The 57,671-nt window shown below is 59.7% G+C and carries 48 protein-coding genes (2 of these 48 running past the window's edge); 27 read left to right on the top strand and 21 right to left on the bottom strand.

Going from position 1 to position 57,671, the window contains the following annotated elements:
- Nucleotides 1–1,042, top strand: partial view of an ABC transporter ATP-binding protein gene (locus RS75_RS14255; protein WP_045021510.1) — the 3' portion only. It extends 11 nt beyond the left edge of the window; the window shows 1,042 of its 1,053 coding nt (coding positions 12–1,053); its start codon lies beyond the left edge, outside the window; the stop codon is at nt 1,040–1,042.
- 158 nt (nt 1,043–1,200) lie between these two features.
- The gene (locus RS75_RS14250; RefSeq protein ID WP_045021507.1) at nt 1,201–2,007 is read left to right on the top strand and encodes a hypothetical protein; all 807 of its coding nucleotides are present in this window, start codon (nt 1,201–1,203) and stop codon (nt 2,005–2,007) included.
- Between the two features lie 277 nt (nt 2,008–2,284).
- On the opposite strand, the gene RS75_RS14245 is transcribed toward RS75_RS14250, so the two are convergent.
- The 4 genes from RS75_RS14245 to RS75_RS14230 are packed head-to-tail and all read right to left on the bottom strand — an operon-like array spanning nt 2,285 to nt 5,775.
- Complete coding sequence (locus RS75_RS14245; RefSeq protein ID WP_045021505.1) at nt 2,285–3,022, bottom strand: ABC transporter ATP-binding protein; 738 nt, start codon at nt 3,020–3,022, stop codon at nt 2,285–2,287.
- Nucleotides 3,019–3,864 carry an ABC transporter ATP-binding protein gene (locus RS75_RS14240; RefSeq protein WP_045021503.1) on the bottom strand — a complete coding sequence of 282 codons (846 nt, stop codon included), beginning with the start codon at nt 3,862–3,864 and terminating at the stop codon, nt 3,019–3,021. The genes RS75_RS14245 and RS75_RS14240 overlap by 4 nt, the downstream gene beginning before the upstream one ends.
- Nucleotides 3,851–4,750 carry an ABC transporter permease gene (locus RS75_RS14235; RefSeq protein ID WP_045021501.1) on the bottom strand — a complete coding sequence of 300 codons (900 nt, stop codon included), beginning with the start codon at nt 4,748–4,750 and terminating at the stop codon, nt 3,851–3,853. Before RS75_RS14235 ends, RS75_RS14240 begins: the two co-directional genes overlap by 14 nt.
- Nucleotides 4,747–5,775 (bottom strand): ABC transporter permease, encoded by a 1,029-nt coding sequence (locus RS75_RS14230; protein WP_045021498.1) that lies wholly within the window; start codon nt 5,773–5,775, stop codon nt 4,747–4,749. The genes RS75_RS14235 and RS75_RS14230 overlap by 4 nt, the downstream gene beginning before the upstream one ends.
- A gap of 205 nt (nt 5,776–5,980) precedes the next feature.
- Here RS75_RS14230 and RS75_RS14225 point away from each other — a divergent pair, with 205 nt between their 5' ends.
- The 8 genes from RS75_RS14225 to ligD all read left to right on the top strand — a co-directional run bounded on the left by RS75_RS14225 (nt 5,981) and on the right by ligD (nt 16,688).
- On the top strand, nt 5,981–6,694 hold the full coding sequence (locus tag RS75_RS14225) for a FadR/GntR family transcriptional regulator (RefSeq protein WP_084686904.1): 714 nt from the start codon (nt 5,981–5,983) through the stop codon (nt 6,692–6,694).
- 66 nt (nt 6,695–6,760) lie between these two features.
- A complete protein-coding gene (locus RS75_RS14220; RefSeq protein WP_045021496.1) occupies nt 6,761–7,741 on the top strand; it encodes a mannonate dehydratase in 981 nt (326 codons plus the stop codon).
- Nucleotides 7,742–7,819: 78 nt separating this feature from the next.
- Nucleotides 7,820–9,406: an ABC transporter substrate-binding protein gene (locus RS75_RS14215; RefSeq protein WP_045021494.1), complete on the top strand. Its 1,587-nt coding sequence runs from the start codon at nt 7,820–7,822 to the stop codon at nt 9,404–9,406.
- Between the two features lie 203 nt (nt 9,407–9,609).
- Nucleotides 9,610–11,952 carry a bifunctional diguanylate cyclase/phosphodiesterase gene (locus RS75_RS14210; protein WP_045021492.1) on the top strand — a complete coding sequence of 781 codons (2,343 nt, stop codon included), beginning with the start codon at nt 9,610–9,612 and terminating at the stop codon, nt 11,950–11,952.
- A 196-nt stretch (nt 11,953–12,148) separates the two neighbouring features.
- The gene (locus RS75_RS14205; RefSeq protein ID WP_045021490.1) at nt 12,149–13,042 is read left to right on the top strand and encodes an SDR family oxidoreductase; all 894 of its coding nucleotides are present in this window, start codon (nt 12,149–12,151) and stop codon (nt 13,040–13,042) included.
- 35 nt (nt 13,043–13,077) lie between these two features.
- Nucleotides 13,078–13,365: a hypothetical protein gene (locus RS75_RS14200; protein ID WP_045021488.1), complete on the top strand. Its 288-nt coding sequence runs from the start codon at nt 13,078–13,080 to the stop codon at nt 13,363–13,365.
- Nucleotides 13,362–14,192, top strand: a complete 831-nt coding sequence (gene ku, locus RS75_RS14195) for a non-homologous end joining protein Ku (protein WP_045021485.1) — start codon at nt 13,362–13,364, stop codon at nt 14,190–14,192. Before RS75_RS14200 ends, ku (RS75_RS14195) begins: the two co-directional genes overlap by 4 nt.
- Before the next feature lie 3 nt (nt 14,193–14,195).
- Nucleotides 14,196–16,688 (top strand): DNA ligase D, encoded by a 2,493-nt coding sequence (ligD, locus tag RS75_RS14190; protein WP_045021483.1) that lies wholly within the window; start codon nt 14,196–14,198, stop codon nt 16,686–16,688.
- A 4-nt stretch (nt 16,689–16,692) separates the two neighbouring features.
- On the opposite strand, the gene ku (RS75_RS14185) is transcribed toward ligD, so the two are convergent.
- From ku (RS75_RS14185) to RS75_RS14175, 3 genes are all read right to left on the bottom strand, one after another.
- Nucleotides 16,693–17,484: a non-homologous end joining protein Ku gene (gene ku, locus RS75_RS14185; RefSeq protein WP_045021482.1), complete on the bottom strand. Its 792-nt coding sequence runs from the start codon at nt 17,482–17,484 to the stop codon at nt 16,693–16,695.
- 99 nt (nt 17,485–17,583) lie between these two features.
- Complete coding sequence (locus tag RS75_RS14180; RefSeq protein ID WP_045021480.1) at nt 17,584–18,588, bottom strand: inorganic phosphate transporter; 1,005 nt, start codon at nt 18,586–18,588, stop codon at nt 17,584–17,586.
- The gene (locus tag RS75_RS14175) at nt 18,588–19,232 is read right to left on the bottom strand and encodes a DUF47 domain-containing protein (protein ID WP_045021478.1); all 645 of its coding nucleotides are present in this window, start codon (nt 19,230–19,232) and stop codon (nt 18,588–18,590) included. Before RS75_RS14175 ends, RS75_RS14180 begins: the two co-directional genes overlap by 1 nt.
- A 113-nt stretch (nt 19,233–19,345) precedes the next feature.
- On the opposite strand from RS75_RS14175, the gene RS75_RS14170 reads away from it, so the two are divergent.
- Nucleotides 19,346–19,882, top strand: coding sequence for an NUDIX hydrolase (locus tag RS75_RS14170; protein ID WP_045021475.1), 537 nt, complete (start codon nt 19,346–19,348; stop codon nt 19,880–19,882).
- A 269-nt stretch (nt 19,883–20,151) separates the two neighbouring features.
- On the opposite strand, the gene RS75_RS14165 is transcribed toward RS75_RS14170, so the two are convergent.
- Entirely contained in the window at nt 20,152–23,310 is a 3,159-nt protein-coding gene (locus tag RS75_RS14165; RefSeq protein ID WP_045021473.1) for an efflux RND transporter permease subunit, read from the bottom strand.
- 1 nt (nt 23,311) lies between these two features.
- Nucleotides 23,312–24,469 (bottom strand): efflux RND transporter periplasmic adaptor subunit, encoded by a 1,158-nt coding sequence (locus RS75_RS14160; protein ID WP_045021472.1) that lies wholly within the window; start codon nt 24,467–24,469, stop codon nt 23,312–23,314.
- 172 nt (nt 24,470–24,641) lie between these two features.
- Here RS75_RS14160 and RS75_RS14155 point away from each other — a divergent pair, with 172 nt between their 5' ends.
- The 3 genes from RS75_RS14155 to RS75_RS14145 all read left to right on the top strand — a co-directional run bounded on the left by RS75_RS14155 (nt 24,642) and on the right by RS75_RS14145 (nt 27,636).
- A complete protein-coding gene (locus tag RS75_RS14155) occupies nt 24,642–25,313 on the top strand; it encodes a response regulator transcription factor (RefSeq protein WP_045021777.1) in 672 nt (223 codons plus the stop codon).
- Nucleotides 25,313–26,647 (top strand): sensor histidine kinase, encoded by a 1,335-nt coding sequence (locus tag RS75_RS14150; RefSeq protein WP_045021470.1) that lies wholly within the window; start codon nt 25,313–25,315, stop codon nt 26,645–26,647. The genes RS75_RS14155 and RS75_RS14150 overlap by 1 nt, the downstream gene beginning before the upstream one ends.
- A gap of 131 nt (nt 26,648–26,778) precedes the next feature.
- On the top strand, nt 26,779–27,636 hold the full coding sequence (locus RS75_RS14145; RefSeq protein ID WP_045021775.1) for a DUF3313 domain-containing protein: 858 nt from the start codon (nt 26,779–26,781) through the stop codon (nt 27,634–27,636).
- Between the two features lie 37 nt (nt 27,637–27,673).
- On the opposite strand, the gene RS75_RS14140 is transcribed toward RS75_RS14145, so the two are convergent.
- Nucleotides 27,674–28,582, bottom strand: coding sequence for a hydrogen peroxide-inducible genes activator (locus tag RS75_RS14140; RefSeq protein WP_045021467.1), 909 nt, complete (start codon nt 28,580–28,582; stop codon nt 27,674–27,676).
- Between the two features lie 218 nt (nt 28,583–28,800).
- Between RS75_RS14140 and katG the strand changes: the two genes are divergently transcribed.
- Complete coding sequence (katG, locus tag RS75_RS14135) at nt 28,801–30,972, top strand: catalase/peroxidase HPI (RefSeq protein WP_045021465.1); 2,172 nt, start codon at nt 28,801–28,803, stop codon at nt 30,970–30,972.
- Nucleotides 30,973–31,031: 59 nt separating this feature from the next.
- Here the strand turns inward: katG and RS75_RS26785 are convergent, their stop codons facing one another.
- Nucleotides 31,032–31,310, bottom strand: a complete 279-nt coding sequence (locus RS75_RS26785) for a hypothetical protein (protein ID WP_162484808.1) — start codon at nt 31,308–31,310, stop codon at nt 31,032–31,034.
- A gap of 142 nt (nt 31,311–31,452) precedes the next feature.
- Here RS75_RS26785 and RS75_RS14130 point away from each other — a divergent pair, with 142 nt between their 5' ends.
- The gene (locus RS75_RS14130) at nt 31,453–32,346 is read left to right on the top strand and encodes a helix-turn-helix domain-containing protein (protein WP_200893640.1); all 894 of its coding nucleotides are present in this window, start codon (nt 31,453–31,455) and stop codon (nt 32,344–32,346) included.
- Between the two features lie 145 nt (nt 32,347–32,491).
- Here the strand turns inward: RS75_RS14130 and RS75_RS14125 are convergent, their stop codons facing one another.
- A complete protein-coding gene (locus RS75_RS14125) occupies nt 32,492–34,612 on the bottom strand; it encodes a TonB-dependent siderophore receptor (protein ID WP_045021463.1) in 2,121 nt (706 codons plus the stop codon).
- Nucleotides 34,613–34,835: 223 nt separating this feature from the next.
- Here RS75_RS14125 and RS75_RS14120 point away from each other — a divergent pair, with 223 nt between their 5' ends.
- From RS75_RS14120 to RS75_RS14105, 4 genes are read left to right on the top strand one after another with little or no spacing between them, the layout of a single operon-like run.
- Nucleotides 34,836–35,846: an iron-siderophore ABC transporter substrate-binding protein gene (locus RS75_RS14120; protein WP_045021461.1), complete on the top strand. Its 1,011-nt coding sequence runs from the start codon at nt 34,836–34,838 to the stop codon at nt 35,844–35,846.
- Complete coding sequence (locus RS75_RS14115; RefSeq protein WP_045021459.1) at nt 35,843–36,886, top strand: FecCD family ABC transporter permease; 1,044 nt, start codon at nt 35,843–35,845, stop codon at nt 36,884–36,886. Before RS75_RS14120 ends, RS75_RS14115 begins: the two co-directional genes overlap by 4 nt.
- Before the next feature lie 2 nt (nt 36,887–36,888).
- Nucleotides 36,889–37,923, top strand: a complete 1,035-nt coding sequence (locus tag RS75_RS14110) for a FecCD family ABC transporter permease (RefSeq protein WP_045021457.1) — start codon at nt 36,889–36,891, stop codon at nt 37,921–37,923.
- A complete protein-coding gene (locus RS75_RS14105; RefSeq protein WP_045021454.1) occupies nt 37,920–38,738 on the top strand; it encodes an ABC transporter ATP-binding protein in 819 nt (272 codons plus the stop codon). Before RS75_RS14110 ends, RS75_RS14105 begins: the two co-directional genes overlap by 4 nt.
- A gap of 64 nt (nt 38,739–38,802) precedes the next feature.
- Here RS75_RS14105 and RS75_RS14100 read toward each other — a convergent pair whose 3' ends face one another.
- Nucleotides 38,803–39,699, bottom strand: coding sequence for a choline sulfate utilization transcriptional regulator (locus RS75_RS14100; RefSeq protein ID WP_045021452.1), 897 nt, complete (start codon nt 39,697–39,699; stop codon nt 38,803–38,805).
- A 94-nt stretch (nt 39,700–39,793) separates the two neighbouring features.
- Between RS75_RS14100 and choX the strand changes: the two genes are divergently transcribed.
- Both choX and betC read left to right on the top strand, forming a co-directional pair.
- Complete coding sequence (gene choX / locus RS75_RS14095) at nt 39,794–40,747, top strand: choline ABC transporter substrate-binding protein (RefSeq protein ID WP_045021450.1); 954 nt, start codon at nt 39,794–39,796, stop codon at nt 40,745–40,747.
- Nucleotides 40,748–40,761: 14 nt separating this feature from the next.
- The gene (gene betC, locus RS75_RS14090; protein ID WP_045021449.1) at nt 40,762–42,276 is read left to right on the top strand and encodes a choline-sulfatase; all 1,515 of its coding nucleotides are present in this window, start codon (nt 40,762–40,764) and stop codon (nt 42,274–42,276) included.
- Nucleotides 42,277–42,292: 16 nt separating this feature from the next.
- On the opposite strand, the gene RS75_RS14085 is transcribed toward betC, so the two are convergent.
- From RS75_RS14085 to RS75_RS14060, 6 genes are read right to left on the bottom strand one after another with little or no spacing between them, the layout of a single operon-like run.
- On the bottom strand, nt 42,293–43,186 hold the full coding sequence (locus RS75_RS14085; protein ID WP_045021770.1) for a carbohydrate kinase family protein: 894 nt from the start codon (nt 43,184–43,186) through the stop codon (nt 42,293–42,295).
- A gap of 2 nt (nt 43,187–43,188) precedes the next feature.
- The gene (locus tag RS75_RS14080; RefSeq protein ID WP_045021447.1) at nt 43,189–44,229 is read right to left on the bottom strand and encodes an ABC transporter ATP-binding protein; all 1,041 of its coding nucleotides are present in this window, start codon (nt 44,227–44,229) and stop codon (nt 43,189–43,191) included.
- On the bottom strand, nt 44,229–45,743 hold the full coding sequence (gene argH, locus RS75_RS14075) for an argininosuccinate lyase (protein ID WP_045021445.1): 1,515 nt from the start codon (nt 45,741–45,743) through the stop codon (nt 44,229–44,231). Before argH ends, RS75_RS14080 begins: the two co-directional genes overlap by 1 nt.
- Nucleotides 45,744–45,747: 4 nt before the next feature.
- Nucleotides 45,748–46,590: a carbohydrate ABC transporter permease gene (locus RS75_RS14070; protein WP_045021444.1), complete on the bottom strand. Its 843-nt coding sequence runs from the start codon at nt 46,588–46,590 to the stop codon at nt 45,748–45,750.
- Entirely contained in the window at nt 46,587–47,528 is a 942-nt protein-coding gene (locus RS75_RS14065; protein WP_045021442.1) for a carbohydrate ABC transporter permease, read from the bottom strand. The genes RS75_RS14070 and RS75_RS14065 overlap by 4 nt, the downstream gene beginning before the upstream one ends.
- A gap of 16 nt (nt 47,529–47,544) precedes the next feature.
- Nucleotides 47,545–48,810, bottom strand: a complete 1,266-nt coding sequence (locus tag RS75_RS14060; RefSeq protein WP_045021439.1) for an extracellular solute-binding protein — start codon at nt 48,808–48,810, stop codon at nt 47,545–47,547.
- 244 nt (nt 48,811–49,054) lie between these two features.
- Between RS75_RS14060 and RS75_RS14055 the strand changes: the two genes are divergently transcribed.
- The 3 genes from RS75_RS14055 to RS75_RS14045 are packed head-to-tail and all read left to right on the top strand — an operon-like array spanning nt 49,055 to nt 53,614.
- The gene (locus RS75_RS14055; RefSeq protein ID WP_045021437.1) at nt 49,055–50,281 is read left to right on the top strand and encodes an ROK family protein; all 1,227 of its coding nucleotides are present in this window, start codon (nt 49,055–49,057) and stop codon (nt 50,279–50,281) included.
- A gap of 19 nt (nt 50,282–50,300) precedes the next feature.
- On the top strand, nt 50,301–52,703 hold the full coding sequence (locus tag RS75_RS14050) for a PIG-L family deacetylase (protein WP_045021434.1): 2,403 nt from the start codon (nt 50,301–50,303) through the stop codon (nt 52,701–52,703).
- A complete protein-coding gene (locus RS75_RS14045) occupies nt 52,700–53,614 on the top strand; it encodes a DMT family transporter (protein ID WP_045021432.1) in 915 nt (304 codons plus the stop codon). The genes RS75_RS14050 and RS75_RS14045 overlap by 4 nt, the downstream gene beginning before the upstream one ends.
- Here RS75_RS14045 and RS75_RS14040 read toward each other — a convergent pair.
- A complete protein-coding gene (locus RS75_RS14040) occupies nt 53,611–54,072 on the bottom strand; it encodes a hypothetical protein (protein ID WP_045021429.1) in 462 nt (153 codons plus the stop codon). The two genes, RS75_RS14045 and RS75_RS14040, sit on opposite strands and share 4 nt — an antisense overlap.
- An 83-nt stretch (nt 54,073–54,155) precedes the next feature.
- Entirely contained in the window at nt 54,156–55,043 is an 888-nt protein-coding gene (locus RS75_RS14035; RefSeq protein ID WP_045021428.1) for an AraC family transcriptional regulator, read from the bottom strand.
- A gap of 197 nt (nt 55,044–55,240) precedes the next feature.
- On the opposite strand from RS75_RS14035, the gene melA reads away from it, so the two are divergent.
- Together melA and RS75_RS14025 are read left to right on the top strand one after the other, a co-directional pair.
- A complete protein-coding gene (gene melA, locus RS75_RS14030) occupies nt 55,241–56,707 on the top strand; it encodes an alpha-glucosidase/alpha-galactosidase (protein ID WP_045021426.1) in 1,467 nt (488 codons plus the stop codon).
- A gap of 109 nt (nt 56,708–56,816) precedes the next feature.
- A protein-coding gene (locus tag RS75_RS14025; protein WP_045021425.1) for an ABC transporter substrate-binding protein crosses the window boundary here: on the top strand, nt 56,817–57,671 show its 5' portion. Its footprint extends 1,233 nt past the window's final position; only the first 855 of its 2,088 coding nucleotides appear in the window; its start codon is at nt 56,817–56,819; its stop codon lies beyond the right edge, outside the window.

Here is a 57,671-nt window from a genome sequence, read left to right as displayed (position 1 = left end):
TACTCTCTCCGACATCCGCAAAAGCTATGGCGCGGTGAAAATCATTCATGGCATCGATCTCGACATCAGGGATGGCGAGTTTGTCGTGCTTGTCGGGCCTTCCGGCTGCGGCAAGTCCACCCTGCTGCGGATGGTAGCCGGTCTCGAAACGATTACCGGCGGAGAACTCAGGATCGGCGAGCGGATCGTCAATGATCTCGATCCCAAGGACCGCGATATCGCCATGGTGTTCCAGTCCTATGCCCTCTATCCGCATATGACGGTTGCCAGCAATATGGGTTTTTCGCTCGAGCACCGTGGTTCGACGAAGCAGGAAATTGCTGAAAAGGTGAACTGGGCAGCGGATATCCTCGGCCTTGCGCAATTGCTCGACCGTTATCCGCGCCAGCTCTCCGGCGGCCAGCGCCAGCGGGTCGCGATGGGCCGCGCCATCGTGCGCAATCCGCAGGTGTTCCTGTTCGATGAGCCCTTGTCCAACCTTGACGCAAAGTTGCGCGTCGTCATGCGCGGCGAGATCAAGGCGCTGCATCAGAAGCTGAAAACGACTACCATCTATGTGACGCATGACCAGGTCGAGGCGATGACTATGGCCGACAGGGTCGTCGTTCTCAATGGCGGCAGGGTTGAGCAGATTGGCACGCCGCTTGAACTTTACGACCGCCCGGCAAATCAGTTCGTTGCAGGCTTCATCGGTTCTCCATCGATGAACTTCCTGTCCGGCAGGATAACGGAAAGGGGTTTCGAAACGGCGGGTATCGTGTTGCCCCTGCCAGTTTCTGCAGCTGGTTTTGCGGGCAAACGGGCGGTCTACGGCATCCGTCCGGAACACTTCGTTCTTGATGCTGGCGGTGTGCCGGCTGAGATTATACTGGTCGAACCATTGGGATCGGAAACGCAGGTCACCATGAAACTCGGCGATTCCAGGGTGCTCGGCGTCTTTCGGGAACGCATAGGACAGGCGGTCGGCGACAGCATGATGGTCTCGCCGACGCTCAACTGCATCCATCTGTTTTCAGGTGAAAACGGCGACCGGCTGAGCTGATTTTAATCCCTCAACCCGGTCCAGAGAATCTGAAGCTATGCCGAACTCTTGCTGGCTATCGAGTTCGATTGATCTCGGTAACAATCGTGTCTAAGACGAGAGCTACTTCCACATGTTCGTTGTAGTATTTAGGCGAATCCGTTTTCTGGACCGATTACATGGTTAAGCAGGTTATTTGCATAAATTGGGGTACGAAATACGGTGCGCCTTATATCAATCGGCTTTATGCTATGGTGGCAAGAAACATAACGCCACCGTTTACATTTACTTGTTTCACGGACAAGCGCGAAGGAATTCGTTCTGAGGTCCTGTGTGAAGATCTTCCCGCTATCAACTACGAAATTCCACCAACAAAACGCGGTATATGGCCCAAGTCGCGCCTTTGGGGAGAAAAGCTGGGATCGTTGTCGGGGGTAGTCCTCTTTCTGGATCTGGATCTGGTTGTAACCGGCTCACTGGACCATTTTTTTACCTACGGTGATCCTGAAGATGTAATCCTGTCTCGCAATGCGGCCAAGCCGTTCGAGCGTCTGGGGCAAACATCCGTCTATCGTTTTCCCGTTGGAAAGCTCGTCCCGCTCCAGAAGAAATTTGCGGCCGATCCCCTTGGTGTTGCTGAAAAATATGGCTACGAGCAGCGGTTCGTTACGCGCGAAGCGCCGGGTGGAATCAAGTTTTTTCCCAGAAGATGGATACGACATTTCCGTTTTCAGTGTTTGCTGCCCTTCCCGTTGAATTTTTGCCTTCCTGCCAGACTTCCGACAGATGCAAAGATTGTCATTTTCCCAGGGGATGTCCTGCCCGAAGATGCTATCCGCGGCGGATGGTCAGGCCGTCAAGGGATTTCGCTCAGACAACATCTGAAAGCATTTCTCGCCCACGGCATCCGTCGAAAGCGCCCGTTCCAGTTCCTGCGTCATTTCATGCGCCCGGTAAAATGGGTTGAGGATCACTGGCGCGAATAGAGAAGGTTGCGGGCGAATCTTTTGAGATTTCCCTTCCCTGGATTTATTGATCCTCAACCTGATCGAATTTTGAAGGCATAGCGGAGCTTGCGCTCCGCTTTAGCACACGTGGTGCTTTGTGAAGGGTCGACTCCGCCTGCGTAATCACACGTCTACAAGCACAATGGCCATATCGTCATCATAGACGGGCGAGCACTAAGACCGGAGCAGTTCCAGATGTCTGGCTGTGGGTAATCTTCTCCCGCTGGCCATTCTTCTCATTTTAGCGAAAGAGATTTTAAAGGAAGCTGCTTTCAAACAACTCGCCTGAATAGGCTGCGTGAGTAATGCCCGCTTCAAGATCGGCCTTGGTCAACTCATCGACAAAAACGCCATCCTGCATGACCAGAACGCGATCGCACATATGAGCGATTACCGAGAGGTCGTGGCTGACGAGAACGAAGGTCAGGTTCTGTTCCTCACGCTGGTCGGTCAGCAGGTTCAGAATTTCCGCCTGGATGGAGACGTCGAGCGCGGATGTCGGCTCGTCGAGAAGCAGGATCGGCGGCTCGAGGATCAGTGCGCGGGCGATTGCCACGCGCTGACGCTGGCCACCGGACAGTTCATGCGGAAAGCGCTCGGCAAAATGTGCGGGCAGGCCGACCTGTTGCAGGGCCGCCGGGACTTTCGACCAGCCGTCACCAAGCCCCATCGAGCGGATCGGTTCGGCGAGAGCGCGGCCGATGCGATGGCGTGGGTGCAGGGAACCATAGGGGTCCTGAAACACCATCTGCGCCAGCTTCAGCTCGTCGCGGCTGCGGACCTTGCCGACGGGCTTGCCTTCGAAAGCGATCGATCCGGTCCAGCTGGATTCGAGACCCGCAAGCGACCTCAGCAATGTCGATTTTCCGCAACCGCTTTCACCAACGATGCCGAGTGTTTCACCTCGGTTGACCCGAAAGCTGACGTCGCGCACGACGTGATTGCGGTTTTCCTTCGTGCCGTAGACGACATCGAGCTTGTCTACCGTGATCATCGCATCACCTCCGCATCAATTGCCTGGCGATCCAGCACCTTGAGACGCCGAACCGGGTTGCGGGGATCGGGCATCGCCGCGATCAGGCCCCGCGTATAGGGATGTTGCGCATCTTCGAGCTTGGAAAGCGTCTCCACCACGCGTCCGCCGTACATGACCAGCACGCGTTCGCAGAAGGCGGCGACCATGCGGATGTCATGGCTGATGAGGATGAGGCCCGAATCGTTCTCGCGCACCATCTCATCCAGAAGCAGAAGGACATCCTTGCGGACGCTGACATCGAGGGCCGAGGTCGGTTCGTCGGCGATGACCAGTTTGGGCTTGGCCAGCAGCATCATGGCGATCATCACGCGCTGTCCCATGCCGCCCGAAATCTGGTGCGGATAAAGCCCCATCACGCGGTCGGGGTCGTTGATGCGCACGCGCAGCAGCATGTCGCGTGCAGCGTTTCTGGCGGCCTTGCCCTTGAGGGCCAGATGCAGCTCGGCCGCTTCCGCTACCTGTTTTCCGATCGCTAGGACCGGATTGAGGGAATATCGCGGGTCCTGCATGATGAGCGCCATCTCGCTGCCGCGGATTGAGCCCATCTGGCGCTCGGATTTTTCAAGCAGGGGTTCGGAGAGGAAATCCATCCGCTCCGCCGTCACGGTCGCGCTCTTGGGCAGAAGGCGCATGGCGGCGCGGCCGGTGGTGGATTTTCCGGACCCGGATTCGCCGACGATGCCGACGCGCTCGCGTCCGACGTCGAAGTTGACATTGGAGACGGCGGGGATGGCGTTGCGGCCGAAGCGAACGTTAAGGTCGCGGACCGAAAGGATGGGGGAGCTATCAGGAACGGGCATGACGCGGATCCAGTAGGTCGCGCAGCGTATCGCCAGCGATGTTGAAGGCAAGGCTCGTCAAAAGGATCGCGATGCCGGGCATGACGGCGACCCACCAGTAATCGAGCATGAATTTACGGCCGCTGGAAATCATCGCCCCCCATTCGGGAAGTGGCGGCTGTGCCCCGAGACCCAGAAAACCGAGCGAGGCGGCCGTCAGGATGATGCCGGCCATGTTCAGCGTCAGTCTGACGATGACCGAGGGAATGCACATCGGCGCGATATAGAGAAACAGAATGCGCATCGGCGAGGCGCCGTAGAGACGTGCGGCCGCAACATAGTCGGTGTTTCGCACGACCAGCGCTTCGGCACGCGCCAGACGCGCAATGGGTGGCCAGGCGGTCAGCGAGATCGCGATGATGGCGGTGCCAAGACCGGCTCCCATCGCGGCGGCAAAGGCGAGCGCCAGAACGAGCGAAGGGAAAGAAAGGACAATATCCGTCGCGCGCATCAGAAAAGCGTCGGTTCGGCCGCCGAAGAAACCGGCCATTACCCCGATTGCAAGCCCGATCGGGCCGACGATGACCGAGACCGACAAAACGGTCTGGATCGTGATACGGGTGCCATAGACAAGGCGGCTGAAAATGTCGCGGCCAAATTCGTCAGTTCCTGCCAGATGTGCCCAGCCGGGAGGCTGAAGCGCGTTGTCGAGCGCCTGTCGCACCGGATCGTAGGGCGCAATGAGTGGAGCGAAAATGGCGACGACGACCAGAATGGCGAGAATGGCAAAGCCGAACATTCCAAGTGGCTCGTCGCCAAGCTTCCGCAATGTCCGCGCTGTTGTTGTGGAGATCCGCGACAAGGCGCTGCGGCTCTGCACGGGATTGTTCTGAGTAATATCGGTCATCGGGCGACCTCCCGTGTTCGCGGGTCCAGTGTGGTATAGGCCACGTCTGCCAGGAAGTTGAGCATCATGAAGATGAAGCCGATGACGATCGTGGCTGCGAGGATCGCATTCATGTCACCGATAAGCAGCGCATTCGTCATATATTGTCCGATGCCGGGCCAGGAAAAGACGATCTCCGTCACCACGGCGCCTTCCAGCAGGTTGCCATAGGAGATGGCGAGGACGGTAATAAGCTGCACCGCGATGTTCGGCAGTACGTGGCGGGTCACGGTACGCGCCGGGCTGACGCCCTTCGCACGCGCTGCGATTACATAATCCTGGCTGAGCTGTTCGAGGGTGAAGGCGCGTGTCATGCGGGTGATGTATGCCATGGCCATATAGGCGAGGATGATCGCCGGCAGCATGATGTGGGCGAGTGCGTTCCAGAAAATTTCTGTCTCACCTGCGAGAAGGGTGTCGACCAGCATCAGCCCCGTTCTCGGTTCCACAAGGCCTTCGTAAAAGACGTCCACGCGGCCAGGCCCCGCGACCAGATTGAGGTTTGCGTAAAAAATCACAAGGCCGACGATGCCGAACCAGAATACCGGTATCGAATGCCCCACCAGCGCAAAGATGCGCGCGAACTTGTCGATGAACGTGTCGCGGAACAGGGCGGCTGCGAGACCCAGCGGCACGCCGATGGCCGTGGAGATGATGATCGCCAGCGTTGCCAGCTCCAGTGTGGCCGGGAAGGCCTGCGCCAGATCCCGCGTCACCGGGTTTCCTGTCAGAATTGCGATCCCGAAGTCGCCGTGCAGCAGGCCGCGGAGATAGATGAAAAACTGCTGGTAAAGGGGGAGGTCAAGCCCAAGCCGAACCCGCATGGCTTCATAGGCTTTAGGATCCGCAAGCTCACCGACGATCGCCCCAACGGGGTCGGTCGGCATTACCCGGCCAATGATGAAGGTAATGCATAGCAGGATGAAGAGGCTTACGACAAGTTGCAGAAAGCGATGTCCGAGCCCGCGCAGTGAAATTTCAGTCATAGAAGGTCGCACTTCCGCAAAATGACAGTGTCTGCAACCGCCCCATCGCGACCCGGTCGCCGCAGGCGCGCAATTCTACCTTGCAAAAACTTTTGATGGTACTTCATCCCAACTCCTCCCTGAGTTAACATGAAAGATATGATGTGCCGTTATGTCATCATATGAGTAACGAAGGGATTCGTTTTCTGCAAGGGGGAAGAGTGGCATGATGGGCGATAGGCCAAAACCGCGGGAGCGGCGGGCGCAACAGATCATCGATAATCTCAGTGCAGAAATTCGCAGTGGAAAATTAAAGAACGGCGATCAGCTTCCAACGGAACCGCAGCTCGAACGCACATACAGTGTGAGCCGCACGGTGGTTCGCGAAGCGATCGCGGATCTGCGCTCTGCGGGCTATGTCATCCCCATCCAGGGCAAGGGCGTTTTCGTCAGCAACGCCAGCGAGTGGGCCGGTATCAAGCTGACGCAATCGGAAGTGGGGACAATCGCAGAAACGCTGGAAATGCTCGAATTCCGGCTCGCAACCGAAGGGGAGGCGGCGGCAATTGCCGCCTATCGCCGCACAGCCCAGCAGGAAGCGGCAATTTCCGCCGCCCACCGCAAAATGGCCCGGGCCATAGATGCGGGCGAAACGACAGTCGATGCCGATTACGAGTTTCACACCGCCATTGCGATAGCGACCAATAACCGCTTTTATCTTGAGGCCCTGCACCAGTTCGGGCCTCGCTCGATACCGCGCGGTCAGTTTCCCACGCTGCCCGAAACGGGTGACGCGGATTATCTTCGCAAAGTGCAGGCTGAACACGAGGCAATCCTGCGCGCCATCGTCGAGCAGGATCCGGACGCGGCGCGTAAAGCCATGCGCGAACATATGCTTGCCAGCCAGCGTCGATACAGGCTGCTTTCCGAGGCGCAATAGCATCTCGACACTCATCTTATTTCATGCGATGTCATATGATGACTAGCATGGAAAGGGAGAGAATCGATGTATGTCGGCACCCAGGTGACAGCACGCGACGACGAGGATTTTAAGGTTTGGGCGCAGCTTGGCGTCAAGAATATCAACGCCGATCCGCCTGGAGCACCCGCAAGCTGGACGTTTGAAGACTTTGAACGCCACCGTGACAAGGTCGAAAGCTTTGGTCTTGTCCTTGATATGGTGCAGCTGCCGCTGCCGTCCCGGCCTATCGAACAGGCCTCGTTTCCAGATATCCTGCTTGCCGGACCCGAGCGCGATCGGCAGATCGATGCCGTCTGCAAGATGATTGAGGATATCGCCAGGGCCGGTATTCCGGCGGCGAAATACAACCTCAACCTTATCGGCATTCCACGCACCGAAATGGAGCTTGGCCGCGGCGGTTCGCTCAATGAAGCCTGGCGCTGGGACAAGGCGGACCATGATGCCGCTCCGGGTCTGGCCGGTGTTCTATCCGAAGACGAAAACTGGGAACGCATCGACTATTTCCTCGAGCGCGTGGTGCCGGTCGCTGAAAGCAACAAAGTCCGCCTGGCGTGCCATCCGCATGATCCCTACACCCCGCCGGGTTATAAGGGCGTCACCCGGGTGCTCGGCACCGTCGCGGGCCTGAAGAAATTCGTGCAGATGCGGGAAAGCCCCTATCACGGCCTGAATTTCTGCCAGGGATCGATCGGCGAGATGCTCGACAATCCGCGCGAGGAGATCGATGAGGTCATCCGCTGGTTTGGCAGTCGCGACAAGATCTTCAACGTCCACTTCCGCAACATCAGCGGCGGCAAGCTGTCGTTCATGGAGACGTTTCCCGATGAGGGCGACATGGACATGGTGCGCTCGCTCAAGCTCTACCATGAACTCGGCTATCGCTACATGATCATGCCCGATCATGTGCCGACGATTGCGGGCCGCGATCCCGTCGGTGTCGCATTCGGGTTCTGCTACGGCTATATCGCCGCGCTTATCGAGGCGCTCAATAACAACCATCTTTGACAGTTTCAGACCGGTTGGCGCGTCGTGGCGCGCCGCCGGCTTCACAAATGCAATTACCGATCTGTAGGAGGAGCAGGTATGAGAAAATCAATGATCCGTCTCGCATTCACCACCGTTCTGGGCGCCGTGCTCGTGCATGCGGCCCCGAGCGCGGCCAAAACACCCAGCGACCAACTTATCATTGGAACGTCGCTGGCTCAGGTTCTGTCGCTCGACCCCCATCAGGCTACCGAAGCGAAAGCAAACGAGATCATGGCCAATCTTTACGATCGCCTGATTTCGGTGGATGGCACGGGGAAGGTTTCGCCGCAGCTTGCGGAGCGCTGGGAGACCGACGACAAGGGCATCACCTTTCATCTTCGCGAGGCCAGCTTCGCGTCGGGTAATCCGGTGACGTCTGCGGATGTCGTTTATTCGCTCAGCCGCCTGCTGAAGATGAACCAGGCGGCGGCCGCCAACCTCAAGCGCGTTGGTTACAACGCGGAAAATGTCGACAGGCTTGTGACTGCCCCGGACGAGAAGACGGTTCACATCGGGCTGTCCGGTGAAACGACGTCCGAGCTGCTGCTCTATCGTCTGGCCATGGTCATTGCCAGTGTCGTCGACAGCAAGGAGCTCAAGTCCCATGAGGTCGATGGCGACTGGGGCAATGGCTGGCTGAGAACGAAATCCGCTGGTTCCGGACCCTTTACGCTCAATCGCTGGTCGCCGAACGAAATCATCATTCTTGAGGCCAACAAGGCCTACGTCGCCGGCGAACCCAAAATGCGTCGTGTCATCGTGCGCCATGTGCCGGAGAGCCAGGTTGAGCGCCTGATGCTGGAGCGGGGCGACATCGACATTGCCAGCGCGCTGACGGCTTCTGACCTTGCGACCTTCAACAACAAGGAAGGTTTTCAGATCCAGCGCGTTCCGACCGGCGGCTTCTACGTCCTGTCCATGAATGCCGGAAAAGAGCCTTTGTCCAATCCCAAGGTCCGCGAAGCGATTGCCTATGGCATCGACTACAAGGGAATGGAAAAGACCATCATGGGTCCCTATGGCCGAGCGCGCACAGTGCCGGTGCCGGAGAATTTCGAATATGCCATCCCAAGCCCCGACTGGAAGCTTGACGTCGAGAAGGCGAAATCTCTTCTGAAAGAAGCCGGTTATGAAAATGGTTTCACACTCAACCTGAAGACGATCGCCCAGACGCCACGTATCGATCTCGCCACCGCGATCCAGGCGTCGCTCAGCCAGGTGGGCATCAAGGTGAACATCCAGCAGGGCAACGGTTCGGACGTGATCGCGGCACACCGGGCGCGGGATTTCGATCTGCTTATTCCGCAGACCGGAGCCTATATGCCCAACGTCCTCGGTTCCATGGAGCAATTTTCCAGTAACCCCGACAATTCGCTCGCCGCCAACAATGCCGGCAATTTCGTCTGGCGCTCGGCCTGGGATATTCCGGAACTGACCGCTCTGACGGCAAAGGCTTCCCTAGAGCCTGACGCCAGGAAGCGTGGGGAAATCTACACCCAGATGCAGGAAATGTTCGTTGCACAGAAGCCGGCGGTGCTGCCGCTGTTTGAACGATACGAACCCATCGTCCTGACGTCGCGCGTCAAGGATTATGTCGGTCATCCGAGCCAGACGACCCGGCTGGAAAACGTGACGAAGCAGTGACATTCAGCCGCGATCGCTGACAGTTAAGGACGGGCGGTCATTGCACCGCCCGTTTTTTTCGCAGCATCTCCATCTTGCGGAGCACCTCACAACACCACGTTTCCCAGACAAATCATTTATCACTAGTTGCATTAGAGATTTATAAATAAACCAACTTCATAGTGCGATCGTGAGCGGTTCTTCACAGGCTGGGAGAGGGCACTATGTTCACGGTTCTGGAATGCGTTGCCGTACAACATGATCGTGCGATCGTGCTTCTTGCGGCGTCTATCTGCCTGCTCGGCATGCTCGCTTTTTTCCACCTGTTGTTGCGTGCGGAAGAAAGTCCGGCGGGCCGCAAGCCTTACTGGGTGCTGGTGGCCGCCTTTGCCGCGGGGCTCAGTGTCTGGGCCACACATTTTGTCGCCATGCTTGCCTATGAGGGCGCGGTTCCGATCGGCTTCGATTTCCAGTTCACGGCACTTTCGGCGGTTCTGGCCGTTCTGGGTTTCTGGCTGGCGCTCAAGGTCCGCGCGCAGGCAAGCTACAGTCCCGTTATCGTCGGAACGCTGGTATCCATCTCGGTCGCAGTCATGCATTTCGTCGGAATGGCGGGAATGGATGTCGCGGCCACCATCAGCTACCGCTGGGGTCCGGTTTTCGGCGGTTTTGCCGTCACCTGGGTGTTCTTTTTTCTGGCCTTTTTCCTGTTCCGCCGTCCCGGCGCGTGGAAGCAGCGCATTCTCATTCCGGCCGGATGTTCCATCCTTGCTATTTGCGCTCTGCATTTCACCACCGTGTCGGCCACGGTCCTGTCGCCGGATCCGTCGATTTCCGGCCCTGATCCCGACAGCCTCACCAGGGTGATCATGATCGGTGCGGTTTCCGGCGTGACTTTCCTCATCCTGGCAGCGACCGCCACCGCAGCTCTGGTGGACCGCTACCTTGTCGACCTCAAAGGCCTTGTCGATGCGACGCTGGATGGCCTTGCCGTGGTGCGCGATGGCCGTATCGTCGAGCTCAACACGCGCTTTGCCGGGCTTCTCGGCAGCGACGAAGCCTCCCTGATCGGCAAAAATCCCGATGATCTTTTCAGGGCTATCGACGGGCAGCCCACCTATCTGCCGCGCCAAGCGCCGGTGGAGGCAATCCGCGAGCGTGCCGATCGGGCGCAGGTGTTCGAACTTGCCGTGCGCACCATCGAATATCGCGGCCACCCTTGCGAAGTGCTGGCCATTCGAGACCTGACGGAAAAGCGGGAGGCACAACGCGAGATAGAATATCTGGCGCGCCACGATGTGCTGACCGGTCTTTCGAACCGCACCATGTTCCAGACGCGCCTGCACCAGCAGATCGAGCATTGCAGCGAGGAGGACGGGTTTGCCCTGCTGGCGCTCGATCTCGACCGGTTCAAGGCGGTCAACGACATATTCGGCCATGCCGAGGGCGACCGGGTGCTGAAAAAAGTTGCCGCCATTCTCGATGAATGCGCAAGGGCGGGCGACATCGTCGCGCGTCTCGGCGGCGATGAGTTCGTGATCCTGACTGCCCGGCATACCAGGTCGGATGAGGCGCGTCTGCTCGCCGAGACGATCCTTGCCATGTTCGGGCTGAAAATGAATGCTGCCAATGACCCGACCGCCGTCGGCGTCAGCATCGGCATCGCCGTTTTCCCACGGGATGGCACGGGCGACGAAAGCATCATGCACGCCGCTGATCTGGCGCTTTACCGCGCCAAGATGGGCGGGCGCGGCATATTGGCCTTTTACGATCCGCTGATGGATCAGGAGGCCCGCGAGCGCCGCCAGCTCGAGACGGATTTGCGGCTCGCCATCAATCGCAACGAATTGCTGCTGAACTACCAGCCGGTGCTTTCCGTCGAATGCGGTCAGGTCGTCGGGTATGAGGCGCTGGTGCGCTGGCAGCACCCGACAAGGGGCGTGGTGCCGCCTGATGTCTTCATTCCGATTGCCGAGGAAAGCGGGATCATCATCTCGCTCGGCGAATGGGTGCTGCGCGAGGCCTGCCGTCAGGCAAGCACCTGGGCGCCGCATCTGAAAATCGCGGTCAATGTTTCGCCGTTGCAGTTTTCGCTGGCAAATCTCGGCCATGTCGTCTGCACCGTCCTGATGCAGACCGGCCTTTCGCCAAACCGGCTGGAACTGGAGATCACCGAGGCGGCTCTTCTGAAGGACCGCAATGCGACGCTGATCATCCTCAACCAGTTGAAGGCGCTTGGTGTCGCCATTGTCATGGACGATTTCGGCACCGGTTATTCCTCGCTCAGCAACCTGCAGAGTTTCCCCTTCGACAAGATCAAAATAGACCGCAGCTTCATCGCCGCCATGAGTGAGGACGACAATGCCCGCGCCATCGTACGCGCTGTGATCGGCCTTGGTCGCAGTCTCGATCTGCCGGTGACAGCGGAGGGCATCGAAACCGATGCGCAATACCGCATGGTTGTCGACGAGGGTTGCGCGCAGGCGCAGGGTTATCTGTTCGGCAAACCGGGTATGGTGCCTGCCGAGGCCAAAAGCGTTGCCACGCGGAACAAATATTCCGTTTGAAAAAGTGCGTCGGCGTCATGCCGTCGCCTTCATCCCATAGTCATGGAACGAGAGCCGGTCAAAATCGTTAGGGTAACGTGTGTGGCGCGACCGCGTTGCCGGCGCCGAACCCGGCACCGGAACGACAGATCTGATCTGAATGCGTTTGTCACGGGACGCGCCACGGATGGACATTCTATCTATGGGAGAGACCGCGATGACAGACCGCCTCGAGCCGCAGGACCCGCGCAGCCAGTATCCGCGCCCGCCCTTTTCGACGCCGACGCAGGAAATGCCGGGTCTGGTGACCAACATGACGCCTTTCCCGGACCATGGCGAAAAGACCTATCGGGGTACCGGTAAACTTGCCGGCCGCAAGGCCCTGATAACCGGCGGCGATTCCGGCATCGGGCGCGCCGTGGCCATTGCCTTTGCGAGAGAAGGCGCGGATGTGGCGATTTCCTATCTTCCGGAAGAGGAAAGCGATGCAGAGGAGGTCGTGGCGCTTATCGAGAAGGAAGGCCGCGTGGCGGTGGCGTTGCCTGGCGATATTACCGACGAATCCTGGTGCCGCGAACTGGTTGAAAAAGCTGTTGGCGATCTCAACGGGCTGGACATTCTGGTGATTAACGCCGCACGGCAGCAATATCGCGAAGAGATAGACGAACTGTCGACAGATGATTTCGATCGCACAATGAAAACCAATCTCTATGCGCTGCACTGGATTGCGCAGGCCGCTGTTCCCTATCTGAAGCCGGGAGCGTCGGTCATCACCACGGCGTCGATCCAGGCCTATGAGCCTTCCGCGATCCTGCTCGACTATGCGACCACCAAAGCCGGCATCGTCGCTTATACGAAAGCGCTTGCCAAGCAGCTCATCGAAAAGGGTGTACGGGCCAATGCGGTTGCGCCCGGTCCTTTCTGGACGGTTCTGCAGCCGAGCGGCGGCCAACCGGATGAGAAGGTCAGGAATTTCGGGAAGGACAGCGATTTCGGCCGTCCGGGACAACCGGTGGAACTGGCGCCCGTTTATGTGTTGCTGGCCTCGCAGGATGCGAGCTTCATCAACGGCGAGGTTTACGGCGTGACCGGGGGCAGGGGCATCGCCTGAGGCGATGCCGGTTCGTCAGCCTTTGAGGATTTGACATGAAACGGCAGGCAGAACGTTCAGACAGAGATGTAAACCCCTTCGATGTCCGCGACCGGCTGATACTGGCGCTTTATGCGCAGCTGAAGGCCGAGCGGCAAACGCGCGAGGCCATGGAATGGGTCATCCGCAATGGCGGGCTTTCGCCGGAGGTGCTGGAGGCGATGGCATCCGATCCGGTGCCGGTGCTGGCGGAAGCGGACGTTCCCGCAATCGAGCGCATTCTCGCTGCCGACCGGGGCGGCGAACGGTTCTCCCGCAACGGCGATCACGGACGGCGATCATGAACCGCAGGGCAAGCTGGAAAGGCCATCTGGCATTCGCCGATTTCAGCTGCGAAATCGGCCTTTATTCCGCGCTCACCTCATCCGAGAAGATCTCCTTCAACATCGTCAACCGCAAGACCGGGCACCGGGTGGAGCGGCAATATGTCGATGGCGATACCGGCGAGGCCGTCGATCGCGAGGATCAGGTTAAGGGATACGAACTCGACAATGGCGATCATATCGTCATTGAGGGAGACGAGATCGCAACGCTGATGCCGGAAAACGACAAGGTCATCCGCGTCAGGCATTTTTTGAGCTACGATGAGATCGACAAGCTCTATTTCGACAAGCCCTATTATCTTGCGCCGACGCAGGAGGGCGGTGAGGAAGCCCTGACGCTGCTGGCGAAAGCCATGGACGACGAGAAGGTCGTCGCACTCGGCGAGGCGGTGCTTTTCCGCCGCAACCGCGTGGTGCTGATCCGGCCGAGCGGCAAGGCGCTCGTCGCGACGACGCTGAATTTCGGCTACGAGGTCCGTTCGCAAACCACTGTCTTCAAATCCATTCCCGATATTCAGTTCGATGACGAGATGCTGGAACTTGCCGGCCACATCATCGAGAAACGGGCGGGCACATTCGATCCGGCGGAATATACCGACCGTTACAATGAAGCGCTGGCGGGACTGGTGAAAGCCAAGATCGAAGGCCGGGAAATCCGCAAAACACCGCCGCGGAAAGAGGACAATGTCATCGATCTCAAGGAGGCCCTGCGCCGCAGCGCCGATGTCGGAAAGAGCGGGAAATCCGCCTCCGGTACGGGACGCAAATCCTCCCGGAAAGCGAGCTGATCCATGGGCTTGCAGACCTATAACGCCAAGCGCCGCTTCGACAGGACGCCCGAACCGAAAGGAGCGAAAGCCGAAACGAAAGGGTCGAGTTTCGTGGTGCAAAAGCACGATGCCCGCCGGCTGCACTATGATTTCCGGCTGGAGATGGATGGCGTGCTGAAAAGCTGGGCGGTGACGCGCGGTCCAAGCCTCGACCCGGAGGACAAGCGCCTTGCCGTGCATGTCGAGGACCATCCCTTAAGTTATGGCAGTTTTGAAGGGGTCATTCCGAAGGGCCAATATGGCGGCGGCACCGTCATTCTGTGGGATCGCGGAGTCTGGCATCCGATTGGTGACGCGAGGAAGGGTTATCGCAAAGGTCATCTGGAATTCGAGCTGGAAGGCGAGAAGCTGAAAGGTCGCTGGCATCTGGTGCGCATGCATGGAAAACCCGGCGAAAGCCCAGAGAACTGGCTTCTCATCAAGGGTGATGACGAAGAGGCAAGGCGCGAAGGCGGTGCCGATATTCTGGAGGAGCGGCCGGAATCCGTATCCACCGGACGCAGTGTCGAGGAGGTTGCCGCCAGACCGAAGGACACCTGGAATTCGAAGCCCGTATCGAAAAAAGCCGTCGCTTCATCCTCCGGCAAAAAACAGGCGCATGCTCTGCCCAAAGGTGCGCGCAAACAGGCTATGCCGTCTTTCGTGCCGCCGGCGCTTGCAACATTGAAACCGAAGCCGCCCGCTGGCTCGCGCTGGCTGCATGAGATCAAATTCGACGGCTACCGGCTGCAAGCCCGTCTCGATCACGGTACGCTTCAGCTTCTGACCCGCAGCGGGCTGGACTGGACGGAGAAGTTCGGCGAAGCGGTGGCAGGAGCGCTAAAGGCGCTGCCCGCGGAAACGGTGCTGATCGACGGCGAAATCGTTGTGGAGCGCGACAGCGGCGCCTCCGATTTCTCGGCCCTGCAGCAGGATCTGAGCGAGGGGCGTAGCGACCGTTTCGTCTTTTACGCCTTCGACCTCCTGCATCTCGACGGCGCGGATCTGCGGGGCGCGGCGCTGAGCGACCGCAAGGCGCTGCTCGAAAAGCTGCTGCCCGCCGGCGAACCGCATCTCCGTTACAGCCAGCATTTCGAGGAAAGCGGTGCGCTTGTGCTTGACCATGCCTGCCGTCTCAGTCTCGAGGGTGTCATTTCCAAGGTCAGGTCCAGTAAATACGTCTCCGGCCGCAAGGGGGACTGGATAAAGTCCAAATGCTCCATGCGGCAGGAATTCGTCATCGGCGGCTACACGCTGTCCTCCACCTCGGAACACGCGATCGGTTCGCTGGCTCTCGGCGTTTATGAGGAAGGCAAGCTGCGCCATGTCGGCCGTGTCGGCACCGGTTATTCCGGTGAAATGGCCGAGATGCTGCTCGGCCGCCTGAAGCCGCTGGAAAGCAGGGAAAGCCCCTTTGCCGAAAGGCTCACAGCACTTGCCCGCCGCGACCTCAATTTCGTCAAACCGGAACTGGTGGCGGAAGTGGAGTTCCGTGCCTGGTCGGCGGATGGCATTCTACGCCATTCATCTTTCCGGGGCTTGCGGGAAGACAAGCCGGCGGTTGAAATCGAACGCGAGGAAAAAGTTGTGTCCGAAACCAAGGCAGCGCAGAGCAAGATCAAGTTCACCCATCCGGACCGTCTCTATTGGCCGAAGGATGGGGTGACCAAGGAAGGGCTGGCCGATTATTATGCGCAGGTCTGGCACTATATGGCCCCCTTTGTCGTCAACCGTCCGCTGGCGCTGCTACGTTGCCCGGAAGGCATCGATGGACCACGCTTCTTCCAGAAACATGTCTGGCGCGGCGTCAACAAAGCGGTGGAGCAAATAGCCGATCCGAAGGACAAGGGCGGTGAACCGCTGATCCGCATCACCGATTTTGATGGTATCATGGCGCTGGTCCAATCCGCAGCACTTGAAATCCATCCCTGGGGTTCGACGACCGCGAGCTGGGAGAAGCCAGATATCATTACCATGGACATCGATCCCGGCGAGGATGTTTCCTGGAAAGAGGTGATCGAAGCGGCGCTGGAACTGAAACGGCGTTTCGAAGATGCGGAACTTGCCGCCTTCGTGAAAACATCCGGTGGCAAGGGCCTGCATGTCGTCGCTCCATTGAAACCACAGGCCGGCTGGGCCGCCGTAAAAGCCTTTGCCAAGGCCATGGCAGCCGACATGTCGAAGGCTGAACCCGATAAATATCTGGCGGTGGCGACGAAATCGAAGCGGACCGGCCGCATCTTCATCGACTATCTGCGCAACGGCAGGGGCAATACGGCGGTCGCGCCCTATTCGACCCGCGCCCGGCCGGGAGCCGCGATTTCAGCGCCGCTCGAGTGGCGGGAGCTGTCGTCGGAAATCGGCCCCGCATATTTCACCGTCAACAACTTTGGCGCCCGCCTTTCTGCTCTAAAGAAAGATCCATGGGACGGCTTTTTTGCTGCGGCCCGGCCGTTGCCAAAAAAGGCGCGCTGAACCTTCAGCGTCTTTTGTCTGCGGCAAGGCTTTTCTTCAGGGCATCCATGATGTTGATGACGTTGCCGCCTGTGCGCGCCTTCGTGCCGGTTTTCTTTTCGGAGGAAGGCGCGGCCTTGCTCTTGGTTTTCAGCAGGGCGCTGATCTTTTTCTGGATCGGGTCCTGTACCAGAGCCGGTTTCCATCCCATCACCTGTTTGCCGATGCGTTTTTCCATGGCTTCCAGCAGCGGCTTTTCTATTTTCATCCTGGGGTCCAGCGCATCGATGCTTTCGCGCACCTCCTCGCCATAATGCAGCGTCCACAGGATGATGCCCTTGCCGGAAGGTTCCAGCAGAACCGCCCGTTCGCGGCGGTAAATCACCAGTCGGGCGATGCCGAAAACGCCGTTCGCCGTCATGGCTTCGCGAATGACGCTGAAGGCTTCCGTGCCGATCTTGTCCTCCGGGCGCAGAAAATGCGGACGGTCGTACCAGATCCAGTCGATCGAACCGGCGGGAACGAAAGTCTTGATGTCGATGGTGCGGGTGCTTTCCAGCGCCACCGCATCGATCTCGTCGTCTTCCAGCAGCACATAATCATCCTCAGCGCGGGGAAAACCCTTCACCTGATTTTTGGCATTCACCGGCTTGTGGGTGACGCTGTCGACATAGCGGCTTTCGACGCGATTGCCGGTTTTTCGGTTGAGAATGTGGAAGCGGTATTTATTGCTTTCAGTGGTGGCGGGCGTCAGCGAAACGGAGGCCGTCACCAGCGACAGCTTCAGATACCCCTTCCAGAAAACCTGCCTTGCCATGATCTGCGATCCGCTTCGTCGCCAGTGGTCTCCCGGATCAAACAGCCGCAGGGTGGCTTTTGTTCCGGGAGCACTGACAAATCCGGCGAGATCAGCGTGTCAGCCGAACAGCGACGTCAGCCCATAGACGGCTGCGGAGATGAGGGCGGCGGCCGGCATGGTCACGACCCATGCGATGACGATGTTGCCGGCAAGGCCCCAGCGCACTGCTGATACGCGACGGGCGGCACCGACGCCGATGATGGCGCCCGTGATCGTATGGGTGGTCGATACCGGAATGCCGAGCCATGTCGCGCCGAACAGGGTCAGCGCACCGCCGGTTTCGGCGCAGAAACCCTGCATCGGGTTCAATCTGGTGATTTTCGAGCCCATGGTGTGCACGATCCGCCAGCCGCCGAACAGCGTGCCGAGTGCCATGGCCGACTGGCACGAGATGACGACCCAGAATGGCACGTAGAAGCTCTCTCCCAGATGCCCCTGGCTGAAGAGCAGCACGGCGATGATGCCCATGGTCTTCTGTGCGTCATTGCCGCCATGGCCGAGCGAATAGAGCGAGGCGGAAATGAACTGCATGACGCGGAAAGTGCGGTCCACCGCAAAGGGCGTCTGGCGCACGAACAGCCAGGAAACGGCAAGCACCAGCAGCAGTGCCAGGAAAAAGCCGATTGCCGGCGACATGAAGATTGCGCCCACGGTTTTCAAAAGACCCGACCAGACGATGGAATTGAAACCAACCTTTGCAAATCCCGCACCGACGAGACCGCCGATCAGCGCGTGTGACGAGCTGGAGGGGATGCCAAAAACCCAGGTGACGATATTCCAGACGATAGCGCCCATCAGCGCCGCGAAGATGATCTGCGGGGAAACGATGGCCGGATCGATGATGCCGGTGCCGAGCGTTTCGGCCACATGCAGGCCGAAAAACAGGAAGGCGATGAAATTGAAGAAGGCCGCCCATGCCACTGCATATTGCGGGCGCAACACGCGGGTGGAGACGATGGTGGCGATGGAGTTTGCAGCGTCGTGGAGACCGTTCAGAAAATCGAAGAACAGGGCGATGGCTATGAGGCCGATAAGCAACGGCAATGCAAGCGCGACATCCATCAGACGTTCTCGATAACGATGCCGCTGATCTCGTTCGCCACGTCCTCGAAGCGGTCAACGACCTTTTCGAGTTCGCCGTAGATCTCGCTGCCGATCATATAGGCCATGGCATTGCCGGCCGCGCCATGGCGCCGGAAGAGGTCTTTCAGGCCCTGGTCATAAAGTTCGTCGGAGTGGCCTTCGACACGGGTGACTTCTTCTGCAATGACAGACAGGCGCTGCGCATTGGTGCCGACCTTTTCCAGAAGCGGAATGGCTTCGGCAATCAGGTTTGCGGCGCGCACGATCTCATGGCCCATCTCCCGCATCAGCGGGTCGAATTCCGTTTGCTCGAACAGGCGGATGGTCTTGACGGTCTTGTGCATCATGTCGATGGCATCATCCATGGACTGGATGAGATCCTTGATGTCGCCACGGTCGAAGGGGGTGATGAAGCTGCGCCGCACCGCGAGCAGAACATCGCGGGTAATGTCGTCCGCCTGATGTTCCAGCGCGACGATGAGGTCGCAATTCTTCTCGACGTCGACGCCGCTCAAAAGGTGATCCAGAGCTGCGGCGGCTTTGACGACGGTTTCCGAATGTTTGCTAAACATATCGAAGAAACGGTCCTCGCGCGGCATCAGCTTGCGAAAAATGCTCATCATGCGAATTGGCCCTCAATGGCGCTTGATCAGTTGTGGGGGGTGATTGTCATAAAAGTGTCATAAATGCACGCGGGGCATTGATGCAACCCGGAAAATCAGCAGTATCAACGGATATGAAATCCACGAAGAAAAGCCGGAAAGCCCGTCCGGCCCGTTCCCTGACATTGCTCCAGCAGCTTGCTGCGGTTCCGGAAAAGCTTTTCACCGATGCTTTCCGGCAGCAATATGCCGCCTTGTGCTTCCGTTATGCTGATGGTGGCGAAGATATCGAAATCCTCGTCGTCACCTCACGCATCAGCGGCCGCTGGATCATTCCGCGCGGCTGGCCGATGAAACGCAAGCGGCCGCATGAGGCCGCCGCGATTGAGGCGCGGGAAGAGGCCGGCGTGCGCGGCCGGGTGAGAAAGGATGCGGTCGGCCGCTACACCTATCTCAAGATGCTCGACAACGGCGATGTCGCGCCCTGCATCGTCGATGTCTTCCAGATCGAGGTGACGGGAACGGAAACAAGTTTCAAGGAGCGCGGCGAACGCCTGATGGAGTGGGTTCGCCCGGATGAGGCGGCAAGGCGCGTTCGCGAAATCGAGCTGAAGTCGCTTCTGGTCGACTTCCGCCCGAAGGGCAAAAGAAAGCCCCCGGCCAGCGAGTGACAGCGGCCTGCCGGGTTGGAGCGCCATTTCCGGCCAAGAGCTGTAATGCTGCCGTAATACGCCATGCTAAACGTTGCCAGATGATTTTCGTCAGGTGCAATCATATGCGTTTACGTCGTGTCGCTTTCGCGCTTCTCGTGCGCTATATCCATCCCGTTATCGTCCTTGCCGTGCTGTTGGCTGGACCGGCCGTCATACTTTTGCTGAGGTGATAAAGCCGCGATGCTTTTTCTGCAATCCCCGCGAAACTCACGCAAAAGCCAAACCCTTCAGTGTGGAGCCTGGGAAGGTTGCGCTGGGCTATCCGCCAGCCCCGCTTCACCTGCCTCGTCCGGTGCTTTCGGCAGGAAGCGGGCGAGGCGTCGGGTGATGCTGTCGATATAGGACAGGATCGTCGGTACGACGATCAGCGTGAGAAGGGTGGAACTGATGAGGCCGCCGATCACCGCATGCGCCATCGGCGCGCGCTGCGCCCCGCCGCCGCCGACCGCCATGCCAAGCGGGATCATGCCGAAAATCATCGCAAGTGTCGTCATGATGATCGGCCTGAAGCGGATGATGCCGGCGTTTGCCAGCGCCTCGTTCAACGGCAGCCCGCGCTTCCTTTCCCGATTGGCGAAATCGACCAGCAGGATGCCGTTCTTGGTGACGAGGCCCATCAGCATGATGAAGCCGATCAGCGAGAACATGTTGATCGTGCTGCCGGCCACCATCAACCCGACAAGGACGCCGACAAGCGACAGCGGCAGCGACGCCATGATGGCGAGCGGCTGCAGGAAGCTGCCGAATTGCGAGGCGAGCACGATGTAGATGAAAATGACCGCCATAACGAGCGCGGTGACCATGTGGCCGACGGTCTCCTGCATGGTTTCGGCATCGCCGCCGAAGCGGATGCGATAACCCTCCGGCAGATCGCGGGCGTCGGTGAGGTTCTTCAACTCGTCCGTCACCTCGCCAAGCGACCGCCCGGCGATATTGGCCGAAACCAGCACCTCGCGGTGATTGTCGATGCGGCGGATTTCGGCGGGCGCTTTTACGGTGTCGATATCGGCGACCTGATCGAGACGCACCATGAGAGGTGCACCGTTCGATGCCGTGCGGCCGGTCGCGACCATCAATTCACTGAGCGCCGTCGTATCGGAACGCCGCTCACCGGGCAGGCGCACGACGATGTCGTAGCTGTTGCCGTCTGCATCCGTCCATTTTGACACGTCTTCGCCGCCGACGAGGGGCTGGAGTGCTGATGCCAGATCGGATCGGGCGATGCCGAGGTCGCTCGCCGCCTCGCGCTTCAGGCGTATCGAAAGGATCGAAGTCAAGTCCCGGGCGCTCGACGTCACATCCACGAGGCCGGGGATATTTTTCATCTCTTCTACAAGATCGGCGGCGGTTTTTTCGAGGATCGCGCGGTCGTCGCCAAGGATACTGAGCTGCACCGGGCTTTCGTCACCGCCAAGACCGCTCTGCAGGATCGCGATCTCTATACCGGGTATGGCGGACAGGCGCTTGCGGATTGGATCGGCCAGCGTGACCGGGGTCCGGGTGCGGGCCGAAAACGGCACCAGCCCTACGAGGACGGCGGCGCGGTGTTTGCCGACGGTGGCTCCGGTGTTGACGGTGGAATAAAGCGTCTCGACCTCAGGAAACTCCTTGAGCGCCTTTTCGACCTGCCGCACCTTGGCCGTGGTGTAATCCAGCGAGGAGCCGACCGGTGCCCTGACGTCGATCTGGAAGCGGCCTTCGTCCGTATTCGGCACGAATTCCGCACCGACCAGCGGCACCATGAACAGGCTGCCGATAAAGATGCCCGATGTGACGAGCAGGGTGACAAGCCGGTGGCGCAATGTCCAGCCGATCACATATCGGTACCTGTTGGCCAGCCATTCGAAGCCGCGATCGAAACGCGCGATCAGCCGGCCGACCGGCCCGCGTCGGGCGTCGGGTTGGGCATCCGGATCGTACCAGACGCTCGACAGCATCGGATCGAGCGTGAAGGCGACGAAGAGCGAGATCAGCACGGCGGCGGAAACGGTGACGCCGAATTCGTAGAAAAACCGGCCGACGATGCCATCCATAAAGGCGACCGGCAGGAAGACCGCGACGATGGTCGCCGTCGTCGCGATCACCGCAAGCCCGATTTCGTTCGTGCCGTCGAGTGCGGCGCGGATGTGGGATTTCCCCATGTGCAGGTGGCGGGTGATGTTTTCGCGCACGACGATGGCGTCGTCCACCAGAATGCCGATGGAGAGTGTCAGCGCCAGCAGGCTGAGCGTATTGAGCGTGAAGCCGAGAACATCGATGACCGCGAGCGTGCCGATGATCGCGATCGGCAATGTCAGCCCGGTAATGACCGTGCTGCGCCAGGAGTTGAGAAACAGGAAAACGATGGCAACGGCGAGCGCCGCCCCCTCGATCAGCGTCGTCTGCACCTGGGTGACGGATTCCAGGATGGGTAGGGACGTGTCCGTAATGATGCGCAATTGCACGTTTTGCGGGGCAAGTTCGGCGTTGAGAAGTGCCAGATGCTTTCTCACATCCGCCACGACCTGAACCGTGTTGGCGTCCTGAACCTTGACGATGTCGATTGCCAGCGCGGCCTGGCCATTATAGAGGGCGCGGGTTTCGGGATCGGCGGCCCCTTCGGAGAGCGTGGCGACGTCGCGAAGATAGATGGCAGCACCACCGCGTCTTGCGACGACCATCTCCAGCAGCGCCTTTGGCTCGTCGATAAGACCCTGCACCTGGATCGTGCGTTCGGAGACGGCATCGATGAGGCTTCCGGCCGGGCTGTTGCTGTTGCCGGAGCGCAGCGCGTTCACCACCTCGTTGATGCCAACCTCGAGCGCGCGCATCCGCACATCGTTGATCGTGATATCGATCTGCCGCTTGCGGGCGCCCACCAGCGTTGCCTGGCCGACGCCCGCAACGGTCGTCAGTTGCCGCAGTACCCGTTGATCGGCAAGGGTGGTGAGCGTGGGCACGTCGAGCGAGGTCGAACTGATCGCCACCGACAGGATCGGTTCGGCGGCGGGATCGAACCGGGAAATGACCGGCTTCCTGGCGTCGTCTGGAAAATTGGCCTCGATGGCGGCGATCTTGTCCCGCACGTCCTGTGCCGCGGTCGCGCCCTGAACTTCGAGCTTGAATTTCGCGATGACGACGGAGCGCCCCTCGTAGGAGGTCGATGTGATCTCGTCGAGGCCGCCAATCGCGTTCAGCGCATCCTCGACCGGGCGCGTCAATTCCGTCTCCACCGTTTCCGGCGTCGCGCCGGGATAGGTGGTGACCACCACCACGACCGGAATGTCGACATTGGGGTAGAGGTCCAGCCCCAGCCGCTGCAACGAGAAAAGACCCATCACCAGAAGCGCCACCATCATCATGGTGGCGAAAACGGGGTGGGTGACGGATATGCGGGTCAGAAACATTTCAGCCTGCCTTGTCGACGGTCACGGCCATATCGGGCTGCAATTCGGGGAGCGGGGCGGCCAGGATCGTCTCGCCATCCGCAAGACCCGCACCGATCTCAATCAGGTTGCCGCCGTTCCAGCGCGGTCCCACCGCCACCGTCTGGCGGCGAAGATGACCGTTCAGCACCTTGAGGACATGATACCCGGTCTCGTCCTTCCGGAGCGCGATTGCGGGAACCACCAGCGCATCGTTTTTTTCACGAACAAGGATCGAGCCGCTGGCGAACATTCCGCCCCACAGCCGGCCGTTGTTATTGGCAAGCCGCAGATAGACGGCGACGAAGCGCGTGCCGTCCTCGGCAACCGGGCTGATACGGTCGACGGTGCTTCTGACGATCTGGCCGCCAAGGCCGTCAATCTCCAGCTCCGCCGTCTGACCGAGGGCCACGCGCGGAATATCGCGGGTGGCAACGAGAACCTTCGCCTCCAGCACACCTGTATCGACGAGGGTGAGAAGTTCGCCATCGGCACTGACGCGCGAACCCGCCTCGGCCTGCCGGCGGGTGACGGTGCCAGTAAAAGGCGCGCGGATTTCGGCGTTGCGAAGCGCAAGGCGGGCGATATCCGTCTGCGCCGAAAGGCTCTGGAGCCTCGCCGTCTTCACCACGACGTCGCTTTTGGCTTTGTCGAGCTGCTCCGCCGATGTGATGTTCTTCGAGGCAAGCTGTTCGGTTCGGGCGAGAGCCTGCATTGCCAGCGCCAGTTCGGCCTCGGCCGCATCCCGGTCGCTCTGTCGTTGCAGCAGCGTCGATTGCAGTTCTTCGGTTTCGAAACGCACGAGCACATCGCCCGCCCGCACCGCCTGTCCTTCCCTGACATTCATCTCGAGAATTTTTCCGGCCTCGCGGGCACGGATCACGACACGGCTGACCGGCTGAAGCTCGCCGCCAATGCTGAGCCGCTCCACCATCGCTGTGGGTTTGAGCCGTATCATCTCGGCCTGTGTCAGCTCAAGCGGCCTGCTTGTTCCAATCGTCGGGACCGAGGCCACGACGTCCTTCACACGTTCGTTCGCATCGACAGTTCCCCCGGCGGGGTCGAAATAGATGAATGCCAGCGTGCAGCCTCCAGCAAGAAGACCAGCTTTCAGCAAACCCGTCGCGCATTTGAACGCCATAGCCTCTATCCTTTTGAGCGGATGCGAAGATGAGCGCTCGCGGCGATCTCATCTCTCAGGCTGTCTGTTTAGGCGTCGACAATTGCAACAGCATTACCTGGTTGCGACCGGTTCCGTAATCCTGCCGCAACGTTGGTGCTAAAGAAGCGGGAAATAAATGACGGTGAGCGGCATGAGACTTCTACTGGTCGAGGATGAGAAAGAACTGGGTGCCGCACTGGGTGTCACGCTCGGCAAGCAGGGGATCGTTATCGATCATGCGATGCTGCTGGCAGACGCCTACGAGCTTACGCTTCAGAACACGTATGACGCCGTCCTTCTCGATCGCCGCTTGCCTGACGGGGAGGGACTGACATTTATCCCCACGCTCAGGCGCTCCGGTGTCCTGACGCCCGTGATCGTGCTGACGGCGCGAAACGAACCCAGGGAGCGGATCGAAGGTCTTGACGGCGGCGCGGACGATTATCTCGGAAAGCCGTTTCTGGTGGAGGAGTTGCTGGCGCGGTTACGCGCGGTCCTGCGCCGCCCCGCCGCCATCGTTGAGAAGACCATATGTGTCGGAGGGATCGTCATCGATCCGCTCCACATGAGTGTTACCATTGGCGCCGCCGCCCTCGATCTGCCACGCCGTGAATTGGTCGTTCTCATCGCGCTGGCCAAGCGTAAAGAGAGAACGGTGCTTCGTTCCACACTTGAGGCGGCGGTTTACAACTACGAGGAAGAAATTCAGTCCAATGCGCTCGATGCGCATATTTCCAGACTGCGCAAACGCCTGACCGAAGCGTCGGCCGGGGTGTCGATCTACAACGTCCGCGGCGTCGGATATCTCCTGAGGGAAGGTTGATGGTCACGGCGACACAATCCAATCCATCGCTCCGTTTCAGATTGAGCTGGCAACTCAGCGCCGTATTTCTCGGGGTGGTCGCCACGGTCATTGTCGGCCTTTGCGTCTACGGCGTGATGATCCTGTCGCCGAATGCGGGGTTACAGACAAAATTGACGGCTGCGCTCGATGAAGCTCTACGAAAAGACGAGGGCGGCAGGTTCGTCATATCCGAGGGCCCGTTACTTAGGGCTTTCAAGGCACAGAACGACAAGCTCTGGTTCGTCGTAACGGCGGATGGCCAGACGCTTTCCTATGGCGAGGTGCCTGGGCGTTTTCGCGATCTTTCGCCGTTTGTATATCTGATCAAAGACGCCGATATACGCGAGGCCGCGCAGGATGTTGAAACCGCCTCGATCGACAGCATTACGACCTCGGTCGGCGACTTCAGGGTGATGTATGGCGGCAATGGCAACCGCACCGCGACCTTCCTTACACTGTTGATGGGCACCTATCCCATTTATGTTCCCCTGTTGCTGATCGCCCTGCCGGCGGTTTTCCTGACCGTGCCGCGCATCGTTCGCGGCGCACTCACCGGCCTCGACGCCGTGGTGCGCAGGGCGCCGGAAATCGATCCACGCCACGCGGGTTCCCGCCTGCCGGTCGAGAACGTGCCCAGGGAAGTTCTGCCGTTGATCGTTTCATTCAACAGCATCCTTGCGCGCCTCGAGGATCAATTCCAGGCAAGGCAACGGTTCCTCATCGATGCGGCTCACGAGTTACGGACACCGATCACCATCCTGCAAACCCGCATCGAAGGCATGGACGAGGGGGGCGAGCAGCGCAAGCTTCTCGGCGATGTGGCGCGCCTGGCCGAGGCCGCCGAACAGCTTCTCGCTTTCGAGCGCAACGAGCAGGCCGCGGACCTGTGGGAACCCCTGGACGTTGTCGATATCGCGCGGTCGGTCGTAGCGGATCTGGCTCCTGTCGCTGTTGCCGCCGGCTACGATATCTCCTTCGAGAGCGACGTCGAGATCCTGAGACGCCAGGGCGAACCAACCGCGCTTTCTCGCGCGATTGCCAATCTTGTACGCAATGCGATCGATCACGCCGGCAACAGAGGCGCAATCTCGATCAGCGTATCGGCGGATGGGAGGATCGCCGTTGCCGATGAAGGTCCGGGAATCCCGGCCGATCAGCAGGGACTCGTCTTTGAGCCTTTTTACCGGGTGACACCAAGCAGCAAGGGTGCCGGTCTGGGTCTGGCGCTGGTCAGGCAAATCGCCGCCAATCATGGCGGCAAGGTCACTCTGGACAGCACTTCGTCGGGCACGGCTTTCGAAATCCATCTATGATCCGGGCGCGTTCCGCCGACATCCACCGAAAGGCTTCTCTGTAATACTGCCGCAATTCTCCCTGCTCATCCTGGCCAAGCGACATCAACAAAGGAGCTGGCATCGTGGGCCTTCGACATTCTCGGGACGTTCTGTTTTTGAAGATCGACGCCATAAATATCCATAGATCGGGTTTCGCTGCATTTGTCCTGCCTCTGGCAATGCAGCTGTCCGGCTGTACCTCTGTTCCCCTTCAAGAGGGAGGAACGCTGACATCCTACAATCAGCTCAGTCCGGCCAAGGGAAAATACACCAGGTCCCGGACTTTCGTCGATGCGCAAGGGCTTGCAGGTGTCAAAACCGTATCGATCCTGCCAACGACATTCTCGTTTGGCGCGGCATCGCGCATCAGCAATCCGCAGGACAGGGCGCTCGTCTCCAACGCGCTTGATCGCGCTGTCTGTGTTTCACTGAGCGATAAATACCAGATCGTGCCGACCGGGTCTCCGGCCGATCTGACTGTCAGGACCGTGGTAACCGACATCGTTGCGACAGACAAAACAATAGCTGGGGTTTCAACGGCGGTATCGCTTGGCAGCAGCTTTGCGCTGCCCGTGGGAATTCCGCGCCTTCCGGCGGGCCTCGGCGGCCTTGCCATTGAGGCCGAGGCGGTCGATGCCGGCGGCACGCAGAGAGCGGCGATCGTCTGGTCGAAAGGGGCGAATTCGATCACCAACAAGCCGAGGGTTTCTGAAGTCGGCGATGCCTACAGCCTCGCCGGCAATTTCGGAAAATACTTCTCCCGCATGATTGCCGCCGGCAAGGTACCTGAGGGGCTCGACATTTCGTTACCCTCGGGGCAACGCATCAATTCCGCGCTCGGGGGAAAGCCGAAATATATGGCGTGCGATGCTTTTGGCCGTTCACCCGGTCTGGCCGGCATGGTGGCGGATAAATTCGGCGCGCCGCCGCAATGGACGGACAAACAACCGAAATCGTTGCCTCAATAGAACTGGATGGCGCGGCGGAGGTATCCTCCGCTCGCCTTCATGCCGCGATGCCGAGTTTTTGCAGGCCGCATTCGCGGACGATCTCGGCAATATGGGCAAATTGCGCTGAAAGCGGATTAGTCTTGCGCCACACCATGCCGATGGTGCGGGACGGCCGTGGTTCCGCCAGTCGGAACACCGAGACGGTGGATTGCCGTGTTTCCATATCGACTGCCATCTGCGGAATGAGCGTAACGCCGATACCGGCGCCGACCATCTGCACCAGCGTAGAAAGCGAGCTGCCCTCCATCAGCACGCGTGGCGGCGCGTTGGTCGTGCTGCAAAAGGAGAGCGCCTGATTGCGGAAGCAATGGCCCTCCTCGAGCAGCAGCAGGCGCATTTCCCCGAGCTTGTCGGCGCTCGGCACCGGCATTCCCGCATCCTCCATCGGTCGGACCAGAATGAATTCCTCCGAAAACAGCGGAACCTCTTCCAGCGACGGTTCCGACACGGGCAAGGCGACGATCGCCATGTCCAGCTTCGCTTCCAGAAGGTCTTCGATGAGTTTCTGCGTCACCGCCTCGCGCGGGCGCGTCTCCAGACCGGGATAGTGCCGGGTGAGCGTCTTGATGACCTGCGGTAAAAGATAGGGTGCCACGGTCGGAATGACGCCGATGCGCAGGCGCCCGCTGAGCGGGCCGTGCCTTGCCCGCGCCAGATCCTGCAACTCATCCACCGAGCGCAGGATCAGGCGGGCGCGTTCGGCAAATTCATCGCCGAGCGCGGTCAGCCGGATGCGGCGGCTGCCTCGTTCGACAAGCGGCGCGCCGATAAGCTCTTCCAGTTCCCTGATCTGCAGCGAAAGCGCCGGTTGGGAAATGGCGCACGCCTCCGCCGCCCGCCCGAAATGGCCGATCTTGGCCAGAGCGTCGAAATAACGGAGGTGTTTCATGGAGAGCGCAATCATAAGCTCAGCATATCGCAGCCTTTAGAATATACAATTGGAAATTATGGAACCCGGCTGTTAGTCATCTTCATGACAGAAAGAGGATGTAGCTGTGAAAGATCATCAGCCCGCTGCACGGTTCTTGCGTTGCTATGACCCTGCTGTGAGCTCCGGTTTCAACATGCTGCACATGTCGAATTGATTATTTTGTTTAATTGCTAAACCTATCGGAGGGCGAAATGGACGCAACTTCAAAACCGGCTGGCAAGTGTCCCGTCATGCATGGAGGCAACACTGCCTCCGGTAAATCGGTGACCGAATGGTGGCCGAACGCGCTGAACCTCGATATCCTGCATCAGCACGATACCAAGACCAATCCGCTCGGCACCTCCTTCAACTACCGCGAAGCGCTGAAGACGCTCGACGTCGAGGCCCTCAAAGCCGATCTGCGCGCTTTGATGACGGAAAGCCAGGACTGGTGGCCGGCCGACTGGGGCAGCTATGTCGGCATGATGGCGCGCGTTACCTGGCACGCGGCGGGTTCTTACCGTGTAACCGATGGCCGTGGCGGCGCCAACACCGGCAACCAGCGCTTTGCACCGCTCAATTCCTGGCCTGATAATGTGAACACCGACAAGGGCCGCCGCCTGCTGTGGCCGATCAAGAAGAAATACGGCAACAAGATTTCCTGGGCCGATCTCATCGCGCTGGCCGGCACGATCGCCTATGACGTCGCCGGTCTGAAGACCTTCGGCTTCGCCTTCGGCCGCGAGGATATCTGGGCTCCCGAAAAGGACACCTATTGGGGTGACGAAAAGGAATGGCTTGCGCCGAGCGATGGCCGCTACGGCGACGTGACGAAGCCCGAGACGCTGGAAAACCCGCTTGCCGCCGTGCAGATGGGTCTCATCTACGTCAACCCTGAAGGCGTCAACGGTAAGTCCGATCCTTTGGCGACGGCGGCGCAGATGCGCGAAACCTTCGCCCGCATGGGCATGGATGACGAGGAAACCGTGGCGCTGACCGCCGGCGGCCACACCATCGGCAAATCGCACGGCAACGGCAGCGCCGCCAACCTCAGCCCTGATCCGGAAACCGCAGGCCCCGAATATCAGGGCCTCGGCTGGATCAACACCAAGGGCCGCGGTATTGGCCGCGACACGGTGGTGTCGGGTATCGAAGGCGCGTGGACGAGCGAGCCGACCAAATGGGACAACGGCTTCTTCGAAATGCTGTTCAAGCATGAGTGGACATTGACGCACAGCCCCGCCGGTGCGTCCCAGTGGGCGCCGATCTCCATTGCCGAGGAAGACAAGCCTGTTGACGTCGAGGATGCCGCGATCCGTACCATCCCGATGATGACCGATGCCGACATGGCCCTGAAGGTCGACCCGATCTACCGCGAGATTTCGCTGAAGTTCAAGAACGATCAGGACCACTTCTCCGACGTTTTTGCCCGTGCCTGGTTCAAGCTGACCCACCGCGACATGGGGCCGAAGGCCCGTTACATCGGTCCGGACGTTCCCGCTGAAGACCTGATCTGGCAGGATCCGATCCCGGCAGGGTCCACAAGCTACGATGTCGCCGCCGTCAAGGCGAAGATAGCGGCGTCCGGTCTGGCAGTTGCCGATCTGGTCTCGACCGCATGGGACAGCGCCCGTACCTTCCGTGGTTCGGACAAGCGTGGCGGCGCCAATGGCGCGCGCATCCGGCTTGCGCCGCAGAAGGACTGGGAAGGCAACGAGCCCGTCCGTCTCGCCCGCGTGCTTTCGGTTCTGGAGCCTATCGCCCGTGAAACTGGCGCCAGCATCGCCGATATAATCGTTCTCGCCGGCAATTACGGTGTGGAACAGGCGGCGAAAGCGGCCGGCTTCGACATTGCCGTGCCTTTCGTGCCCGGCCGTGGTGACGCCTCCGCCGAACAGACGGATGCGGACAGCTTTGCGCCGCTCGAGCCGCTGGCGGATGGTTTCCGCAACTGGGTGAAGAAGGACTACGTCGTCAGCCCCGAGGAACTTCTGCTGGACCGTGCACAGCTTCTTGGCCTGACTGCGCCGGAACTGACGGTTCTCATTGGCGGCCTGCGCGTCATCGGCGCCAATTACGGCGGTGCGGCGCATGGCGTGTTCACACAAAAGCCCGGCGCGCTGACGACCGACTTCTTCGCGACGCTGACGGATATGGCCTTCACCTGGGTCCCGACCGGCGGCAATCTCTACGAGATCCGCGATCGCAAGTCTGGAGCAACGCACTATACGGCGACCCGCGTGGACCTGGTGATCGGCTCCAACTCCATCCTGCGTGCCTATGCGGAAGTTTACGCGCAGGACGACAACAGGCAAAAGTTCGTGCACGATTTCATCGCCGCCTGGACGAAGGTAATGAACGCCGACCGTTTCGACCTTCTCTGAGGAAGGCCGACTGATCCAAAAGAAAGCGCCTCCCTGAGCGATCGGGGAGGTGCATTTTTTTATCTTCGGTCCGAAGATGCAACCGGCTTGCCCGGTGAAGATTTTTCGGCTTTGCCCGACGGCGCTTTGCCGCCTTTTTCATTTTCATGCGCATCCGGTCCTGCGACGATAACGCCGCGACCTTGCTCTTCCCGCTTCTTTTCGGCGAAATCGCCCGGTTCCTTTTTATCGTTCATAGTGATCTCCCTTTGTGATTTCATCCGCCTGGAGATCAACGGATGGTCGGGGCGGAGGTTCCAGGGTTGCCGTTGTTGCAAGATCGCACGCTGCTGCGGCAATGTTTTGCACTACAACCATCTTTGCTATTAACATGAATTCATAAGTCATGTTATTGGGGGCTTCATATGATGGAGCTTGCGGCGGTCGTTATCATGGCGCGCATGTCTTCAACCTCGGCCCGACAACCGGATGGTATCTGCATTGAGTTTCTGGCATTCCATGACCTGGCACACAGAAGGGATCAGTGTCACTGCGCCGGTGAAATGGCGTCAGTTTGACGGGCTGGTCAGCGCTTTCTGGGAGGCCGAGAGCCAGATGGGGGCCAAAGGTTATTACCTGGCAGCCGATCCCCGTATCATGATATTTTTCAACGATGTCTCGTCGCGCATCAGGGTTTCCAATCGCGACGGTGAATTCGAGCAACATTCCCGTCCCATGACCCGGGCGGTTTATGTGCCGGCCGGTGTTCCGATGTGGACGAGTAGCAACGCCGCACACCGGTTTTCACATCTCAACCTGCATATTCATAAAGACCGGCTGCTGCGCTTCCTGTCGCCGTCGGTCGGCGGTTCGGCGGCGATGACGGCCTTGCGCCGTCCGGTCGAGATACAGGATATAGGTGCGGTCGAAACTCTGGCGGGGCTGCTTGTCGATGAACTGGCCGAGCCTTCGAAACACGCGGTCTATGCGGAAAGCCTTGTCGGCAGCATCGTAGCGGGTCTTCTGGATATTCCCGGACCTTCGCCGGAGCAGGCGAATTGCAGGCTGACGCAGGCGCAGATGAACAAGCTGCTCGCCCGTGTCGAAAAGCGCGGCGACGACCGTATGGCGGTTGCCGAGATGGCCGATATCGTGGGGCTTTCGGAAAGCTGGTTCGCAACCGTGTTCCGCCAGACGACGGGCAAGACGCCGCTGCAATGGCAACTGGAGCGGCGGATCAATCTTGCCCAGAAACTGTTGCTGGGCGGCGATCTTACCGTGGCCGATATCGCCGCCCAGCTCGGGTTTTCGGATCAGGCCCATTTGACCAAGGCCTTCCGCCAGTCCGTGGGCAATACGCCCGCCGCCTGGCGGCGCATGCACAGGCTGCTTTGAACCTGGCTGAGACCGGTGCCTTGATGCGCAGGGGTTGGTGAAGCGCACAACCCCACCTGCAATCATCCTCGGGTCAAGCCCGAGGATGATGCGAAGCATTAGGAAAACTATGCAATAGGCTGAAAATTATTGCTAATCTTTATCCTTACCATGTTTTTCGCAGCGTAGCCGAAAACGCCCGACCGGGATTGTAGAAGTCTGCGCCAAAACCGCCGTAGGAGACATGCTTTTCGTTGAAGAGGTTGGAGACATTCACCTCAAGCGACGTGGTTTCCTGGATCTTGTAGCTGAACGCCGCATCCATGGTCACGCTGCTTCCGGTCGAGACCTTGTTGGCGTTGTCGAAAAAATAGGAGCCGGTGAAGCGCCCGCCGAGCCCAAAGGTCATGTCGCCGCGATGCTCGGTGCCGGCAAGCGTATAGTTCACCCAAAGCGAAGCCTGATGTTCCGGCACGAATTGCGGACGGTTGCCGACATTGCCGGCGGTGCCGTCTTCGGTGATTTCGGCGTTGAGATAGGAATAGGCCGCCGTCAGGCTCAGATTGTCGGTCACTTCCGCCTTGGCCTCGAGATCAAGACCACGCACGCGCACCTCACCGATGGTTGTCGGCAGGCTGGTGATCGGGCTGATGACGGTGATGTTGTTTTTCTTCAGGTCGTAGATCGATGCCGTGAACAGGGCAGGGAATGCATCCGGCCGGTACTTCACGCCAAGCTCGATCTGTTCGCCGCGTTCGGGCTCGACAGTCAGGCCCGAGGCCGGCACCACGGATTCGGCGTAGCTGAGATAGGGCGCGATTTCGTCGGTGATCTTGTAGGATACGCCGATGCGCTTGGTCAGTTCGCTGATGTCGCCGCTCGCGGTCGTGCCGTTCAGCCGGTTCGTCTGGTCGGTGTCGATCCAGTCATTGCGCAGGCCGGCGCTGACGGTGAGCCTGTCGAAGAAGGTCAGGTCCTGCTGAAGATAGATCGCCTTCGTCTTTTGATCGGTCAGCGAATTGGTGAAGAGCGGCACAGAAGCGGGTGCGCCGGTATAGACCGGGTTCATCCAGTCGATGCCCGGTGCGGAACCGAAGTAATTTTTGCTGCCGGATGAGTAGTCATTATAAAAAACGCCGACGAGGCTGCGGCTTTCGACGCTTTCGAACGTCGTGTCATATTGCAGCCGCGTATCGATCAGGAAATTCTCGGTTTCGGTCTCGTTGCCGAAAAAGGCGCGGTTGGCGATGGTCGAGCCATTGGTCGGTGTAGACGAGATATAGGCGTAGCCGAAATCGGTGTTCGCCTTGCTGTAGCGCGCGTTTGAGCTCAAGGTCAGGCCAGAGCCGAAATCGTGGTCGAACATCACGCTCAGCGAATTGCGGTTGGTGCCGCGATAATTATAGTCCGGTTCGCCGAAGAAGCGGCTTCTGTCAAAATGCGAACCGACCGGATGGCCGCCGCCGCCGGGAACGCCGTCCTTGTTGAGATGATCGTAAACGACGGTGAGGCTGGTGACATCGGTGGGCCGCCATGTAAGGCCACCCATGAAGAATTTTTCATCATCGCGGGAATAGTCATATTCCGCGTCGGCATTCCTGAGCTTGCCGGTCAGGCGGTATGACAGGGTGTCGTCGCTGGTGATGTTGTCACCGAAATCGAAGCCGGTTTCGGCGCGGCTATAGGAACCACCGGTTACATAGGCCTCACCGAAACGGCCGCGTTTTGGTACCTTGGTGGCGTAGTTCACCGAGCCGCCGGGATCAGAAACGCCAAAGGTGGTGGAATTACCACCCTTCAGCACTTCCACGCGCTCATAGGCATAGGTCTCTTCGCGCAGCGAGCCGAAGGGGCGGCCGAGCGTCAGCCCGTCGCGATAGGTGTAGGCGTCGAAACCGCGAATTTTGAAATAGTCGAAACGGTCGTCCGAACCGTAGAAATCCGTGGTCACGCCGGCCGTATATTGCAGCGCTTCCTCCACCGTCTGAACGCCGCGCTGCTGCATTTCCTTGGCGGTGATGACGGAAACCGAAGCTGGCGTGTCGAGAATGTCGGTCGCCATCCTGCTGCCGCTCGTAGTGCGGGTGGCGACGATCGACTTCTGGTCATTGTCGCCGCTGTCTATGGTGATCCGTTCCAGAACCGTGCCACCGCTCGTGCCCGTCGCCTCCTGCGCCAGTGACCGGCCCGGCATCGTGGCCACAAGTGCAGTGCAGGCAAGAAGTGCCGCCTGTCCGTAGCGCAGTTGCGCGGTCCGGCGGTTTTCGCCTCTTATTTCGATTTCCATAGACAGGTTCCAGAAGTTGATGTCCCGATCGCCGCATTGACGGCTCACTCTCGAAAAGCCCAATAACTTGAGAAAGTTTGTCCGGTATTGTAACTTTTTGTGGTTTTGTACAAAACCCCGGAAATTTCACCGCTGTTCGCGTGGCATTTCCTTCTCGGGCTTGACGGGGGGATGTGAAGCTGAGAGTTCAAGTCCACTTTTGATGTTTTTGAGAGCTTTGCCCATGCTTCGCCTGTTTCGTGGCCTTGTGCCAGCGCTTGTGCTTTTCCTGTCGATAGTCGCGCCGCACACTGCCTCGGCGGATGAGGCGACGGTCTATCCCGTCGTCATCAAACACGCTTTCGGCACGACGACGATTGCCAGGAAGCCTCAGCGGGTGGCGACCGTCGCCTGGGCGAACCATGAGGTTCCGCTGGCGCTCGGTATCGTGCCCGTCGGTTTTGCGGCGGCCAATTTCGGCGATGACGACGGTGATGGCTTGCTGCCCTGGGTGGCGAAGCGGCTTTCCGAGCTGGGCGCGGCAAAGCCGGTGCTGTTCGATGAGGGCGACGGCATCGATTTCGAGGCCGTGGCGGCAACGCAGCCGGATGTCATTCTCGCTGCCTATTCCGGCCTCAGCCAGTCCGACTACGACACGCTGAGCCAGATTGCGCCTGTTGTCGCCTATCCCGTGTCTCCCTGGGCAACCGACTGGCGCGAGATGATCCGGCTGAACAGTGCAGGGCTTGGCATGGCGGCGGAAGGCGAAGCGCTCATCAGCCGCATCGAGGGTGAGATCGCGCAGGTGGTCGCGGGGCATCCGCAGCTGAAGGGCAAGTCGGCTATGTTCGTCACCCATCTCGACGCCACCAATCTCAGCGTCGTCAATTTTTATACCGCCAATGACAGCCGGGTGAAATTTTTCGCCGATCTCGGGCTGACTTCGCCGAAGAGCGTCGTGGAGGCGACGAAGCCGGGGCAATTCGCCGCTGGCGTCAGCGCCGAGCGCGTCGATGCCTTCGACGACGTCGATATTGTGGTGACCTATGGCAGCCAGCCGCTGCTCGATGCGATGCGGGCCGATCCGCTCCTTGCCCGCATGCCTGCGGTTGCCAATGAGGCTATCGTCATGCTCGGTCGCGATCCGCTCGGCACCGCGTCGAACCCCACCCCGCTATCGATTTCCTGGGTTCTGAAGGATTATGCCGATTTTCTGGCGAAAGCGGCGGACAACTCGTCGCGCAAATCGCAATGACGATGTGCGGACCCGATAAAGGTCCGGGCGTGCTGATTGCCGGTCGCTCCAACCGCGTGCGAGGCGCATGGCTCAGCGTCGTGCTGGCACTCCTGGCCCTGCTGTGCGCGCTATCGGTTGCGATCGGCACCCGTGACGTCTCTCTTGCGGATATTACGGCAGCACTAGCGGGCCGCGTCGAGACGGTGGCGGAAGCGGCTGTCGCGGTTCGCCTGCCACGCACATTGCTCGCGCTGCTCTGCGGGGCCGCACTTGGGCTGGCGGGCGCGATCATGCAGGGCGTTACGCGCAATCCGCTTGCCGACCCCGGTATTCTCGGCATCAATATGGGGGCGTCGCTTGCCGTCGTCATCGCGATCGTCTGGTTCGGCATCGCCTCGTCGCAGGCCTTCATCCTCGCGGCCATTGTCGGGGCCGGGGCATCTGCGGTTTTCGTTTATGTCGTCGGCTCGCTCGGGCGTGGAGGGGCCACCCCGCTGAAACTGGCGCTTGCCGGTGCGGCCACCTCGGTCGCTTTCTCATCGCTCGTCATCGCCGTCGTGCTGCCGCGCAGCGATATTGCCGGCGGCATCCGCTCCTGGCAGATCGGCGGTGTCGGTGGTGCGACCTTTGAACGTATCGAGACCGTGCTGCCGTTTCTCGCTGCCGGTTTTGCCATCAGCTTTCTCTCGGCGCGCAAGCTGAATTCTCTGGCGCTCGGAGATGATCTGGCCGCCGGACTTGGCGAGAATGTCGCTGTCGCCAGAGCCGTGGCGTCTTTCGGCGCCATTCTCCTGTGCGGCGCGGCGACCGCCATCTGCGGGCCGATCGGTTTTGTCGGGCTGGTCGTTCCGCATCTTTGCCGTCTGCTCGTCGGTGTGGACAATCGCTGGCTTCTGCCGTTTTCCGCGCTCGGTGGCGCCTGCCTGCTGCTTGCCGCCGATATTGTCGGGCGCATCGTGGCACGGCCGTCCGAACTCGATGTCGGCATCGTCACCGCGCTCGTCGGCGCGCCGTTCTTCATCTGGATCGTCAGACGCCAGCGGGTGCGTGAACTGTGACCATGCACGCTCCCGTCATCGAAAGCCTCGTTTTCAATCGCCACGCCCGTCAGCGCCGGCGTCGCCTCGTTATCGCAACCCTGTCGGTGCTTTTGATCGCCGCTTTCGCATTGACGCTGATGCTGGGGCAATCCTTTACGCCGCCCGGCGATGTCCTGCGCGTACTGCTCGGCGAGGACATTGCTGGCGTCACCTTCACCGTCGGGCAATTGCGTCTGCCGCGCGCGCTGCTCTCGGTTCTCGCGGGTCTGAGCTTCGGGCTCGGCGGCGTCGCTTTCCAGATCATGCTGCGCAACCCGCTCGCCAGCCCCGATATTATCGGCATCAGTTCCGGTGCCAGTGCTGCGGCCGTATTTGCCATCGTCGTCCTGCATCTGAACGGGCCGGTCGTCTCGATCGTCGCTGTCGTCGCCGGACTTGGCGTCGCATTGCTGGTCTATCTCTTGTCCTTCCGCAACGGGGTGGCAGGAACGCGGCTGATCCTCGTCGGCATCGGCGTCTCTGCCATGCTGGAAAGTTTCATCGCCTATACGCTCTCGGTTGCGCCGGCGTGGACGCTACAGGAAGCGATGCGCTGGCTGACGGGCAGCGTCAACGGCGCGAAGCTTGCCCAGACGCTGCCGCTCTCCGTTGCACTTATCCTGTTCGGTGGCCTGCTTCTGAGCCGCGCGCGCGATCTGGACGCGCTGAGGCTCGGCGATGATACGGCTTCCGCGCTCGGCGTGCGGGTGGGGCGAACCCGCATCATCGTCATCATCGCCGCCGTGGGCATGATCGCCTTTGCCACGGCGGTGTCGGGGCCGATCGCTTTTGTCGCTTTTCTGTCGGGGCCGATTGCCGCGCGGGTCGTGGGCAGCAACGGCTCGCTGCTCATTCCTGCCGCGATGGTTGGGGCGGTGCTGGTGCTGGTGGGCGATTATTGCGGCCAGTTCCTGCTGCCGGGCCGTTATCCGGTCGGCGTCATTACCGGTGCTCTCGGTGCGCCCTATCTGATTTACCTTATCGTGCGGGTAAACCGCAGCGGAGGCTCGTTATGACCAGCCATTCTCTTTCCGTAAAAGGTCTTTCGGCCGGATACGGCGAAAACCTCATCATCGAAGGGCTGGACCTTGTCGTTCCGCGTGGCAGGATCACGGTCATCGTCGGCGCCAATGCCTGCGGCAAGTCCACGCTCCTTCGCAGCATGTCGCGGCTCATCGCGCCGCGTGCCGGCCAGGTCCTGCTTGACGGAAAGTCGATCCACAGCCTTCCATCGCGGGAACTCGCGCGGCGCATGGGCCTTCTGCCGCAGTCGCCGATCGCGCCGGAGGGCATCGTCGTCGCCGATCTCGTCAGCCGTGGCCGGCACCCGCATCACGGTCTTTTCGCGCGCTGGTCGCGACAGGACGACGAGGCCATCGCCGCCGCACTTATCGCCACTGATACGGTCGAACTTGCCGAACGGCCGGTGGACGAACTCTCCGGCGGGCAGCGGCAACGTGTCTGGATCGCCATGGCGCTTGCGCAGCAGACGGACATATTACTGCTCGATGAACCCACGACCTTCCTCGACATCAGCCATCAGGTGGAAGTGCTGGATCTTCTGACCGACCTCAACCACGCCCGTCAGACCACCATCGTCATGGTGCTGCATGATCTCAATCTTGCCGCGCGTTACGCGGATCATCTCGTCGCCATGACGGGCGGAAGGCTGCATGTCTGCGGCACGCCGGAGGAAGTCTTGACGGAAGCGAATGTGCACCAGGTCTTCGGCATCGAAAGCCGGGTCATCGAAGACCCGACGTCGGGCAAACCGATGATGCTGCCGATCGGCCGGCATCGTATCGCCAATGAATCACATAAGATGATTTAATATCAATATATTGCTTATAGATTCTAAAGTTATTTGGAGATGGATTTCCGTAAATTCGGCATGATTATCGCTTCTCGTCGATCAGCCAACCGGTGAGTTTTCTGACTGCGCTGTCGGTGCTTTTCGGCCTCAGCAACCAGTAACCGCGTCCCGGCGCGTCGAGGCTCGGGCCTGCGGTCACCAGCACGCCGGCCTCGACCAGCGGATCGACCAGCCCCGCCCAGCCGAGCGCGAAACCCTGCTCGCCGATCGTTGCCTGAACCACCATGGTGTAATTGTTGAAACTGATGTCGCCGCTGTCGTTTTCCGGGCTTCGATGCACGCCGAAATGCTTGAAATAGGACGGCCAGTCGAACCAGTGCGTCTGTGAGGTGTTTTCGAGGTGGATGAGTTTCATCCGTGAGATATCCGCGATGCTCGCTGGTGCCGGTATCTCTGCCAAAAGCGCCGGCGAACAGACGGGCGTTACTTTTTCGGAAAGCAGCAGCACCGCGCCATCGCCCGCATCCTGCCGCGTTCCGAAGATAATCATCACGTCGCTATCGTGTTTTCCTTGCCCCAACGGATCCTGCGTGGCGACGATCTGGATGTTTATATCCGGGTTGAGGACACGAAAACCATGCATGCGCGGGATCAGCCATAGCGATGAGAAGGCGTAGTCCGTGTGCAGGCGGATCGTTTGACGTTCCTCGGTGCGGCGGAGTTGCTGCGCCAGAAGGTCGATGGCGTCGACATTGCGTGAGACGATATCGAACAGTTTTTGCCCCTCGGCCGTCAGTTCGATGCCACGATGTTTCCGCCTGACGAGCGCGACGCCGAGGTCGTCTTCCAGCCGGCGGATCTGGTAGCTGACCGCAGGTTGCGTCAGTCGCAGGGATCCTGCCGCCGCCGTCAGGCTGCCGCGCCGGGCGACCTCGGTAAAAATACGCATCCATCCAAGGTCGAGTGGCCGCTCTGTCATAGAAAATCCTTATGTCAGTCATCGAAAAATACCTGCTTCACAGGGAAAAACAATGTGGTGTTCAATAAACTGGACTAATAAAAGGGGAGCCGCAATGATAACCGTTTCTCGCATGCACCGCATCGCCGCCGGTCTGTTTTTGTCCGTAGCGGCCTTCTCTACCCCGCTTTACGCAGCCGATGACGCCGCCTGCAGGACGGTTCGCCTCAGCGATCCGGGCTGGACGGATATCACAGCCACCAATGGGGTCGCCTCGGTTCTGCTCGATGCGCTGGGTTATGAAGCCGACGTCAAGACGTTGTCGGTGCCGATCGGCTATCAGGCCATGAAGAACGGCGAGATCGACGTCTTTCTCGGCAACTGGATGCCGGCCCAGAAATCCTTCGTTGACGACCTGAACACCGCCAAGGCCGCCGAGGTGATGACGAAGAACCTTGAGGGCGCCAAGTTCACGCTGGCGGTGCCTTCCTATATGGCGGAGAAGGGCGTGAAGGATTTTTCCGATCTCGCCAAACATGCCGGTGAGTTTGAAAGCAAGATTTACGGCATCGAGCCGGGTGCGCCAGCCAACCAGAATATCCAGAAGATCATCGACGCCAATGATTTCGGCCTGAAGGGCTGGCAGCTCGTCGAATCCGGAGAGCAGGCCATGCTGGCGCAGGTGGAACGGGCGGGCAGGGACAAAAAGGCTGTGGTATTCCTTGCCTGGGCGCCGCATCCGATGAACGAGAAGATCGATATCGCCTATCTCTCAGGTGGCGACGCCTATTTCGGCCCGAATTTCGGTGGGGCGGAGGTCTACACCCTTGCCCGCACCGGCTGGCCGCAGCAATGCCCGAATGCGGCAACGCTGTTCAAGAACATGAAGTTCGATATCGGCATGGAAAATGCCCTGATGGGCTCCATTCTCGGTGGAGATGATGCAAAGGCAGCAGCGACGGCGTGGCTGAAGGCCAATCCGAAGTCGCTGGATGACTGGCTGCAGGGTGTCACCACGCTGAATGGCAAGCCGGGTGATGCTGCCGTCAAAGGCAAGCTTGGCCTCTGAGACGGTAGAACCAGATGCCGCATCCCAATATTCTGATCCTTATGGCCGACCAGTTCAACGGGACGTTCTTTCCCGATGGTCCCGCCGATTTTCTCCATGCCCCCCATCTGAAAGCGCTGGCGGAGCGGTCCGTCCGTTTCGCCAATACTTATACGGCAAGCCCGCTTTGCGCGCCGGCCCGGGCTTCCTTCATGTCCGGGCAATTGCCGAGCCGGACGCGGGTTTACGACAATGCCGCCGAATTTGCTTCCGATATCCCGACCTATGCGCATCATTTGCGGGCGGCGGGTTATTACACCGGTCTTTCGGGAAAGATGCATTTTGTCGGGCCGGACCAGTTGCACGGCTTCGAGGAACGTCTGACGACGGATATCTATCCGGCGGATTTCGGCTGGACGCCTGACTATACGAAGCCCGGCGAGCGGATCGACTGGTGGTATCATAATCTCGGTTCAGTGACCGGCGCGGGCGTTGCCGAAATCACCAACCAGATGGAATATGACGACGAGGTTGCCTATCACGCGACCCGCAAGCTCTACGACCTGTCGCGGCGTCTCGATGACCGCCCCTGGTGCCTGACCGTCAGCTTCACCCATCCGCATGACCCCTATGTGGCGCGGCGGAAGTTCTGGGATCTCTATGAGGATTGCCCGGCACTCGATCCGCAGACGCAGGCGCTTACCTTCGATGAGCAGGACCCGCATTCGAAACGGTTGCTGGAGGCGTGCGACCATCAGGCTTTCGATATCTCGCCCGAAGAGATACGCCGGGCGCGGCGCGGTTATTTCGCCAACATCTCCTATATCGATGAAAAGGTCGGCGAAATTCTCGACGTGCTGAAGGCGACGCAGATGGAGGAGGACACGATCATCCTCTTCCTCTCCGACCATGGCGACATGCTGGGTGAGCGTGGGCTGTGGTTCAAGATGTGTTTTTTCGAGGGTTCCGCCCGCGTGCCGCTGATGATCGCCGCACCCGGCTGGCAACCGGCGCTCATCGACGCGCCGGTCTCGACGCTGGATGTGACGCCAACGCTTTGTGGTCTGGCTGGTCTCGACATCACCTCGCTCAAACGCTGGACGGATGGCGAAGATTTGTCGGCATTGGCTGCGGGAACAGGCAAGCGCGGCCCGGTGCCGATGGAATATGCGGCCGAAGGTTCGATCGCACCACTCGTCGCCATTCGCGACGGCCGCTACAAGCTGACGATCTGCGAAGCCGACCCGCCGCTGCTCTATGATCTTGAGGCGGACCCGGACGAGCGGATAAATCTTGTCGGCAATCCTGAATTCGCCGACGTGCTGTCATCGCTTTCCACCGAGATCGATCGGCGCTGGCAACTACCCGTCTTCGATGCATTGGTGCGGGAAAGCCAGGCGCGGCGGTGGGTGGTTTACAAGGCACTGCGCAACGGCGCCTATTACCCGTGGGATTATCAGCCGTTGCAGAAGGCCTCGGAGCGCTACATGCGCAACCACATGGACCTCAACGTGCTGGAGGAGAACCAGCGTTTTCCGCGTGGGGAGTGAAGCGGGCAGGACGGGATCAAGCGGCGGCGATAGCTCTCGGGGCGCCGCCCGTAGCCTGCACGGCAAGGCTGCCCGCTGCGACACCGGCCTCCAGGCATTGTTTTTCGCCATCCTGTCGAAGCCAGGCGTTGATGAAACCGGCATTGAATGCGTCACCTGCGCCTGTCGTATCGACAACGGGGACGTTCTTCGCCGCCGTATGATGAAGGCCTCCCTGCGAGGAGACCCACGCGCCCTGCGCGCCGCCCTTCAGCGCCACGACGGGAAACGCCCCGGACAAGGCTCTGATCGCCGCCTCAGGGTCGGAATGACCCGTGATCGCTTCGGCCTCCTCGAGGTTGGGCAAAAACACGTCGACGCCCGAGCAGGCTTTGAGCAGGCCCTTGTCATAGATCAGCGAGGCATCCCAGCTCGGATCGAGCGAGACGGTCAATCCGCTGTCCCTGGCGCGGGAAACGAGGTCGGGAATTTCGTGCAGGGTGGCGAATTCGGCGATGTGCAGATGGCAGGCCCTGTTCCACGCGAAAGCGGCATCAAGGGTCGATGGTCGGGCGGCACCGGCGCGCCGCGTCAAAAATGCCCTGTCATGGCCAACCACCGTCGCGACCGTGACCTGAGGCCCTGCATCCGCTGAATGCTCCAGAAATTGCAGGTCCACACCGCTTTGCTGCATCTTCTCGCCGATGGCGCGCGAGAACGTGTCGGTGCCGAGCCTTGCCAGCAGCGTGGCCGTGCGACCGATATGCGCGAAATGCGCAGCCGCAATGAAAGCCCCGCCGCCGGCGGTGATTTCCATGTCGCGGGCAAACAGCTCCCTGCCGAGCACCGGCAATTCGTCAAGTCCGGTGAAGATGAGGTCGCAATAGATCCGGCCGATACTGATGACCGCTGATTTGTCCGTGACTGTCATCATCATGCGCGGCCCAGAAGCTTTTCCGTCGTGGCATCGAAAAGATAGAGCGCGCCCGTCTCCGCCTGGCACTGCAACTGGCTACCGACAGCGGGGATGGATTTGCCTCTTGCCGTCGCGATAACGGACGTCGTGGGCGTGTCCAGATGAACCAGCGTTTCGGGGCCAAGTGGCTCCACGGCTGTCACTGTTCCCTCCAGTGAGAAGGACCCTTGAGCTGTCTCGCCTTCTCCAACGAGCAGATCATGGGGGCGAATGCCAATCAGCAGGTCGCCATCGGCGGACTGCGCAACGCTGTTCGTCGTTCTTTTGCCCCGCAGCAGGTTCATCGAGGGGCTGCCGATGAAACGCGCGGTGAAGACATCCACCGGCGTCTCATAGAGTTCGGATGGCGTGCCGACCTGGAGGATATGGCCGTCCTTCATCACGACGATCCGGTCCGCCATGGTCATGGCCTCGACCTGATCGTGGGTAACGTAAACGGTGGTCGTCTTAAGACGTTGATGCAAGCGCTTGATTTCAATACGCATCTGTGACCGCAACTGAGCGTCGAGGTTGGAGAGCGGCTCATCGAAAAGAAAGGCTGAGGGATCACGCACCATGGCGCGGCCGATGGCGACGCGCTGCCTCTGGCCGCCCGACAGGGCTGCCGGCCGACGGTCGAGCAATGCCTCAAGTCCGAGCACCCGACCGGCCTCTTCGATACGCCGGTTCTTTTCCGCCTTGTCGAGCTTTGCGGTATAAAGCCCGAAGCCGATGTTCTGGCGAACCGTCATATGCGGGTAGATCGCATAGTTCTGGAAGACCATGGCGATGTTGCGTTGTTTCGGTTCTTTCTCGTTGACGACGTTTCCGGCGATTTTCAGTGTTCCACCTGAAATCTCCTCCAGGCCTGCGATCATTCTGAGCGTGGTGGATTTGCCGCAGCCGGAAGGACCGACGAAAACGACGAATTCGCCGTCTTCAATGGCAAGGTCAATGCCTTTGACTGCCTCGATCTTGCCGTAGCGCTTCACGAGTTGATTGAGTTCGATTGTCGCCATTATCGCGCTCCCGTCAGGGCAGTAAATTTCTCTGCAAGTTCGGCCGCTTTCGCCGCTTCGTAGTCAGCGGATCGTCGTGTTTCGGCTTCAAGCGCAGCAAGGTTGTCGCGATAGGCCGCAATCGCCTCCCGCATCGGCTCGGGGGCAGGGCCGCCGAAGCGGCTGCGCACCGCAACGAAGTGCTCAGGCGAGACGATCTGCCCGAACTTTTCCTCGTCGATGCTGGTCTCGCGACCGGCGAGTTCCCGGAACGCCTTGCGGAACGGCACGAAACCGTCGTTTGGCAGATCGCCTTTCAGCGCGACCACGCTTTTGGCGACGGTCGCGGCAATTTCATGGGCCTGCCGGAATGACAGGTCTTCGATGCGGACAAGCGAATCCGCCAGTTCCGTGATGGTGATGCAGGAACGGCGAATATTCTGGTCGACCCTTTCCGGATCGATGCTGATCTTGCCGACGAGGCTGGCAAGCAGATCGAGCACCCGACCGGCAGAGGCGAAGGCTTCGTAGCCCATGCCCTGCGTTTCGCCCTCACTGTCGTTCATATCCGTGAAGGGCGTGTTGTGCATCACGTCGAGCATGGTTCGCGCCCGCCCGAATGTCTGGCTGGCGAGATGGCGCAGATGTTCGATCGGAACCGGGTTTCGCTTCTGCGGCATGATGGAGGATATCTGCACCAGCGAATTCGGCACGTAGATCTGCCCGACTTCGAAACTCGTCCAGAACTGGAAATCCTGAATGAGCCTGCCAAGATGCAGGAACATCAATTCGATCGCGCCATAGGTCGCCGTCGTATAATCGACGGCGGCAATGCAGGAATAGGAATTGCGCAAGGGTGCCGCAAAGCCGAGAAGTTCGGCGACACGTGCCCGATCAATCGGGAAGCCCGAGGTGGTGATCGCGGCAGCGCCCATCGGCGACAGATCGACAATGCGCCGCGCCTCGGCGAAGCGGTCGATGTCCCGGATCAGCACTTCGATGGCCGCGGAAAGATAGTGGCCGAAGGTGGTGGGCTGGGCCGGTTGCCCGTGCGTATAGGCCACGATCAACGTCTTTGCATTGCGCTCGGCAGCGTCGATCAGGGCTTCCAGCAGAAGTCGCGCCTTGGCGGTGAGCGTGTCGATCTTCTCTTTCAGACCAAGCTTGAAAAGCGTGTGGTCTATGTCATTGCGCGAGCGGGCCGTGTGCAGGCGGCCGGCCACATCAACGCCGATGCGGGCTTTCAGTTCTTTTTCGATCAGGAAGAAGAAATCCTCGACCTCGCCGGTATAGACCAGTTCGGAAGGATTGATGGTCCGGTCGATGTCTTCGAGCGCGCAGGCGATTTTTGCCGCCGTGTCGGCATCGAGAATGCCGGTTTCGCGCAGCATGACGAGATGCGCACGGTCAATGCGGCGGAAACCGTCGACATGATGGTTCTTGGCGCCGTCGAACAAAGGGCGCAAAACTGTTTCCTTGTAAACAGCATCGGGAAACTTGCTGGTATCCGACAGGCGGGGGTTCATATCGGCCATGATATTATCCTTTCAGACCCGCCAGCATCACACCGCGAACGATGTAGCGTTGCAGGACGATGAAGACGATGAGGGTTGGGATGGTCGCGATGGCAGCGCCGGTCATGATCATTTCCCACTGGATCTGCTGTTCCACCGCAAAGCTCGATAGGCCGACCGGCAGGGTGTAGAGTTCCTTGCTGGTGGTGACGATCAAAGGCCAGAAGAACGCCGTCCAGTTGCCGAGGAAGGTGAAGATCGCAAGCGCCGAAAGTGCAGGCGTCACCAGCGGCAGGGCAACCTTCCACCAGATCTGGAATTCGTTCAGCCCGTCGACGCGCGCTGCCTCCAGGAAGTCGTTCGGAACAGTCTCGAAGAACTGCTTCATCAGGAAGGTGCCGAAGGCCGTCATCATTCCCGGGAACATGATGCCCCAGTAACTATCGAGCCAGCCAAGCTGGCTGGACATCAGATACCACGGGATAACAAGCATTTCCGTCGGGATCATCAGCGTCGAGAGGATCGCAAGGAAGATGAAGTAGCGACCGCGAAACTCGAATTTGGCCAGCGTATAGCCGACCAGACTGTCGAAGAAACAGTTGGAAATGGTGACGATGACCGCAACGAAGATCGAGTTGAAGAACCAGCGGAGAAACCGGCCGTCGGCCATGACAGTCATATAATTCGCAAGTGTCGGTGCGGCGGGAATGAGCCGGAGATCGTAGACCTGATCCGCTGTCTTGAACGAGGTCGAAAACATGAAGAGCAGCGGTGAGACCATGATCAGGCCGCCGATGAACAGCAGCGTCCAGGCGAGGATGCGGCCGGGGCGGATGCGGGCGTGGGAGAGTGGCAACGCTTCGCTCATTTCTTTTCCCTCAGGACCCAGAGCTGGACCAGCGATACGACAAGAAGAATGGTGAACAGGACGACCGTCTGGGCTGCGGCATAACCCATCGCGTAGGAATTGAACGCGGTCTGGTAGATCATCAGCACCAGCGGTTTGGTTGAGCCGAGCGGTCCGCCCGGATCGTTGGTGGTCATGTTGTAGACCTGATCGAAAATGCGCAGGAAGCCGATCGAAGAAAACACCACGAGGAAAACGGTCGTTGGTTTGAGAAGCGGAAGCGTGATCTTTCTAAGGATCGCCCACTCGCCAAGGCCATCGATGCGTGCGGCCTCATAAAATGTCGTCGGAATGGAGCGCAGGCCCGCCATGAAGATGATGATCTGGAAACCAAGCCCCGCCCAGATGGAGGTCACCATGACCGAATAAAGCGCCTGATTGGTGGAGCGGATGAACGGCTGCTGGGGAATTCCGATCATGCCAAGCACGTCGTTGATGATGCCGATCGGCGGCGGCTGGTAGAACCAGCGCCAGACCCAGGCCATCGCCGCTGCCGTTGTCAGATAGGGCAGGAAATAAAGCGCGCGGATGAAACCGTGCAGGATCCGCACCCGGTCGAGATAAAAAGCGATGACAAAAGCCAGAACGAGGCTGATGGGCGTGCCGATGACGAGATAGGTGAAAGTGTTCCTGAAGACCTTCCAGAATTGGGGGTCCTTGAACAGCTTGACGTAGTTGGCGACGCCGATGAACTTTGCCGGCCGCAGCAGGTCCCAGTTGGTGAAGGACAGCCAGAAGGCCTGCAGCGTCGGGTAAAAACGGATGATGCTGTAAAACAGGATCGGGATAGCCAGAAAGCTCCAGATCCACACAAGCCGTTTCGTGCGCATGGAAAAGCGATCCCCGAAGGAGCCGCCGGGGCGGCCGGATGCCGCCCCCTGTTGATCGATCGCTGTCATGATTGGACCTGCGGTTTTAAGGTTTGGCCGCGTCGATGATTTCCTGCTCGGCCCCGGCGGCCTGCTTGATGGAGTCCTCGACGGATTGGCCCTCGAGCAAAATCCGGTTCGTCATGTCGATGGCGTTCTGCCGCTGGGCGGCCTCATCCATGAACCGCGTCGTATGGGCATATTCGAGACCCTTCAGGAACGGTGCGTAGACCGGGTCTTTCAGGTTCTCTTCGGTCAATGCCGCCGCACGCCGCGCAGGCAGCTCGCCCACGGTCTTCAGCCAGATGGCCATGGCTTCCGGTGAAGAGATGTAGGCGAGGAATTTCTTCGACGCTTCAAGCTCTTCGCCACTCGTCTTGGCGCTGATGCCATTTGCGAAATAGCTGGCATAATTGGAGCGGATATTCTTGTCGTTGGTGGGAAGCTCGGTCACGCCCCACTCGAAATCCTTGATGGTTCTGAACGATCCAAGCCGGAACGTTCCGTCGATGGTCATGCCCGCCTTGCCGGCGCGGAAAGCGGCCTGACCTTCATCCATGAAGCCCACCTGACCGATCTTCTTTTCAAGCTGCAGGCTGGTGTAGAATTTCAGGGCCTGAATGCCCGCTTCGCTGTCATAGGTCACTTTCTGGTCGTTGTCGGTGTAGGGCTCGCCGCCATATTGGCGAATGAGAACCTCGCGCCACCATTGGTGGTCCTGGCCGCCCATATCGAGTGTCGAGCCGGCAACGGTGAGGTTTCCGGCGGCGTCATGCTTGGCGATCTTTTCGGCCGCGGCAACAAATTCGTCCAGTGTCTTCGGCGGATTGGCGGCATCCAGACCCGCCTCGGTGAAGAGCTTCTTGTTATAGAAAAGCGCCAGCGAACGAACGGCCGTCGGCAGGCCGTAATAATCGTCGCCCCGCTTCATGGCACTGACGATCGGGAAGAAATCGCTTTCGATCTTGTCATGCGGGAAAGTATCGCTGGGCAGCGGCTGCAAGATGCCGCCGGCTACGAATTTATCCAGCCAGCCGTAGAAGAGTTGCATGACGTCAGGGCCTTTGCCGGACATGTTGGCGGCGATGACGCGCGTCTGGTAGTCGGCGTAAGGAAAGGTCACCTGTTTGACGGTAATATCCGGATTGGCCTTCTGAAACTCGGCGATAAGCTCGTCCATGGCTTTGACGCGTGTATCGAAGACATATTGCCAATACTGGATTTCAACCGCTTGCGCGGTGTTGAATGCGAGTGTGCTGAAACCGGCGACCAAGCCGGCGAACAAAGTTGTCCTGCGCATGTAAGCCTCCATTTCCTCCGTCCGGTCTTCCGGATGCGGAGTGATCGTTCCCTTTATCCGCGTTTTCGCGCGCGCTCATTGATTTGCCGGCAGCGGGATTTTCCTCGTTCCGCCTCTTGCAATCCTGACCCCCGGTCGCTCTCTACGGTTCTCTGAAGGCGGGCGTTTGTCAATAAGATAATTTACTTGAATTATTATATTGCGCTTATCGTCATTTGGACGTTATGAATTTTCTAACGGACGGGAAGTTGAAGAGATGACGGTGCACACGGTGGATGCCTATCCCGTAGCAATCGGAAAAAATCCTGAGCGGAGCCGCGAGCACAACCGGCGAGTCGTGCTCGACGTCGTCCGGCGGCATGGCACGCTCGGTCGCGCCCAGATCGCCAAGATCACGCATCTGACCGCCCAGGCGGTCGCCAATATCGTCGATGAGCTGGTGGGCGAGGAGCTTTTGAAGAAACTGGGCCGCCGCCGCACCGGCAGAGGCCAGCCGCCGATACAATTTTCCGTCAACCCGGATGGCGGTGCGACGATCGGCGTGGAAATTGCCGCCGACCATATGGTGACTGTCGGTCTCGATCTGGCCGGCGTACTGCGCACCCATCGTATTACCCCGCTCAAGGACACCACGCCGGAGGCCATATTCAAGACCTTTGCGGCGGAGCATGCCGCAGTTGCCAAAAAAGTTGGGTGCCGGCTGCTCGGCACCGGCGTTGTCATGCCCGGACCTTTCGAGATCGACGGCATGACCTCCGTGGGGCCGACGACGCTCTCCGGCTGGGGCGGGATCGATGCCCGCCAGATGCTGAGCGACGCGTGCGGCCAACAGGTTGTGGTTGAAAACGATGCGACGGCCGCAGCCGTCGGGGAGCGCCTGTTCGGCGCAGGGCTGGCAATCCCGAATTTCTGCATGATCTATTTCGGCGTCGGCATCGGTCTCGGCATCATTCAGGATGGTTCGCCCTATCGCGGCGCATTCGGAAACGCCGGCGAAATCGGCCATGTGACCGTCTCGCCGAAGGGAAGACCTTGCCCATCCTGCGGACAGAGAGGATGCCTGGAGGCCTATGCTTCCGTTTACGTGCTCAAGGAAAAGCTCGTCTGCGCCGGTGTTGCGGATACGGAGCTTGACGATCTCGAAGCCCTGTTCAGGGCGGGCAATCCGGTGGTGATGGAATGGATCGACGAGGCCGCTATCCATCTGGCGCCCATGGTTGCGATGCTCGAGAACATTCTCGATCCGCAGACGGTCATTCTCGGCGGCGCACTGCCTGAAATCGTCATCAACGAGATCATTGCGCGGATGGGGCAACTGCCGACTTCGGTCGCGAGCCGGCGGCAAAGGGAATTGCCGCGGGTCATCCACGGCAAGTCCGGACAGTTGACGGCGGCGCTCGGTGCCGCCGCCTTGCCGCTGTTCGACATCGTCACACCAAAACTCGAGACGTCTTTGGGCGCCGCAGCGCAGGTGCCCGGCTGAATATTGGAGGAGACCGCCCATGCTTGAACCTCGCGAGCGCATCGAACGGCAGATGGCCGATCCATGGCTTGTGCGCCTGCACCGGAAACTGAGCGCGCTGAAATCCACCGTTACCGTCATGCACACCGGCGCGCATCCGGACGACGAGCAGAACGGGCTTCTCGCCTATTTCCGGATGGAACTGGGTATGCGGATCATCATCGCCTGCTCGACGCGCGGTGAAGGTGGGCAGAATGCGCTTGGGCCGGAGCGGCTTGGGGCACTTGGTGTCATCCGGTCGCGGGAGCTGGAGGAGGCCGCCCGCGTCATCGATGCGGACATAAGCTGGCTTGGCCACGGCCCTGAAGATGTCATCCACGATTTCGGTTTCTCGAAGGATGGCGACCGGACGTTTGATCGTTGGGGGCAGCAGCGCATCGTCGAACGGCTGGTGCGTGCATATCGCAAGGAACGGCCTGATATCGTCATTCCGACATTTCTCGATGTGCCGGGACAACACGGGCACCACCGGGCCATGACGCGCGCGGCGAAAAGTGCAGTCGCACTGGCGGCCGATCCTGCCGCCTATCCCGAGCATTTCTCCGAGGGGCTGAAACCTTGGAAGGTGGCCAAATATTATCTTCCCGCATGGTCGGGCGGTGGCGATACCTATGATGACGAAGTGCCTCCGCCTGAGACGACGCTGACAGTAAATGCGGTGGGCCGGGAGCAGGCAACCGGCGTACAATTTGACCGCATCGGTGAATGGTCGCGTTATTATCATGCATCTCAGGGGATGGGGCATTGGCCGAAGCGGGCGCAGGAAGTCTGGCCGCTGCATCTCGAACTCTCCAACGTCGCGGGCGGTGAGGAAAGCTCGATCATCGACAGGCTGCCGTCGTCGCTAACCGATCTCGCGGCTTTTCAGGGGCTGGACGCCGAATTGGCAGAGGCGCTGGTTGAGTCCGAACAGGCAATTGCCGACGCAATCGCAGCCTTTCCCGACACGCAGCGGATTACGGCGTCACTTCTGACGGCGGCAGCTCTTTTGCAGAAGGTCGATGAGGCCACAGCCCGGGATTTCAAGGAATTGCATGGGCATCGGATCGCGCGCAAGCGGGCGCAGGTCGACGCCGCTGTCCTGACGGCACTCGATCTTTTCGAACGGGCCTATGCCGAGCCGGCGGATATTGTTCCGGGCGGTACATCCACCCTTTATGTGGAGCTTGCCGACAAGGCCGGTGAGTTTCAGGTCGAGGTTACCCCGGTCCTTCCGGCTGGCGTATCTTCATCGGTTCACTCGCGTGGCCGGACAATGGTCCTCTCGCTTGCCGCCGATCAGGACGCGGCCGTTTCCGGGCTCTATCAACCCGACTGGAAAGCATCTGGCGGCAATGGCCATGCCTCTGTGCGCCTTTCCGCAAGGGTTGAAGGCAGGGACGTTTCGGCCGCTTTCGATCTGGAGGAGCCGTTTTTTGTAGCACCCGCCCAGTCGCTGACGATTTCACCCGACGCGCTTCTGGTTCCGCTTGGACAGGGGCAGGACGCCCATGTTTTTCAGGCACATATAAAGGGTGCCGATGCGCCGCTGTCGTTCAAAAGTGCAGGCGGCTGGAACCTGCGCAAGACGGGCAGTGACTGGATTGCCGAACGCACCGGTAAGGCAGCGGCCGGTCTTGCCCAGATCGAAGCACATGTCGGTTCGCAACCGGCTTTCCAGGTCACGCCCATCGCCTATCCACATATCGGCCGGGCGCGGTTTCTGGCACCTTCGGCTCTGAAAATCCTCTCGCTGGACCTCAAGCTGCCTGCGGATGCGCGCGTCGGTTATGTCGGTGGCGGTGCCGACCGGGTAGGGTCATGGCTTTCTCGCATGGGTCTTGATGTCACCGAACTCGATGCGCAGGCGCTTGGCGGTGATCTCTCGTCTTTCACGACGATTGTTGTCGGCATCTTCGCCTTTGGCATCCGCAAGGATCTGGCTGCGGCAACGGAAAGGCTTCACCGTTTCGTCGAAGAGGGCGGCCATCTTGTCACGCTCTATCACCGGCCAACGGACGGGTGGAACCCGGAAGCGACGCCGGTCAGGCGGCTTGAAATCGGCAAGCCTTCCCTGCGCTGGCGCGTGACGGACCCGCAGGCGGAGGTGACGGTGCTGTTGCCCGATCATCCGTTGCTTGTCGGCCCCAACACGATCAATGCTGCCGACTGGACGGGCTGGGACAAGGAGCGGGGGCTGTATTTCGCGTCGCGTTGGGATGAAGCCTACGAGCCTCTGCTTTCCATGCACGATGTCGACGAACAGCCTCTCAAAGGCGCGCTGGTCTCGGCGGCCATTGGCAAGGGGCGGCATACGCATACGAGCCTCGTCCTTCATCACCAAATGGACAAGCTGGTGCCGGGGGCGTTCCGCCTCATGGCAAACCTTGTGCAACCCGCGTGAATGGCCAAGACCAGAGTGAAAAACAGGAAAACCCGCGCGAAACCGATGCTCGCGCGGGCATCGGCTGGCTGCTCATGGATATGGCCCTCGTTTCGGGTGGAATGACGGCCCTCGTCAAGGCGCAGGGCGTTACCTATCCGGCATTCCAGCTCGTCTTCATCAGAGCGATGATCGGTCTGATCTTCATCCTGCCGCTCATCTGGCGACACAGGATGGAAATGGTGCGCGTCAAATATCCCTGGCGCAATATTTTCCGGATCTGCTGCAACGCCATTGCGCTCACCAGCAACTTCCTCGCGATCACCCTGCTGCCGCTCGCCACCGTCAACGCTGTCGGTTTTTCACGGCCGCTGGTGACGATGGCGATGGCCGTTGCCTTTCTCGGCGAACGGGTGAGCCGATATCGCTGGGTTGGCGCCTGCCTCGCATTTGTTGGCGTTCTTGTTGTCATTGGGCCGGGCGGCGCGGAGATTAACGCAGGCGTGCTCGTCGTCCTCGTCTCGGTGGTGTTCGGCGCTCTTGCGGTGATCCAGACCCGGGCGCTACGGCAGGAGAACACCACTGTGATGATGGTGTTCTACACGGTCGGCCTTGCCGTGATTACTGCCGTTCCGGCGATCTGGACATGGAAGCCGGTCGCACCGCTCGACTGGGGGCCACTGCTCGCCATCGGCCTGCTTGCGCAGCTCGGGCAATATTGCTTCCTGCGGGCCTATCGCATTGCCGATGCGAGTGTGCTCGCACCCGTCGGCTATCTGTCGATCCTGTTTGTCACCGCTGTCGGGTTCTTCCTGTTTGACGAGGTGCCCGAAGCCCGTGTCATACTGGGCATCGCGATCATCCTCGTTTCTTTGCAGGCAACCGTGCTTGCGGAGTATCTTTTGAAGACGTTGCGCCAAAAACGGCGTTAGCGGGCCAGAACCCGGAGCCGGACCCAGTTCAACACCGAGGATCTGACACGATCGTAAAAGGAGCGGGCGTAACGCACATATCGCATGATCCATGCGAACCATGCATAGGTGAGGAGCTTCTCCCGACCCGCGTGATAAATGCGCTCGACAATCAGGAACGTGGCGAGATGGGCGAGGATCGTCAGGGCCAGTCCTGTCTTGACCGCACCTTGTGCAATGAGGATCAGACCGATGATTTTCATGGGCTCGGCGATGGCGAATGGCACCGCAAGCAAAAGAAGAATCGCCAGACGGGGTAATCCGCTAATCCGGTTTTCCAGCCGCCTGATGAATGTCAGTCTGGATATGGCCCTGATGATCGGCCGATAGAGCGGACGGAAAATGCCGTCGAGGATCAAGGCGAACACGATGAGCGCCCGAATCGGAAAGATGAGGATCATCCGGATTTTGTTCTTCATCTCGGCCGGTCTCCAGAAAGTGCCGCAAAGTCATCCGTTCTTAGTCGCCTGAAACGTGGCGAAACGAAGTTTCCGAACGCCGTTCAATTCTGTCTAACGCTCGCATACATGCCGGTGGTACGGAATTCGCTTGGATTGATGCCGTAAAGCCTGCGGAAGACTTTGGAGAAGTAGTTCGGATCCTCGAAGCCGCACAGCACGGAAACTTCCTTGATCGGGATATTTCCGGCGGTGGTGAGAAGCTTGGCTGCCCGCCGTAACCGTCGTTGCAACACAAATTCGGCTGGTGGCAGTCCTTCGCTTGCGGTGAAGATGCGGGAGAAATGCGCGCGGCTGAGGCCGGCGACGGCGGCGAGATCGCTGACGGAAAGACGTTCGCCCAGATGCCCGTCAATATAGCTCAGCACCTGCTGCATGGTGCGATATTCGCCGCCGAAGGAGGGATGTGACCCGAAGACATCGTCATAAAGCGTCATCGCCGCCTCATAGGCAACGGCCGAGGCCGCACCCGGTGTTTCCGCGCCGTTGACGAGACGTGAGCAGCATTCCGCGAGATGATCGACGGTCTCTGGCTGGAGCTTCAGGATAGGGCCGGTGACGGAGAGAATATTGCGGTGAATGCGCAAAGCTTCCTCGCCATTCATGGAGATCCAGAAAAACTCCCATTCCTTGCCCTCTTCCAGCCAGTAGCGGTGGTTGTGGGGGATGAGCAGAAGCAGGGTCTCGCCCGGTTTCACCAGATAATGACGGTTTTCGTAGCGCAGGTTGCCCTGGCCGGCGATGCAATATTGCAGCACGGTGAACGGTGTCTGTCCGCGCCTTCGCCCGTCCCAATCGTAATTGCCGCCACGGCGGATTTCATAACCACTGCTGGTGGGCATGGTGTGCAGGGTCTGGCGGCCGCGCGGTAGAGAAACCGTGCGCATGCCCGGTCCCTGATCGGTCAAATCGCGCAGCACAAAATTACCCATGAAAGCATAATCCTTCTCTGGTCCTATCCGTCATTATACGCATAATCCCGATCCGAGGAGACAGCCAGCGGGATTTTGTTGCCGAAATTTTGGGAGGAGTGCCGGTTTTTCGGGATTCTTACGGGTATTTTTCTGCAGCGCCATTTTACGATCCTTCGGCCCGTTTCACCCGTTCGATTTGCAATAGAGGTGGCGTCATGAGTTTCAAAATCGCTATAATCGGTGCCGGCAGCGTCGGATTCACGAAAAAACTGTTCACCGATCTTTTGTGCGTCCCAGAGTTTCGCGACATCGAAGTCGCACTGACCGATATCAGCCAGCACAATCTCGATATGATCAGGGCGATCCTCGACAAGGTCGTCGACGCCAACGGATTTCCGGTGAAGGTGACGGCGCATACGGACCGGCGGCGGGCGTTGGAGGGTGCGAAATACATCATAAGCTGTGTGCGGGTCGGGGGGCTGGAAGCCTATGCGGACGATATCCGCATTCCGCTGAAATACGGGATCGACCAATGCGTCGGCGACACGATCTGCGCCGGCGGCATTCTCTACGGCCAGCGCAACATTCCGGTCATTCTGGATTTCTGCAAGGATATCCGGGAAGTTGCCGCACCCGGTGCAAAATTCCTCAATTATGCCAACCCCATGGCCATGAACACATGGGCCGCCATCGAATATGGCAAGGTGGATACGGTTGGTCTCTGCCACGGCGTGCAGCATGGGGCCGAACAGATCGCCGAGATTTTCGGTGCGGAAAATGTTTCCGAACTGGATTACATCTGCTCCGGCATCAACCACCAGACATGGTTCATCGATCTGAGGCTTAATGGCCGCAAGATCGAAAAGGATGAGCTGGTGGCGGCTTTCGAGGCGCATCCGGTTTTCTCGCAGCAGGAGAAGCTGCGCATCGACGTGCTGAAACGCTTTGGCGTCTATTCGACGGAGAGCAACGGTCATCTGTCGGAATATCTGCCTTGGTATCGCAAGCGGCCGGATGAAATCGCCCGTTGGATCGACATGTCCGACTGGATTCACGGGGAAACCGGCGGTTATCTGCGCCACTCCACCGAGACGCGAAACTGGTTCGAAACGGAATTCCCGCAATTCCTGGCCTCTGCCGGCAAGCCGATCGATCCGGCCAAGCGTTCCAACGAACATGCGAGCCATATTCTCGAAGCGCTGGAGACGGGGCGTGTCTATCGCGGCCACTTCAACGTCAAGAACAATGGCGTCATCAGCAATTTGCCTTCCGATGCGATCATTGAATCGCCCGGTTTCGTGGACCGTTTTGGCATCAACATGGCCTCGGGCGTGACCCTGCCGGAAGCATGCGCGGCCACCTGCATGGCCTCCATCAACGTCCAGCGCATGTCTGTGCATGCGGCGGTCAGCGGCGATATCGATCTCTTGAAGCTTGCTGTGCTGCATGACCCCTTGGTGGGTGCCGTCGCCACGCCGGAGGAGGTCTGGCAGATGGTGGACGAAATGGTCGTCGCGCAGGCGCGCTGGCTGCCGCAATATGCGGACGCCGTGCCGGCGGCGAAGGAGCGCCTTGCAAAATCAAGCGTCAAGACCCGCGATTGGGCGGGGGCTGCGCGCCGCAACGTGCGCTCCATCGAGGAATTGCGGGCCGAGAAGTCGGCGCTGAAAAAGGCTGTTTGAGGAAACAGAGCATGGAAACAGGCCGGCGGTGACAAGGGAGTTCGCCGTCGGGATTACCGCGATCACAGAGGGTGGGCGGTCGAAGAGCTGCCATTTGGGAGGAATGACGATGCAACTTCAACGCAAGATCGGTATCATCTCGGCACTGGGTCTCGGTGTTTCGATGATCGCACTCAGTGCGAATGCCTTCGAGACCACCACGCCGCCGGAGCCGCCGCAATTTCCGGCTGAAGGCAAGATCAATTATGTGGCGCGGGACTCGATCCTCGAGTTCAAGGCGCTGCCGAACTATAGCGAGCCTGACTGGGTCACCGAGAAGTTCGAAAAGACCGGCAAGCTGCCGCCGCTCAAGGAACGCCTGCCGGAAGAGCCGCTTGTCTACAAGACCGGCAACATGCCCGATGGCGTTGGTCTCTATGGCGATACCATGCGCCATGTGGTCGGTGGCCGCCCTGAGGGCTGGAATTACATTGCCGGCCAGAGCCAGGGCTGGGGCGGTATCGATATCGCGCTTTCCGAATGCCTGACGCGCACGGCGCCGCTGTTTCAGGTGGATGCCAAGGATACCGAGCCGCTGCCCAATCTGGCCAAAAGCTGGGAATGGTCGGAGGACGGCCACAGGCTGACGATGCATCTGGTCAAGGGCGCGAAATGGTCGGACGGCGAAGCCTTCAATGCCGATGACGTGATGTTCTACTGGGAGGATGCGGTTCTCGATCCGAATGTCTCGCCGCTCGGCGGCGGGGCGTCGCCGGAGGCTTTCGGCGAGGGCACTACGCTCAAGAAGATCGACGACTATACGGTGGAATGGGCCTTCAAGAGCGCCTTTCCCAAGCAATATCTCTACACCATGGCCTATCCGAGCTTTTGCCCGGGACCATCGCATATTCTGAAGCCGCAGCATCCGAAATATTCCAAGAACACCTATAACCAGTTCAAGAATGCCTTTCCGCCGGAATACATG

Origin of the sequence: Rhizobium nepotum 39/7, from assembly GCF_000949865.1 — a bacterium.
GTDB lineage: Bacteria > Pseudomonadota > Alphaproteobacteria > Rhizobiales > Rhizobiaceae > Agrobacterium > Agrobacterium nepotum.
This window is presented reverse-complemented; position numbering and strand designations above follow the sequence as displayed.

What these genes read in the sequence shown, in the direction of transcription:
- RS75_RS14250 (WP_045021507.1), top strand. Translation starts at nt 1,201, where the DNA reads ATGGTTAAGCAGGTTATTTGCATAAATTGGGGTACGAAATACGGTGCG.
- RS75_RS14245 (WP_045021505.1), bottom strand. Translation starts at nt 3,022, where the DNA reads ATGATCACGGTAGACAAGCTCGATGTCGTCTACGGCACGAAGGAAAAC.
- RS75_RS14240 (WP_045021503.1), bottom strand. Translation starts at nt 3,864, where the DNA reads ATGCCCGTTCCTGATAGCTCCCCCATCCTTTCGGTCCGCGACCTTAAC.
- RS75_RS14235 (WP_045021501.1), bottom strand. Translation starts at nt 4,750, where the DNA reads ATGACCGATATTACTCAGAACAATCCCGTGCAGAGCCGCAGCGCCTTG.
- RS75_RS14230 (WP_045021498.1), bottom strand. Translation starts at nt 5,775, where the DNA reads ATGACTGAAATTTCACTGCGCGGGCTCGGACATCGCTTTCTGCAACTT.
- RS75_RS14225 (WP_084686904.1), top strand. Translation starts at nt 5,981, where the DNA reads ATGATGGGCGATAGGCCAAAACCGCGGGAGCGGCGGGCGCAACAGATC.
- RS75_RS14220 (WP_045021496.1), top strand. Translation starts at nt 6,761, where the DNA reads ATGTATGTCGGCACCCAGGTGACAGCACGCGACGACGAGGATTTTAAG.
- RS75_RS14215 (WP_045021494.1), top strand. Translation starts at nt 7,820, where the DNA reads ATGAGAAAATCAATGATCCGTCTCGCATTCACCACCGTTCTGGGCGCC.
- RS75_RS14210 (WP_045021492.1), top strand. Translation starts at nt 9,610, where the DNA reads ATGTTCACGGTTCTGGAATGCGTTGCCGTACAACATGATCGTGCGATC.
- RS75_RS14205 (WP_045021490.1), top strand. Translation starts at nt 12,149, where the DNA reads ATGACAGACCGCCTCGAGCCGCAGGACCCGCGCAGCCAGTATCCGCGC.
- RS75_RS14200 (WP_045021488.1), top strand. Translation starts at nt 13,078, where the DNA reads ATGAAACGGCAGGCAGAACGTTCAGACAGAGATGTAAACCCCTTCGAT.
- ku (WP_045021485.1), top strand. Translation starts at nt 13,362, where the DNA reads ATGAACCGCAGGGCAAGCTGGAAAGGCCATCTGGCATTCGCCGATTTC.
- ligD (WP_045021483.1), top strand. Translation starts at nt 14,196, where the DNA reads ATGGGCTTGCAGACCTATAACGCCAAGCGCCGCTTCGACAGGACGCCC.
- ku (WP_045021482.1), bottom strand. Translation starts at nt 17,484, where the DNA reads ATGGCAAGGCAGGTTTTCTGGAAGGGGTATCTGAAGCTGTCGCTGGTG.
- RS75_RS14180 (WP_045021480.1), bottom strand. Translation starts at nt 18,588, where the DNA reads ATGGATGTCGCGCTTGCATTGCCGTTGCTTATCGGCCTCATAGCCATC.
- RS75_RS14175 (WP_045021478.1), bottom strand. Translation starts at nt 19,232, where the DNA reads ATGATGAGCATTTTTCGCAAGCTGATGCCGCGCGAGGACCGTTTCTTC.
- RS75_RS14170 (WP_045021475.1), top strand. Translation starts at nt 19,346, where the DNA reads ATGAAATCCACGAAGAAAAGCCGGAAAGCCCGTCCGGCCCGTTCCCTG.
- RS75_RS14165 (WP_045021473.1), bottom strand. Translation starts at nt 23,310, where the DNA reads ATGTTTCTGACCCGCATATCCGTCACCCACCCCGTTTTCGCCACCATG.
- RS75_RS14160 (WP_045021472.1), bottom strand. Translation starts at nt 24,469, where the DNA reads ATGGCGTTCAAATGCGCGACGGGTTTGCTGAAAGCTGGTCTTCTTGCT.
- RS75_RS14155 (WP_045021777.1), top strand. Translation starts at nt 24,642, where the DNA reads ATGAGACTTCTACTGGTCGAGGATGAGAAAGAACTGGGTGCCGCACTG.
- RS75_RS14150 (WP_045021470.1), top strand. Translation starts at nt 25,313, where the DNA reads ATGGTCACGGCGACACAATCCAATCCATCGCTCCGTTTCAGATTGAGC.
- RS75_RS14140 (WP_045021467.1), bottom strand. Translation starts at nt 28,582, where the DNA reads ATGATTGCGCTCTCCATGAAACACCTCCGTTATTTCGACGCTCTGGCC.
- katG (WP_045021465.1), top strand. Translation starts at nt 28,801, where the DNA reads ATGGACGCAACTTCAAAACCGGCTGGCAAGTGTCCCGTCATGCATGGA.
- RS75_RS14125 (WP_045021463.1), bottom strand. Translation starts at nt 34,612, where the DNA reads ATGGAAATCGAAATAAGAGGCGAAAACCGCCGGACCGCGCAACTGCGC.
- RS75_RS14120 (WP_045021461.1), top strand. Translation starts at nt 34,836, where the DNA reads ATGCTTCGCCTGTTTCGTGGCCTTGTGCCAGCGCTTGTGCTTTTCCTG.
- RS75_RS14115 (WP_045021459.1), top strand. Translation starts at nt 35,843, where the DNA reads ATGACGATGTGCGGACCCGATAAAGGTCCGGGCGTGCTGATTGCCGGT.
- RS75_RS14110 (WP_045021457.1), top strand. Translation starts at nt 36,889, where the DNA reads ATGCACGCTCCCGTCATCGAAAGCCTCGTTTTCAATCGCCACGCCCGT.
- RS75_RS14105 (WP_045021454.1), top strand. Translation starts at nt 37,920, where the DNA reads ATGACCAGCCATTCTCTTTCCGTAAAAGGTCTTTCGGCCGGATACGGC.
- RS75_RS14100 (WP_045021452.1), bottom strand. Translation starts at nt 39,699, where the DNA reads ATGACAGAGCGGCCACTCGACCTTGGATGGATGCGTATTTTTACCGAG.
- choX (WP_045021450.1), top strand. Translation starts at nt 39,794, where the DNA reads ATGATAACCGTTTCTCGCATGCACCGCATCGCCGCCGGTCTGTTTTTG.
- betC (WP_045021449.1), top strand. Translation starts at nt 40,762, where the DNA reads ATGCCGCATCCCAATATTCTGATCCTTATGGCCGACCAGTTCAACGGG.
- RS75_RS14085 (WP_045021770.1), bottom strand. Translation starts at nt 43,186, where the DNA reads ATGACAGTCACGGACAAATCAGCGGTCATCAGTATCGGCCGGATCTAT.
- RS75_RS14080 (WP_045021447.1), bottom strand. Translation starts at nt 44,229, where the DNA reads ATGGCGACAATCGAACTCAATCAACTCGTGAAGCGCTACGGCAAGATC.
- argH (WP_045021445.1), bottom strand. Translation starts at nt 45,743, where the DNA reads ATGGCCGATATGAACCCCCGCCTGTCGGATACCAGCAAGTTTCCCGAT.
- RS75_RS14070 (WP_045021444.1), bottom strand. Translation starts at nt 46,590, where the DNA reads ATGAGCGAAGCGTTGCCACTCTCCCACGCCCGCATCCGCCCCGGCCGC.
- RS75_RS14065 (WP_045021442.1), bottom strand. Translation starts at nt 47,528, where the DNA reads ATGACAGCGATCGATCAACAGGGGGCGGCATCCGGCCGCCCCGGCGGC.
- RS75_RS14060 (WP_045021439.1), bottom strand. Translation starts at nt 48,810, where the DNA reads ATGGAGGCTTACATGCGCAGGACAACTTTGTTCGCCGGCTTGGTCGCC.
- RS75_RS14055 (WP_045021437.1), top strand. Translation starts at nt 49,055, where the DNA reads ATGACGGTGCACACGGTGGATGCCTATCCCGTAGCAATCGGAAAAAAT.
- RS75_RS14050 (WP_045021434.1), top strand. Translation starts at nt 50,301, where the DNA reads ATGCTTGAACCTCGCGAGCGCATCGAACGGCAGATGGCCGATCCATGG.
- RS75_RS14040 (WP_045021429.1), bottom strand. Translation starts at nt 54,072, where the DNA reads ATGAAGAACAAAATCCGGATGATCCTCATCTTTCCGATTCGGGCGCTC.
- RS75_RS14035 (WP_045021428.1), bottom strand. Translation starts at nt 55,043, where the DNA reads ATGGGTAATTTTGTGCTGCGCGATTTGACCGATCAGGGACCGGGCATG.
- melA (WP_045021426.1), top strand. Translation starts at nt 55,241, where the DNA reads ATGAGTTTCAAAATCGCTATAATCGGTGCCGGCAGCGTCGGATTCACG.